Annotated in this window: 57 protein-coding genes and 6 pseudogenes (1 of these 63 cut by a window edge); 27 read left to right on the forward strand and 36 right to left on the reverse strand. The window is 60.1% G+C overall.

Annotated features, from left to right (window positions below):
* Nucleotides 1–192: 192 nt before the first annotated feature.
* The 9 genes from glyA to DLM46_RS34175 all read left to right on the forward strand — a co-directional run bounded on the left by glyA (nt 193) and on the right by DLM46_RS34175 (nt 10,813).
* A complete protein-coding gene (gene glyA / locus DLM46_RS34135; protein ID WP_115108462.1) occupies nt 193–1,452 on the forward strand; it encodes a serine hydroxymethyltransferase in 1,260 nt (419 codons plus the stop codon).
* Between the two features lie 10 nt (nt 1,453–1,462).
* Nucleotides 1,463–2,839 (forward strand): L-serine ammonia-lyase, encoded by a 1,377-nt coding sequence (locus DLM46_RS34140; protein ID WP_115108464.1) that lies wholly within the window; start codon nt 1,463–1,465, stop codon nt 2,837–2,839.
* Nucleotides 2,840–2,850: 11 nt separating this feature from the next.
* Nucleotides 2,851–4,095: a sarcosine oxidase subunit beta family protein gene (locus DLM46_RS34145; RefSeq protein ID WP_115108565.1), complete on the forward strand. Its 1,245-nt coding sequence runs from the start codon at nt 2,851–2,853 to the stop codon at nt 4,093–4,095.
* 14 nt (nt 4,096–4,109) lie between these two features.
* Nucleotides 4,110–4,391, forward strand: a complete 282-nt coding sequence (locus DLM46_RS34150) for a sarcosine oxidase subunit delta (protein ID WP_115108466.1) — start codon at nt 4,110–4,112, stop codon at nt 4,389–4,391.
* A complete protein-coding gene (locus tag DLM46_RS34155; protein ID WP_115108468.1) occupies nt 4,388–7,384 on the forward strand; it encodes a sarcosine oxidase subunit alpha family protein in 2,997 nt (998 codons plus the stop codon). Before DLM46_RS34150 ends, DLM46_RS34155 begins: the two co-directional genes overlap by 4 nt.
* 97 nt (nt 7,385–7,481) lie before the next feature.
* Nucleotides 7,482–7,961: a sarcosine oxidase subunit gamma gene (locus DLM46_RS34160; protein ID WP_244306475.1), complete on the forward strand. Its 480-nt coding sequence runs from the start codon at nt 7,482–7,484 to the stop codon at nt 7,959–7,961.
* Between the two features lie 43 nt (nt 7,962–8,004).
* Complete coding sequence (locus tag DLM46_RS34165; protein ID WP_115108473.1) at nt 8,005–8,445, forward strand: dihydroneopterin aldolase; 441 nt, start codon at nt 8,005–8,007, stop codon at nt 8,443–8,445.
* 23 nt (nt 8,446–8,468) lie between these two features.
* Nucleotides 8,469–9,356: a formyltetrahydrofolate deformylase gene (purU, locus tag DLM46_RS34170; RefSeq protein WP_115108475.1), complete on the forward strand. Its 888-nt coding sequence runs from the start codon at nt 8,469–8,471 to the stop codon at nt 9,354–9,356.
* Between the two features lie 140 nt (nt 9,357–9,496).
* The gene (locus tag DLM46_RS34175) at nt 9,497–10,813 is read left to right on the forward strand and encodes an MFS transporter (RefSeq protein WP_244306484.1); all 1,317 of its coding nucleotides are present in this window, start codon (nt 9,497–9,499) and stop codon (nt 10,811–10,813) included.
* A gap of 225 nt (nt 10,814–11,038) precedes the next feature.
* Here DLM46_RS34175 and DLM46_RS34180 read toward each other — a convergent pair.
* Nucleotides 11,039–11,725, reverse strand: a pseudogene (locus tag DLM46_RS34180) (ISKra4-like element ISBusp5 family transposase); the annotation flags it as partial.
* A 415-nt stretch (nt 11,726–12,140) separates the two neighbouring features.
* On the opposite strand from DLM46_RS34180, the gene DLM46_RS34185 reads away from it, so the two are divergent.
* Nucleotides 12,141–12,464, forward strand: coding sequence for a DUF4148 domain-containing protein (locus tag DLM46_RS34185; RefSeq protein ID WP_115108479.1), 324 nt, complete (start codon nt 12,141–12,143; stop codon nt 12,462–12,464).
* Between the two features lie 555 nt (nt 12,465–13,019).
* On the opposite strand, the gene DLM46_RS34195 is transcribed toward DLM46_RS34185, so the two are convergent.
* The 5 genes from DLM46_RS34195 to DLM46_RS34210 form a co-directional block, all read right to left on the reverse strand.
* Complete coding sequence (locus tag DLM46_RS34195; RefSeq protein ID WP_115108484.1) at nt 13,020–13,664, reverse strand: trimeric intracellular cation channel family protein; 645 nt, start codon at nt 13,662–13,664, stop codon at nt 13,020–13,022.
* Entirely contained in the window at nt 13,661–14,929 is a 1,269-nt protein-coding gene (locus DLM46_RS34200) for a M20 family metallopeptidase (RefSeq protein WP_115108487.1), read from the reverse strand. The genes DLM46_RS34195 and DLM46_RS34200 overlap by 4 nt, the downstream gene beginning before the upstream one ends.
* A gap of 219 nt (nt 14,930–15,148) precedes the next feature.
* Nucleotides 15,149–15,823 (reverse strand): MFS transporter, encoded by a 675-nt coding sequence (locus DLM46_RS40700; RefSeq protein ID WP_244306476.1) that lies wholly within the window; start codon nt 15,821–15,823, stop codon nt 15,149–15,151.
* Nucleotides 15,820–16,266 carry an MFS transporter gene (locus tag DLM46_RS40705; RefSeq protein WP_244306477.1) on the reverse strand — a complete coding sequence of 149 codons (447 nt, stop codon included), beginning with the start codon at nt 16,264–16,266 and terminating at the stop codon, nt 15,820–15,822. Before DLM46_RS40705 ends, DLM46_RS40700 begins: the two co-directional genes overlap by 4 nt.
* 232 nt (nt 16,267–16,498) lie before the next feature.
* Entirely contained in the window at nt 16,499–17,020 is a 522-nt protein-coding gene (locus tag DLM46_RS34210) for a MarR family winged helix-turn-helix transcriptional regulator (protein WP_244306478.1), read from the reverse strand.
* 171 nt (nt 17,021–17,191) lie between these two features.
* Between DLM46_RS34210 and DLM46_RS34215 the strand changes: the two genes are divergently transcribed.
* Nucleotides 17,192–17,824, forward strand: a complete 633-nt coding sequence (locus DLM46_RS34215) for a hypothetical protein (protein ID WP_115108490.1) — start codon at nt 17,192–17,194, stop codon at nt 17,822–17,824.
* Between the two features lie 121 nt (nt 17,825–17,945).
* Here DLM46_RS34215 and DLM46_RS39950 read toward each other — a convergent pair whose 3' ends face one another.
* The 10 genes and pseudogenes from DLM46_RS39950 to DLM46_RS34260 form a co-directional block, all read right to left on the reverse strand.
* A complete protein-coding gene (locus DLM46_RS39950; protein ID WP_244306479.1) occupies nt 17,946–18,182 on the reverse strand; it encodes a hypothetical protein in 237 nt (78 codons plus the stop codon).
* Nucleotides 18,183–18,214: 32 nt separating this feature from the next.
* Complete coding sequence (locus DLM46_RS34225; RefSeq protein WP_115108492.1) at nt 18,215–18,922, reverse strand: succinate dehydrogenase iron-sulfur subunit; 708 nt, start codon at nt 18,920–18,922, stop codon at nt 18,215–18,217.
* A 445-nt stretch (nt 18,923–19,367) separates the two neighbouring features.
* On the reverse strand, nt 19,368–19,754 hold the full coding sequence (locus DLM46_RS34230; RefSeq protein WP_115108494.1) for a DUF488 domain-containing protein: 387 nt from the start codon (nt 19,752–19,754) through the stop codon (nt 19,368–19,370).
* 17 nt (nt 19,755–19,771) lie between these two features.
* Nucleotides 19,772–20,422, reverse strand: a complete 651-nt coding sequence (locus tag DLM46_RS34235; RefSeq protein WP_115108496.1) for a uracil-DNA glycosylase family protein — start codon at nt 20,420–20,422, stop codon at nt 19,772–19,774.
* Nucleotides 20,419–20,904 (reverse strand): cupin domain-containing protein, encoded by a 486-nt coding sequence (locus tag DLM46_RS34240; RefSeq protein WP_341868619.1) that lies wholly within the window; start codon nt 20,902–20,904, stop codon nt 20,419–20,421. Before DLM46_RS34240 ends, DLM46_RS34235 begins: the two co-directional genes overlap by 4 nt.
* A 64-nt stretch (nt 20,905–20,968) precedes the next feature.
* Nucleotides 20,969–21,661: pseudogene (gene sdhB, locus DLM46_RS34245) on the reverse strand (succinate dehydrogenase iron-sulfur subunit).
* 81 nt (nt 21,662–21,742) lie between these two features.
* Nucleotides 21,743–21,940, reverse strand: a complete 198-nt coding sequence (locus tag DLM46_RS40710; protein WP_244306480.1) for a hypothetical protein — start codon at nt 21,938–21,940, stop codon at nt 21,743–21,745.
* Between the two features lie 54 nt (nt 21,941–21,994).
* Nucleotides 21,995–22,318, reverse strand: coding sequence for a hypothetical protein (locus DLM46_RS40715; protein WP_244306481.1), 324 nt, complete (start codon nt 22,316–22,318; stop codon nt 21,995–21,997).
* A complete protein-coding gene (locus DLM46_RS34255; protein WP_115108501.1) occupies nt 22,302–22,667 on the reverse strand; it encodes a carboxymuconolactone decarboxylase family protein in 366 nt (121 codons plus the stop codon). Before DLM46_RS34255 ends, DLM46_RS40715 begins: the two co-directional genes overlap by 17 nt.
* A gap of 120 nt (nt 22,668–22,787) precedes the next feature.
* Nucleotides 22,788–22,988: a heavy-metal-associated domain-containing protein gene (locus DLM46_RS34260; protein WP_028229409.1), complete on the reverse strand. Its 201-nt coding sequence runs from the start codon at nt 22,986–22,988 to the stop codon at nt 22,788–22,790.
* A 424-nt stretch (nt 22,989–23,412) separates the two neighbouring features.
* On the opposite strand from DLM46_RS34260, the gene DLM46_RS34265 reads away from it, so the two are divergent.
* The 10 genes and pseudogenes from DLM46_RS34265 to DLM46_RS34310 all read left to right on the forward strand — a co-directional run bounded on the left by DLM46_RS34265 (nt 23,413) and on the right by DLM46_RS34310 (nt 36,222).
* Nucleotides 23,413–24,606: an NnrS family protein gene (locus DLM46_RS34265; RefSeq protein WP_165848122.1), complete on the forward strand. Its 1,194-nt coding sequence runs from the start codon at nt 23,413–23,415 to the stop codon at nt 24,604–24,606.
* 330 nt (nt 24,607–24,936) lie between these two features.
* Nucleotides 24,937–28,761, forward strand: a complete 3,825-nt coding sequence (locus DLM46_RS34270) for a nitrate reductase subunit alpha (protein ID WP_115108505.1) — start codon at nt 24,937–24,939, stop codon at nt 28,759–28,761.
* Entirely contained in the window at nt 28,758–30,299 is a 1,542-nt protein-coding gene (narH, locus tag DLM46_RS34275; RefSeq protein WP_115108507.1) for a nitrate reductase subunit beta, read from the forward strand. Before DLM46_RS34270 ends, narH begins: the two co-directional genes overlap by 4 nt.
* A pseudogene (gene narJ / locus DLM46_RS34280) lies at nt 30,300–30,989 on the forward strand (nitrate reductase molybdenum cofactor assembly chaperone). It begins immediately after the preceding gene.
* A gap of 69 nt (nt 30,990–31,058) precedes the next feature.
* Entirely contained in the window at nt 31,059–31,745 is a 687-nt protein-coding gene (gene narI, locus DLM46_RS34285; RefSeq protein ID WP_115108510.1) for a respiratory nitrate reductase subunit gamma, read from the forward strand.
* A 15-nt stretch (nt 31,746–31,760) separates the two neighbouring features.
* Nucleotides 31,761–32,558, forward strand: coding sequence for a peptidylprolyl isomerase (locus tag DLM46_RS34290; RefSeq protein ID WP_115108512.1), 798 nt, complete (start codon nt 31,761–31,763; stop codon nt 32,556–32,558).
* Nucleotides 32,559–32,757: 199 nt separating this feature from the next.
* On the forward strand, nt 32,758–33,924 hold the full coding sequence (locus tag DLM46_RS34295; RefSeq protein ID WP_244306485.1) for an MFS transporter: 1,167 nt from the start codon (nt 32,758–32,760) through the stop codon (nt 33,922–33,924).
* 51 nt (nt 33,925–33,975) lie between these two features.
* A complete protein-coding gene (locus DLM46_RS34300; RefSeq protein ID WP_115108514.1) occupies nt 33,976–34,386 on the forward strand; it encodes a ribonucleotide reductase subunit alpha in 411 nt (136 codons plus the stop codon).
* 196 nt (nt 34,387–34,582) lie between these two features.
* Nucleotides 34,583–35,737, forward strand: coding sequence for a cytochrome P450 (locus DLM46_RS34305; protein WP_115108574.1), 1,155 nt, complete (start codon nt 34,583–34,585; stop codon nt 35,735–35,737).
* 68 nt (nt 35,738–35,805) lie between these two features.
* Complete coding sequence (locus DLM46_RS34310) at nt 35,806–36,222, forward strand: PAS domain S-box protein (RefSeq protein WP_115108516.1); 417 nt, start codon at nt 35,806–35,808, stop codon at nt 36,220–36,222.
* A 370-nt stretch (nt 36,223–36,592) separates the two neighbouring features.
* Here the strand turns inward: DLM46_RS34310 and DLM46_RS39955 are convergent, their stop codons facing one another.
* Genes DLM46_RS39955 through DLM46_RS34345 form a run of 7 tightly spaced genes read right to left on the reverse strand, consistent with a single transcriptional unit; the run spans nt 36,593 to nt 40,693 of the window.
* Nucleotides 36,593–36,775, reverse strand: a complete 183-nt coding sequence (locus tag DLM46_RS39955) for a hypothetical protein (RefSeq protein WP_115108518.1) — start codon at nt 36,773–36,775, stop codon at nt 36,593–36,595.
* An 8-nt stretch (nt 36,776–36,783) separates the two neighbouring features.
* Nucleotides 36,784–37,176, reverse strand: coding sequence for a hypothetical protein (locus tag DLM46_RS39200; RefSeq protein WP_133300426.1), 393 nt, complete (start codon nt 37,174–37,176; stop codon nt 36,784–36,786).
* Nucleotides 37,176–38,051: a helix-turn-helix domain-containing protein gene (locus tag DLM46_RS34325; RefSeq protein WP_115108520.1), complete on the reverse strand. Its 876-nt coding sequence runs from the start codon at nt 38,049–38,051 to the stop codon at nt 37,176–37,178. The genes DLM46_RS39200 and DLM46_RS34325 overlap by 1 nt, the downstream gene beginning before the upstream one ends.
* A 56-nt stretch (nt 38,052–38,107) precedes the next feature.
* A complete protein-coding gene (locus tag DLM46_RS34330; protein ID WP_115108523.1) occupies nt 38,108–38,377 on the reverse strand; it encodes a DUF2249 domain-containing protein in 270 nt (89 codons plus the stop codon).
* 36 nt (nt 38,378–38,413) lie between these two features.
* Nucleotides 38,414–38,956 carry a hemerythrin domain-containing protein gene (locus tag DLM46_RS34335; protein WP_115108525.1) on the reverse strand — a complete coding sequence of 181 codons (543 nt, stop codon included), beginning with the start codon at nt 38,954–38,956 and terminating at the stop codon, nt 38,414–38,416.
* Between the two features lie 22 nt (nt 38,957–38,978).
* Nucleotides 38,979–40,178, reverse strand: coding sequence for an NnrS family protein (locus DLM46_RS34340; RefSeq protein WP_115108528.1), 1,200 nt, complete (start codon nt 40,176–40,178; stop codon nt 38,979–38,981).
* The gene (locus DLM46_RS34345) at nt 40,175–40,693 is read right to left on the reverse strand and encodes an Rrf2 family transcriptional regulator (protein ID WP_115108576.1); all 519 of its coding nucleotides are present in this window, start codon (nt 40,691–40,693) and stop codon (nt 40,175–40,177) included. Before DLM46_RS34345 ends, DLM46_RS34340 begins: the two co-directional genes overlap by 4 nt.
* Nucleotides 40,694–41,303: 610 nt before the next feature.
* Between DLM46_RS34345 and DLM46_RS34350 the strand changes: the two genes are divergently transcribed.
* Entirely contained in the window at nt 41,304–41,567 is a 264-nt protein-coding gene (locus tag DLM46_RS34350) for a DUF2249 domain-containing protein (protein ID WP_115108530.1), read from the forward strand.
* A gap of 11 nt (nt 41,568–41,578) precedes the next feature.
* The gene (locus DLM46_RS34355) at nt 41,579–42,688 is read left to right on the forward strand and encodes a hypothetical protein (RefSeq protein WP_208866395.1); all 1,110 of its coding nucleotides are present in this window, start codon (nt 41,579–41,581) and stop codon (nt 42,686–42,688) included.
* A gap of 80 nt (nt 42,689–42,768) precedes the next feature.
* Here DLM46_RS34355 and DLM46_RS34360 read toward each other — a convergent pair whose 3' ends face one another.
* On the reverse strand, nt 42,769–43,500 hold the full coding sequence (locus DLM46_RS34360) for a hemerythrin domain-containing protein (RefSeq protein WP_244306482.1): 732 nt from the start codon (nt 43,498–43,500) through the stop codon (nt 42,769–42,771).
* A gap of 220 nt (nt 43,501–43,720) precedes the next feature.
* Between DLM46_RS34360 and DLM46_RS34365 the strand changes: the two are divergent.
* Nucleotides 43,721–44,345: pseudogene (locus tag DLM46_RS34365) on the forward strand (hypothetical protein); the annotation flags it as partial.
* Between the two features lie 161 nt (nt 44,346–44,506).
* On the opposite strand, the gene cysM reads toward DLM46_RS34365, so the two are convergent.
* Nucleotides 44,507–45,409: a cysteine synthase CysM gene (cysM, locus tag DLM46_RS34375; RefSeq protein ID WP_115108535.1), complete on the reverse strand. Its 903-nt coding sequence runs from the start codon at nt 45,407–45,409 to the stop codon at nt 44,507–44,509.
* A 71-nt stretch (nt 45,410–45,480) separates the two neighbouring features.
* Nucleotides 45,481–45,972 (reverse strand): universal stress protein, encoded by a 492-nt coding sequence (locus DLM46_RS34380; RefSeq protein ID WP_115108537.1) that lies wholly within the window; start codon nt 45,970–45,972, stop codon nt 45,481–45,483.
* A 207-nt stretch (nt 45,973–46,179) separates the two neighbouring features.
* On the opposite strand from DLM46_RS34380, the gene DLM46_RS34385 reads away from it, so the two are divergent.
* Entirely contained in the window at nt 46,180–47,220 is a 1,041-nt protein-coding gene (locus tag DLM46_RS34385; RefSeq protein WP_115108539.1) for an NAD(P)H-dependent flavin oxidoreductase, read from the forward strand.
* 74 nt (nt 47,221–47,294) lie between these two features.
* Here DLM46_RS34385 and DLM46_RS34390 read toward each other — a convergent pair whose 3' ends face one another.
* The 7 genes and pseudogenes from DLM46_RS34390 to DLM46_RS34420 form a co-directional block, all read right to left on the reverse strand.
* Nucleotides 47,295–47,540: a hypothetical protein gene (locus DLM46_RS34390; RefSeq protein ID WP_115108542.1), complete on the reverse strand. Its 246-nt coding sequence runs from the start codon at nt 47,538–47,540 to the stop codon at nt 47,295–47,297.
* Nucleotides 47,541–47,670: 130 nt separating this feature from the next.
* Complete coding sequence (locus DLM46_RS34395; RefSeq protein ID WP_115108544.1) at nt 47,671–48,387, reverse strand: RNA polymerase sigma factor; 717 nt, start codon at nt 48,385–48,387, stop codon at nt 47,671–47,673.
* A 39-nt stretch (nt 48,388–48,426) separates the two neighbouring features.
* Nucleotides 48,427–48,795: a cupredoxin domain-containing protein gene (locus tag DLM46_RS34400; protein ID WP_341868620.1), complete on the reverse strand. Its 369-nt coding sequence runs from the start codon at nt 48,793–48,795 to the stop codon at nt 48,427–48,429.
* A 13-nt stretch (nt 48,796–48,808) separates the two neighbouring features.
* A complete protein-coding gene (locus tag DLM46_RS34405) occupies nt 48,809–49,354 on the reverse strand; it encodes a DUF4142 domain-containing protein (protein ID WP_115108548.1) in 546 nt (181 codons plus the stop codon).
* A gap of 339 nt (nt 49,355–49,693) precedes the next feature.
* Nucleotides 49,694–51,484: pseudogene (locus tag DLM46_RS34410) on the reverse strand (chloride channel protein).
* A 6-nt stretch (nt 51,485–51,490) separates the two neighbouring features.
* Nucleotides 51,491–51,904, reverse strand: a complete 414-nt coding sequence (locus DLM46_RS34415; protein WP_115108550.1) for a MarR family winged helix-turn-helix transcriptional regulator — start codon at nt 51,902–51,904, stop codon at nt 51,491–51,493.
* An 89-nt stretch (nt 51,905–51,993) separates the two neighbouring features.
* A pseudogene (locus DLM46_RS34420) lies at nt 51,994–53,158 on the reverse strand (HPP family protein).
* Between the two features lie 542 nt (nt 53,159–53,700).
* On the opposite strand from DLM46_RS34420, the gene DLM46_RS34425 reads away from it, so the two are divergent.
* A complete protein-coding gene (locus DLM46_RS34425; RefSeq protein ID WP_115108552.1) occupies nt 53,701–54,018 on the forward strand; it encodes a DUF1840 domain-containing protein in 318 nt (105 codons plus the stop codon).
* A gap of 577 nt (nt 54,019–54,595) precedes the next feature.
* On the opposite strand, the gene DLM46_RS39715 is transcribed toward DLM46_RS34425, so the two are convergent.
* From DLM46_RS39715 to DLM46_RS34440, 3 genes are all read right to left on the reverse strand, one after another.
* On the reverse strand, nt 54,596–54,772 hold the full coding sequence (locus tag DLM46_RS39715; protein ID WP_165848121.1) for a hypothetical protein: 177 nt from the start codon (nt 54,770–54,772) through the stop codon (nt 54,596–54,598).
* A gap of 56 nt (nt 54,773–54,828) precedes the next feature.
* Nucleotides 54,829–55,263, reverse strand: a complete 435-nt coding sequence (locus DLM46_RS34435; protein WP_115108556.1) for a universal stress protein — start codon at nt 55,261–55,263, stop codon at nt 54,829–54,831.
* 70 nt (nt 55,264–55,333) lie between these two features.
* Nucleotides 55,334–55,519, reverse strand: coding sequence for a hypothetical protein (locus tag DLM46_RS34440; RefSeq protein ID WP_115108558.1), 186 nt, complete (start codon nt 55,517–55,519; stop codon nt 55,334–55,336).
* Between the two features lie 738 nt (nt 55,520–56,257).
* On the opposite strand from DLM46_RS34440, the gene DLM46_RS34445 reads away from it, so the two are divergent.
* On the forward strand, nt 56,258–56,296 hold the 5' end (the start) of the coding sequence (locus DLM46_RS34445; RefSeq protein ID WP_244306483.1) for a DUF1488 family protein. The gene runs 207 nt beyond the window's last position; the window shows 39 of its 246 coding nt (coding positions 1–39); it begins with the start codon at nt 56,258–56,260; its stop codon lies off the right edge, out of view.

Below are 56,296 nucleotides of genomic sequence, written 5' to 3' on the forward strand. Positions count from 1 at the left end.
CCGCAAGGCCTGCCCGGTGCGGGTGGTTATCGCGAGCACGACATCCTCGTGGTCGGCGAGAAAGACGCCACCAACATCACCGGATTCAGGTACGGGCCGGAGCACAACATCATCAAGGCCTGACACGGTCTGATTCGAATCACCCTGCGGCTACGGCCGCAGGCTCCCCAGGATGTTGCAGGAGACGTTTCAATGTTTTCAAAGGAACAGACCATTGCCGGGTTCGATCCTGAACTGTCCGACGCGATGCGCCTTGAGCGCCAGCGTCAGGAAGATCACATCGAGCTTATCGCATCGGAAAACTACACCAGCCCGCGCGTCCTTGAGGCACAGGGCTCCGTGCTTACTAACAAATACGCCGAAGGTTATCCTGGAAGGCGCTACTACGGTGGCTGCGAACATGTCGACGTGGTGGAGTCGCTGGCGATTGCGCGTGCGAAAGAGCTCTTCGGTGGCGAGTTTGCGAACGTCCAGCCGCATAGCGGTTCTCAGGCGAACGCCGCAGTCTACCTGGCTTTGCTGACGCCTGGCGACACGATTCTCGGTATGAGCCTCGCGCACGGTGGACACCTGACCCACGGTGCAAAGGTCTCGTTCTCCGGCAAGCTCTATAACGCGGTTCAGTATGGCGTTGATACGCGAACCGGCCTGATCGATTACGACGAAGTCGAGCGCCTGGCCGTCGAACACCAGCCAAAAATGATTGTGGCGGGTTTCTCGGCCTATTCGCGCGTGCTCGATTTCGCCCGTTTTCGTGCGATCGCAGACTGCGTGGGCGCTTATCTGTTCGTCGACATGGCACACGTTGCCGGACTCGTCGCGGCAGGCCTCTATCCGAACCCTGTGCCCTTTGCTGACATCGTCACGACCACCACCCACAAAACGCTGCGCGGTCCGCGCGGCGGTCTGATTCTGGCCAGAGCGAACGCCGAGATCGAAAAGAAGCTGAATGCGATGGTCTTTCCAGGCACCCAGGGCGGCCCGCTGATGCACATCATTGCGGCGAAGGCAGTCGCGTTCAGGGAAGCGCTCGGCTCTGACTTTGTCGAGTACCAGAAACAGACGCTGGCGAATGCGCGCGCCATGGTTTCGGTGTTCGTCGAGCGCGGCTACGACGTGGTGTCCGGCGGCACGGACGATCATCTGTTTCTTGTCGACCTGGTTGCAAAGGGGATCACCGGCAAGGACGCGGACGCGGCATTGGGTCGATCGCACATCACGGTGAACAAGAATGCAGTGCCAAACGATCCGCAGTCACCGTTCGTGACGAGCGGGATCCGCATCGGCACACCTGCCATCACGACACGCGGATTCAGGGAGCCTGATGCCGTGCTGACCGCCGCGCTCATCTGCGACGTGCTGGACAACCTCGGCGATACCCAGGTCGAGGAGCGCGTCCGCAAACAGGTGGCGAAATTGTGTGCGCGCCTGCCGGTATACGTTGGACTTTAACGGAAAAGCCATGAACGTCAGCACCTTCGATCTCTTCAAGATCGGCATTGGGCCCTCAAGCTCTCACACCGTCGGGCCGATGATAGCGGCTTGCCGGTTCGCGACCCGCATGCGCGACGCCGGAAAGCTGGGCGACGTGAGCGCGATACGGGCGGACCTGTACGGCTCACTCGGCGCCACCGGCAAGGGACACGGCACCGACAAGGCTGTGCTACTTGGGCTCGAGGGGAATCTCCCCGATGCGATCGATCCCGACTACGTGGAGACCCGGTTGGCTCATATTCGCTCGACGAAGTCGATCGAAGTCGCTGGAGTCCAGCAAATTGCCTTCGACGAGAAGACGCAGATGGTGTTCCTGCGCCGAGAGGTGCTGCCATTCCACTCCAATGGGATGCGCTTCACCGCGTTCGACGCAAATGGCAAGGTCGTCGACGAGCAGGCCTATTACTCAGTTGGGGGCGGCTTTGTTGTTGACGATGCAGGGGAACGGCTCAACGGTCATGAAGGTGCCACGCAGGTTCCTTATCCGTTCAGGACGGGCGTCGACCTGTTGCGTATGTGCGGCGAAAGCGGCCTGTCGATCGCGGGGTTGATGCTCGCCAACGAAGCAACCTGGCGCACTCCCGAAGCGGTGCGTCAAGGGTTGCTCAAGATTCGGGACGTGATGTCGGCCGCGATCTCGCGCGGCTGCTCGATAGAAGGACGGTTGCCGGGGCCGATGAAGGTTAGACGCCGAGCGGCCGAACTGTTTCAACAGCTGAAAGCCCAGTCGGAAGAAAGTCTGCGCGATCCGCTGTCGATGATCGACTGGATCAACCTGTACGCAATGGCGGTGAACGAGGAGAACGCCGCTGGCGGGCGCATCGTCACCGCGCCGACCAACGGCGCCGCGGGGATCATCCCGGCGGTACTGCAGTACTACATGAAGTTCGTTTCAGGTTCGAGTGACGACGGCGTCGTGACCTTCCTGCTGACGGCCGCCGCCATCGGCCTGCTCTACAAGGAAAACGCATCGATCTCCGGCGCGGAAGTCGGTTGCCAGGGGGAAGTCGGTGTGGCGTGTTCAATGGCCGCCGCGGCGCTTGCAGCCGTGATGGGCGGCTCGCCAGAACATGTCGAAAACGCCGCCGAAATTGGCATGGAACACAACCTGGGCATGACCTGCGATCCCGTTGGCGGCCTTGTTCAGATTCCGTGCATCGAGCGTAACGCGATGGGCGCAGTCAAGGCTGTGAACGCCGCGCGCATGGCACTGCGCGGCAACGGCAAGCACTACGTGTCGCTGGATAAGGTCATCAAGACGATGCGTGAGACAGGCGCCGATATGAAGACCAAGTACAAGGAAACCTCGCGCGGGGGCCTCGCGGTCAACGTGATCGAGTGCTGAGGAGACAGATGATGAACCGGTATTCGATATTCAGTTTGTTGCGCAACGGGTTGTCGTATCACGAGAACTGGGAACGCGCGTGGAAGAGCCCCGAGCCGAAGAAGGAGTACGACGTGGTGATCATCGGAGGCGGGGGTCACGGTCTCGCGACGGCGTACTACCTCGCGAAGGAACTCGGTGTGCGAAACATTGCGGTCCTTGAAAAGGGCTGGATTGGTGGCGGCAATACCGCGCGCAACACGACGATCGTGCGCTCGAACTATCTGTGGGACGAGTCGGCCGCCCTGTACGAAAAGGCTCTGCAACTGTGGGAAGGCCTTTCGCAGGACATCAACTATAACGTGATGTTCAGCCAGCGAGGTGTGATGAACCTTGCGCACACGTTGCAGGACGTACGCGACACCGAACGGCGCGTGAATGCGAACCGGCTGAACGGCGTCGATGCTGAATTCCTCACGCCCGAGCAGATCAAGGAGATCGTGCCCGTGATCAACCTGCACAGTCGCTATCCGGTGCTGGGCGCCTCATTCCAGCGCCGCGCCGGTGTAGCCCGGCACGATGCGGTCGCATGGGGCTATGCGCGCGGTGCCGACCAGCACGGTGTCGACATTGTGCAGAACTGTGGCGTGACCGGCATTCGCCGTGCCAATGGCGCAGTGGTCGGCGTCGATACCGTCAAAGGCTTCATCAAGGCGAAGAAGGTCGCGGTGGTCGCAGCAGGTAACAGCAGCGTGCTCGCGGAGATGGCGGGGATCCGCCTGCCGCTTGAAAGCCATCCGCTGCAGGCGCTCGTCTCGGAGCCGATCAAGCCGATCGTCAATACGGTGATCATGTCCAACGCGGTGCACGCGTACATCAGTCAGTCCGACAAGGGCGATCTGGTGATCGGGGCCGGTGTCGATCAATACACCGGATATGGACAGCGCGGCAGCTTCCACACCATCGAAGGCACGCTGCAGGCCATCGTCGAAATGTTTCCGGTGTTCTCGCGCGTGCGGATGAACCGGCAGTGGGGCGGGATCGTCGATGTGTCGCCGGATGCATGCCCGATCGTCAGCAAGACGGACGTAAAAGGGTTGTATATCAACTGCGGCTGGGGCACGGGTGGCTTCAAGGCCACGCCGGGTTCCGGGTGGGCCTTCGCGCACACCATCGCCAACGATGCGCCGCATCCGCTGAACGCTCCTTTCTCGCTGGACCGGTTCTACACCGGCCACCTGATCGACGAACACGGCGCGGCAGCCGTCGCGCACTAACCAGGGAGAGGTCAATGTTGCTCATTCAATGCCCCTGGTGCGGGCCGCGCGCCGAATCCGAATTCTCGTACGGCGGCGAAGCCGAGATCGTGCGACCGCTCGACACCGAGAAGCTTACCGACAGGGAATGGGGCGAGTACCTGTTCATGCGCAAGAACACGCGGGGTATGCACCGTGAACAGTGGAACCATGCGCAGGGATGCCGGCGCTGGTTCAACGCCGAGCGCGATACCGTGACGTACGCGTTCAGGTCGGTCAGCAAGATCGGTGGTTCGAAAGAAGGAGAATCAGCATGACCCAGCAGAACCGTTTGCCATCGGGCGGCCGCATCAATCGCGCGTTCCCGCTGACGTTTACGTTTAACGGCCGCACGTACCAGGGCTTCCAGGGCGACACGCTGGCGTCTGCGCTGCTTGCCAACGACGTGCATTTCGTCGCCCGCAGCTTCAAGTATCATCGGCCGCGTGGCATCGTGACCGCGGGCGTCGAGGAGCCGAATGCGCTGGTACAACTCGAGCGCGGCGCGTATACCATTCCGAACGCGCGTGCAACGGAGGTCGAGCTATACCAGGGGCTCGACGCGACAAGCGTCAACGCCGAGCCGAGTCTCGAGCACGATCGCATGGCGATCAACCAGAAGTTTGCCCGCTTCATGCCGGCTGGCTTCTACTACAAGACGTTTATGTGGCCGCGCAGCTTCTGGCCGAAGTACGAGGAACGCATTCGCCACGCCGCGGGTCTGGGCAAGTCGCCGGAGGTGAACGATCCGAGCCGCTACGACAAGCGCTTTGCGCATTGTGACGTGCTGATCGTCGGTGCGGGTCCAGCGGGACTGGCTGCGGCGCGAACGGCGGGCGCGAGTGGCGCGCGGGTCATTTTGGTTGACGATCAACCGGAACTGGGCGGAAGCCTGCTATCGGGCACCGAGAAGATCGACGGCAAGCCAGCCCCGGACTGGGTTCGCGCGATCGAGGCCGAGCTTTCGGCTATGCCGGACGTGATCGTCCTGAGCCGTAGTACTGCGTTTGGCTATCAGGATCATAACCTCGTCACAGTCGCACAACGTCTGACCGACCATTTGCCCGTTTCAACGCGCAGCGGCACGCGCGAGCGGTTGTGGAAGGTCCGCGCGAAGCAGGTGATCCTCGCGACCGGTGCCCATGAACGGCCGCTGGTATTCGGCAACAACGACCTGCCCGGCATCATGCTGGCGTCGGCGATCTCGACGTACATTAACCGTTACGGCGTTTTGCCAGGTCGGCGTGCAGTGATTCTCACGAATAATGACGACGGATATCGCGCCGCACTCGACCTCAAGATACACGGGGCAGACGTGACGGTTGTCGATCCTCGCGGCGCTAGCGCAGGCGCACTGCCGGAACAGGCAGCGCGCATCGGGATCGCCATCGTCAACAACGCCGTCGTGATCGACGCAGGCGGCAAGGAACGCGTGCGCAACGTCACCGTTGCCCGCTATGCACAGGGACGCGTGGGTCAACGCATTGCGACTCTCGGCTGTGACCTGGTGGGCATGTCGGGCGGCTGGAATCCCGTGTTGCACCTTTTTGCCCAATCGGGCGGCAAGGCACTCTGGAACGACGACAAGGCGTGCTTCATTCCGGGCGCGGGGGTCCAGGAAGAATGCAGCATCGGTGCCGCGCGAGGTGTGCTCCAGCTGCCGGAGGCGCTCGATGATGGCGTCAAGGCTGGTCGACGGGCTGCCCAGTTCGCGGGCTTGCCGGATCCTGCCGTGCAGCAGTGGCAGGCCAGGGTCTCGAATGAACAACCGCTGCTGCCGCTGTGGCTGGTTGCGAACATCGATGACGCATCGCGCGGCCCCAAGCGGTTTGTCGACTTCCAGAACGATGTGTCGGCTGCCGACATCCTGCTCGCGGCACGCGAGGGCTATCACTCCGTCGAGCACGTCAAACGCTACACGGCGATGGGTTTCGGCACCGATCAGGGCAAGCTTGGCAACATCAACGGGATGGCGATCCTGGCCCAGGCACTGGGCAAGACGATCCCCGAGACGGGTACCACAACGTTCCGGCCGAACTACACGCCGGTGACGTTCGGCACCATTGCCGGGCGCGAACTCGGGGATTTCCTCGATCCGGTTCGCAAGACCTGCATCCATCCATGGCACGAAGCGCATGGTGCCCAATTCGAAGACGTCGGCAACTGGAAGCGGCCGTGGTATTACACGAAAAACGGCGAGGACCTGCACGCGGCGGTAGCGCGCGAATGCCTGGCGGTACGCAACAGCGTCGGCATTCTGGATGCGTCGACGCTCGGCAAGATCGACATTCAGGGCCCGGATGCAGCGACGCTGCTCAACTGGCTGTACACGAACCCATGGAGCAAGCTGGAAGTCGGTAAGTGCCGCTATGGACTAATGCTCGACGAGAACGGCATGGTCTTCGATGATGGTGTGACGGTGCGCCTCGGCGAACAGCACTACATGATGACCACGACCACGGGTGGCGCCGCGCGTGTGCTGAACTGGATGGAGCGCTGGCTGCAGACGGAATGGCCGCATCTGAACGTGCACCTGAGCTCCGTGACAGATCACTGGGCGACTTTCGCGGTGGTCGGGCCCAACAGCCGTAAGGTGTTGCAGAAGGTCTGCAAGGACATCGACTTCGCAAACGCGGCATTCCCGTTCATGACGTATCGCAACGGGACGGTATCCGGCGTGGCTTCACGCGTGATGCGCATCAGCTTCTCGGGCGAGCTGGCGTACGAAGTCAACGTGCCCGCGAACTTCGGGCGTGGTGTGTGGGAAGCGCTGATGAGCGCGGGACGGGAGTTCGACATCACGCCTTATGGCACCGAAACCATGCACATTCTGCGTGCAGAGAAGGGCTACATCATCGTCGGCCAGGACACGGACGGATCGGTCACGCCGTTTGATCTCGGCATGGGCGGGATGGTCGCGAAGAAGGACTGCCTCGGCAAGCGCTCGCTGTCGCGCTCGGATACACAGAGGGCGGGACGCAAGCAGCTCGTTGGGCTTACCCCGGTGGACCCCCGCGTCACGCTGACCGAAGGCGCGCAGATCGTAACCACACCTGCGACACAGGGCATCACGCCAATGCTCGGCCATGTAACGTCGAGCTATATAAGTCCGATTATGAAGCGGTCGATTGCGCTGGCGGTCGTCAAAGGCGGTCTCGACAGGATGGGGCAACGCGTCTTTGTGTCGATGTCCGGCACACGCTGTGTCGAGGCCGAGGTGTGCAGTCCTGTTTTTTACGATCCTGAAGGGGTACGTCAGCATGTTGAATGATCTGGTTCAGGAGTCACCGCTGGTCGGCATCGAAGCTCGGATTGCCGCTGGATCGGGTGGCTTAACTAAGCGCTTTCGGTTCACCGAGCGGCCGTTCGTGACACTTCTCACATTGCGCGGCAACGGTACCGCGTTTGATGTAGCCGTGCAGCGCGTGCTGGGCGTCCCTTTGCCGAAGCAATCCGGTGGTCGCGTGACGGCAGGTGAACGGGCAGTGTGGTGGATGGGGCCGGACGAGTGGCTGATCCAGTCTACCCAGGATATGGCGGCTGAACTCGAATGCGCCTTGCGCGAAGCGCTTGACGGACAACACTACGCGGTCGTCGACGTCAGTAGCGGTTACACCGTAATCGACATCTCGGGTACCCACGTGCGAGAGGTGCTGGCAAGCGGCTGCCCGCTCGATTTGCATCGACGCATGTTCGCAGACGGGCAATGCGCCAGTTCGCACTTCTTCAAGGCAGGCATCACGCTGTGCCGTGACGGGGGTGACCGGTTCCAGATCATCGTGCGGCGCAGCTTTGCCGAATACTGCTGCCTGATGCTGCTCGATGCGGCACAGCCGTATCTTGCATAGCACGCTCGCCGGCTGGTCCACGTCATAGAAAAGAGATCGTTCGATGAAACATTCCGAAGCAGGACCAACGGTCGAATGGGATATCGTGATCGACCAGTTGCGGGGACAGACGCGAATCGGGATCCACAATCATGAACGCGTAGCCCAGCCGGTGGTGATTGATGCGGTACTGCATTGTCGAAGTCAGGCGCTACCGGAGGAGATCGATGAGTGCCTCGACTACGACGCGTTCTGCCAGATGCTGTGCGCTTACCTCGATGCGCAGACACATACGGACCTGGTCGAACAACTCGCCGCCGATCTGCTGGCGTTGGCGTTTGACCGCTTTGCGATGCTCGAAGACGCCGTGCTGACGCTCTACAAGCCACACGCGGTGCGGTCGGCGGCGCAGGTGGGCGTGCGCCTGCGCTGGAGTCGTCACGACTTTCTGCGCCGGCGTGCTCGCGTGGCTGCCGCACACCTCGCCGAAGCGACGCACGCCTGACACATGCCACATACGGAGTCCCCATGACTGAAACCACTACGAAGCAGACGGATCGGGCGCCGCAGTTCGCGCTGACCGTCACCTGTCCCAGCGCACCGGGGCAGGTCGCTGCGCTGGTGCGATTTCTCGACGATCGCGGATGCTATATCGACGAATTCGATGTATTCGACGATGAATTCACTGCCCGTTTCTTCGTGCGATGCATTTTTCATGCGGCATCGACACAGCGGCTGGACGTTGCGTCGTTGCTTGAGGAATTTGCGAGTGTCGCCAACCGGTTCGACATGGCGTGGACGATCCACGACATGTCAGTGAAACTCAAGGTACTGATCATGGTGTCGAAGCTCGACCATTGCCTCACCGACCTGCTTTTCCGCTGGCGCATGGACGAACTGAAGATGGATATCGTCGGGGTGGCTTCGAATCATCCGGATCTCGAACCGGTTGCGGCTGCGAACGGCATCGCGTTCCACCATCTACCGCTGACGGCCGACACTAGGCCGCAACAGGAGGCGCAGATACTGACCCTGATAGAGCGGACCGGTGCTGAACTTGTCGTCCTCGCACGTTACATGCAGGTGTTATCCACCGCGCTGAGCGCATCCCTCGCGGGGCGCGCAATCAACATTCATCACTCGTTCCTGCCCGGATTCAAGGGCGCGAAGCCTTATCACCAGGCGCATGCACGCGGGGTGAAGCTGATCGGTGCGACAGCGCATTTCGTCACGGACGATCTCGACGAAGGGCCGATCATCGAACAGGTCGTGGAACGCGTCACCCACGCGTACGGCCCCGACCGGCTGCTCGCGACCGGACGTGATATGGAGTGCCTCGCGCTGGCGCGCGCCGTCAAGCTTTTTATCGAGCATCGAATCTTTACCAACGGTAACCGAACCGTTGTACTTCAGTAGTAACACACCGGTGAAGCGAACTCAAGAGTCGCAGCCGAAAAGGCAGCAATCTTATGATTCATGTTTGGAGACAACAAATGAGCAACAGAAAAGCGGATTCAGGCCGGCAGGCGACAGCTGGCGTCATCTCACCGGTCGGCATGCCATCCCCGTACGCTTCGAGCAATCGTCAGGCCGCCCCGGTGCCAGACGGGCGTCTGCTTAAGCGCGCTGCGATGGCCAGTTTCATCGGCAATTTCGTCGAGTGGTTCGATTACGCGTCCTATGGCTATCTCGCGACCATCATTGCGGTTGTCTTTTTCCCCAAGACTAGCGCTGCGACGGGACTGCTCGCCGCTTACGCCGTATTTGCGATCTCGTTCATCGTTCGGCCCATCGGAGGTATCGTCTGGGGGCACTTCGGCGACAAGATCGGGCGCCGGACAGCGTTGTCGCTGTCGATTCTGATCATGTCGGCTTCGACCTTCGTGATTGCTTTCCTGCCAACCTATGCACAGGTTGGCGTCATGGCACCGTTTTTTTTGCTGCTGGTTCGACTGATCCAGGGGTTCTCGGCCTCCGGTGAGTATGCAGGGGCATCGGCATTCCTCGCCGAATATGCGCCGGAGGGCAAGCGGGGTTTCTATACCAGCATTGTCCCGGCCAGCACGGCAGCGGGTCTACTGTTTGGTTCGATCTTCGTCGCGGTGCTGCATGCCGTGCTCACCACCGAGCAGATCCAGTCGTTCGGGTGGCGGCTGCCATTCCTGCTCGCTGCGCCGTTCGGGTTGATTGGCCGCTATATCCGGGTGCGCCTCGAAGATACGCCGAAGTTCAAGGCGCTTGAGATGTCCCATCATGTCGCACGCGCGCCGGTCACGGAATTGCTGACGGTACATCGCGGCAAGATGTTGATCGCGTTTGGGGTCACGTGCCTGAACGCGGTGGCGTTCTATCTGGTGCTGAGCTATATGCCGACATACCTGTCGACCGAGATGGGCATGGGCGAAACGCAATCCTTTATTGCGGCCACCATTTCTCTTGCCGCCTATATCGGCTTCATCTTCATCATGGGGGCGCTGTCGGACCGCGTCGGTCGCAAGACGATGCTGATCGGTGCTTCGGTCCTGTTCGCCCTGTTGACAGTACCGCTTTTCAAGGGGCTCACCGGTGCTAGCTTCATGACGATCGTGCTGATTCAGATCGCGTTTGGCGCGCTGCTGACGATGAACGACGGCACGCTGCCCTGCTTCCTGTCAGAGATTTTTCCGACGCGCGTGCGCTACAGCGGCTTCGCGTTCAGCTTCAATGCGGCGAATGCGCTGTTTGGCGGCACGGCGCCGTTCGTTGCGACCTGGTTGATCCATGCGACCGGCAGCAAGCTGGCCCCGGCGTGGTATATGGTCGGCGCGGCAGGCGTCGCTCTGATAGCCATGCTCGCCAGTCGGGAGACATCGCGCGGGCCACTCGCCGAGTGAATGCCATCGGACTGAAGTCAGGCTCCGCTTGTCTCGATCGGTCCTGTTCGAGGGGATCGAAGCGAGCGGGTCTGTTCGTGTCGCAGGAGTAGGGCGATAAAATTCGGGGGGAAACCGTTTATGAGAGGTCTGTTGAAGACGCCTAACCCGACGCCGTCCAGGGTGTTTTGACGCTCGCACTATCCGCACGAGGTGATATTGACTTGCATGTGTTGATGGAAGCCGTTAAAAACCCCGGGATGTTTTCTGCCAGGGCCACGTAACACGTCGCTGTCCAATCCACGGAAACTGCCGGCGTGCGAGTTCGTGGAATTCTTGGTTCAACAGCGCGACGCGCAATTGCACGACACTGTGTGCCCCCACGCGACTCCAGCGCATATGCTGGCTCTTGCACATTCGACGGCCAACTATTCGGTTGATCGACGATTCGACGAAGCCGGTGGAGATTCGCCGTCCTACACGTTGCCATGTGCGATAGTCGATCAGCGACTCAAAGTTGCTCGTGAGATAAGCGACCACATTTGTGAGGCTGTAGCTCGCTTTCTTGACTTAGTTGCCCACCGCCGGATCTCGGTTCTCACGCAGATCAAGCAGGCGAGTGAGCTTTGCTGCGAGCTGCTGCCAAGCCACTGCGTCTCCGACCCAAACGTAATGGCGGAAGCGGACAAACAGATCCCACAGTTCAAACGCTGATCCACTGTCCGTGAGTCGCCCATATGCCAGAGGCGCGATAGCCTGCTCAACGCGTCGCAACATCCGCCCGACGTGTGCCCAATCGAGAATCCACTCGTTATCGTATGGGAGATCATTAGCGACGCCGGCCAGGTCTCGAGCTCCATCAGTCAGGACAGGGGGACGATACCCTTTCGTGCGTCCCTCTCCCAGCCTTTTTAACGGCTTCCTCCAACAGCGTGTCTACAAAGGAGTGACGATAAACATCGATACTGAAGCCATCGTCAAGCAGAGGGAGATCACGCAGTTGAACCTAGGAAACGCGCTTGTCGTCGCCGAAGCCGCGTGCTGAGACAAAGCGTGGACGCGAACCGCAGGCGCATGGTGCGGATTTGCTGGCCACCTTCCATCCTGCGCTCGCCCCACGGCGCCGTGAAAGCGCCAGATTTAGCACGAAAAGGACGAATACCCCGACCGGCAGGCGAAGGCGTGATTTCGCCACACGAGCGAATCGGTCACGTGTTTATATCATTTAAAGTAGCAATATTTCGCGAACAAGGCGATTACTCAACGGCTATGAGATATCTAGAATTTAATCACTGACTACGAACAAGTTGCTCGCAGCAGACCAAATAAAATTCTGGAGGTAGTAACCATGAAGTCCCTTATTCAAGCTGTTGTTGTGGCCGCAGCCCTTGCCGCGCCCGTTGCCGTTTTCGCTCAATCAAACCAGCCCGTGACCCGCGCGCAGGTGCGCGCTGAACTGGTCCAGCTCGAAAATGCTGGCTATAAGCCGGGCCTCGCCAGTCCCTATTACCCGGCTGACATTCAGGCGGCCCAAGCAAAGGTGACTGCGCAAAACGGTTCGGCAAGCGCCGTCGGTGGCGTGGTGAGCGGCTCGTCGGCTTCAGGTGCCCATGCCTACAAGACCGAAGCAGAAGCGAAGGGCCCGCAATCGGTTTACTTTGGCGGTCAATAACTGTCACGCAGGCGAGCCGCTGGCGTCCCTATCCGGTCGCTGAGCATCGCCCTCTGAGCGCGCAACATGTTTGCGCGCCTCCACTTAAAGATCTGGCTCGCTATCGCGATCAAACCCGCGAGCGAGCCAATTTGGTATAGAACCTCCATCATCGGGCTCTCGATGATTTCGCTCAGGCCTTCTCGGTCTGGGCGCTTTTTCTCCCGTTCATCGATGTGGTTCAGCGCGCGGCATGCGCACGCTCGCGTCTGACGGAGCGGTGCGACCGGCAACCGTTTCAATGGTAACGTTGCCGCCTGATCGGGAGGCATCGCACGCTACAGGTCAAAAAAGCCACGCAGCAAGTCAGTGGCTGCAAGACACACGCACACGAAGGGCTGCTGTGCGAACCGCGACAGATCAGCACGGTAATCCGTGCTTCCCTAGCCCCTGTGGTACCAGCGTGGGACAGTGAAAAAGCTGCGCCAGCATGACTGGCGTCAAACCAGAGACGTTCACGCATCACAATGCCGGCGAACGGAACGGTTCGGCACAACTCCCACCCAGCAACCTTCGTCATTGTCCGGACGGGGTCTTTTCGGCATTGCGGTTAGCGAACGTGGGGAGATGCCAGTGAAAGCGGAGAGACATGAGGCGCAAGCCCACGCACACGAACGTTGCAGCCCAGGGCGTCCACGGCTGTGACAGGCCGAGTTGCTCGCATACGACCTGCATTGCCGCGCCCAATAGTGCAGCCGACGCGTAAATCTCCCTTTGCAGAACGACCGGTACCCGTGTGAGCAGCACATCGCGCAAGGTGCCACCGCCTACTGCAGTGACAACACCGAGCAATATCGCGACTTCGCTGTTGTGGCCGTAAGCAAGCGCCTTTTGAGCGCCAGAAACCGCAAACAGCCCGAGGCCGATGGCATCGAAGAACAGCACCGGGTGCCGCAGCCGCCTGACCTTCGGGTAGGCGGCGATCGTAATCAAGGCGGCGACGATGGAAGCTGCCAGATATCGCCAGTTTGACAAGCCCGCCGGCGGTACCGCGCCGATGCACACATCGCGCACGATACCGCCGCCGCACGCCACAACGAACGCAATCGCAATAACCCCAAACAGGTCAAGATTGCGCTGCTTCGCTGCCACGGCGCCGCTGATGGCGAATACGAATGTACCGACCAGATCGAGCAGCAGAAACAACTCGTGTCCGCTCACGTAGATGCTGTCCCTTCGCAAAGCCACGCAGACGCAGCGCACAGCATAGCCAGCAGGCCCGTTTTCAACGTCGGATCCAGGGTCGGTGCGTATTTTGGAGAATGGTTGCTGGGCAGCAGGTTAATCTGCTTTTCTGCCTTTGCTTTCGCATACACCTGCGGATCGGTGCCACCAACAATCCAGAAAACGTAAGGGACGTTCCAGCGTCGGCCAAATACGCTGAAATCCTCGCTGGCGGCGGCCGGACGGGTTTCGGTGGCGCGTTCGCCGAACTGTGCTTCGAACGCCTGCGCGACACGTGCGGTCGCTTTCGCGTCGTTCTCGGTCAACGGATAACTGCTGAGCGTCGTGAATTCCGGTTCGCGCGGCGCATTGGAGGCAACGCATTCGGCGCAGCAGATACGCCGGATCGCGGACAGCATGTACTCTCGCACGTCCTCATCATAGGTGCGCACATTCAGCTTGAGCGTGGCGTCATCGGGAATGATGTTTTCTTTCGTGCCGGCCTGCAGCGCGCCAATCGTGAGTACGGCGCTGTCGCTCGGCGCGATTTCACGCGAAACGATCGTCTGAAGGCGCATCGTCGTGGATGCGGCCATGATCACCGGGTCGATTGATGTTTGCGGTTGTGAGCCGTGCGATCCGCGGCCGAACAGTTGTACCTTGAGACTGTCGCCTGCCGAGAGGATCGTGCCGCTACGGTATCCTACCGTGCCTGCCTCTCCGACCATCACATGCTGCCCAAGAATGATGTCCGGCTTTGGAAACCGGTCTGCCATGCCGTCGTCCATCATGCTTTGTGCGCCTCGACCCACTTCCTCGCCGGGTTGAAACACCGCGAGCACGGTTCCTTTCCACGATTCCCGGTTCTCGGCCAGCAGGCGTGCCGCACCCATCAGCCACGTTACATGCAGATCGTGCCCGCAGGAATGCGCAACACCCACCTCGACGCCATCTTCATCCCTCGCGGTGAGGGTGCTCGCATAGGGAAGCCCGGTCGCCTCCAGCACAGGAAGGGCATCCATATCCGCGCGCAGCATGACCGTTGGGCCTTCACCGTTCCGTAGCACGCCCACCACGCCTGTCACGCCGACCGACCGGGTTACCTCGAATCCCTGCGCAGCCAGATAGTCGGCCGCAATGCGCGCGGTGCGCACCTCCTGCATTGACAATTCGGGGTTTTGATGAAAATCCTTGTAAATCGCTTCCAGTTCGGGAAGCAGTTGGTCAGCGCGAACGGTCAACGCAGTCATGAACGGATTCATATGACACCTTCAATGATTTAAAAGCCTACATTTCCACAGGCTTTCTGTGGCGGTGACGCAATGCGTCGCGTCAAAACCGGAATGCGCCGGGTGCCTGTTGCCGGTAGATACGTGCAACTGTGATGATTCAGTCTACCCCTGCCGTTTCCGGGCGACAATCTGGACGGGCGGTCTCACCCGTCGTTCAGTTTGTAGCAATGGAATCGCTTCGAGGACTACCTATCGAGTTGAGGCTGCTCGAGCACCGGACGCTTTCGGCTTCCCTTTAGCTATCGTCCACATGATGGTGATCATTGCCACCACGACCATCAGCACGTTGAACAGGAGTGCGATGGCGGCCGCATAGCGGATGGCGAGATTGTCGGTTCGCCCAAGGGCGATGTCAGCCATTGGCGAGAGGCCCTCCCTGTGGCCCAGTGCGGTAAATATCGCCGCCGAGATGGCCACGCCAAAGGCCGCCCCCAGGGACGAAGCCATCTTGTAGATGCCGGAGGCCGATCCTGCCTTATCGTTGGTGACGTTGGACAGAGCCGCATCGGTAGACGGCGTGGCATAGAAACCGAGGCCGATGCCGAACAGGGTAAAGCCGACGAAAGCCACGACGATATATTGCTTCGCGAGCAGGAAGGTGAAGGTGGTCAGCAGGATGCCTAACCCCGTGATCGCGCAGCCCAGCAACATCGGCTTGCGCGGCCCCCAAAGCTGTAGCAGCTTTTCCCCGACACGGATGGTGGCCAGGATGGCAACCAGATAGCCGGTGGTCATCAGTCCGGCCTGCAGCGATGAGAGCCCTGCGCCTTGCTGGACCACGGACAATGCCACCAGCAGCGTGCCCGCCGCGCCGTTAAGCAGGAAATTGGACAGTGTCGCGCCCGAGTAAGTCCTGTTGCTCAACAGGACCAGAAACTCAATGCGCGCTGGCGGGCCGCGCCGTCGTAGTACGCCTTCATTAAAGCCAGTGTGGCGGGCATAATGCACGCGGCCGACAGGCCCTGGACGATGCGCCCCGTAATCAACCACACGGCAGTGCCGGTGGGCGACGCAGCGATCAATAGCGAGCCAATAGCGTTTAACGCCAGGCCGGCAACGGTCAGCCGCACGCGTCCTAGCGAGTCTGCGAGTCCGCCTGCGACGACGATGAAAATCCCTGAGAACAGCGCAGTGATGCTGACTGCGATATTGCTGATGTTGGTTGTGACGCCGAGATCCGATTTCATGGTCGGTGCGACGTTAAGGGTAGTCTGAGCGAACAGCCAGAACGTGACGACCGCGAGAACAATACCGAAAATTAGCTTGTCGGTACCTTGATGCGGCGTGGCGGTGCTTGTTTCTTGCATGCTAATCCCCATTATCTGCCGGGCCGTGGGTGGCACGGCAATTAACAAAACTGAAGACCCGGATCGATTGATCCGGGCTGCCGTTTCGCCGAACACAACAGTGCAGTCTCACCGCAGCCTCCCACCCAGATTGAAAGACCGTCGGCCACGTATAAATCGGGAGTCTTGACCGGTCGCGGGCACCGCTTCCGATCCACTAAAACGGGACTTTCAGGAACGACGCATCGATCGTTCAGCCAGAATATTTCGCGCTTTCGGTAGCTGCAGAGCGTCGAAATGCTTCGACGAGCTTATCCGCAATACGGTTGAGTTCTTCGCGCTCCCGTGAAGAGAGAGCCGACAGCATTTCCTCTTCCAATTTCAAGCCTAACTCGTTGCTATCTTTCCTCACACGCTTGCCTGCCACCGTGGGCCAAAGCTCAAACTGACGGGCGTCTCCCGGATGGATGGTCCTCCGTATGAGCTTGCGCTCAATCAGTTCCGCCAGAAGTTTCGAGAGCAAGGTCTTCTCAATCAGAGTCTGGCCCTTAACAGCGGTTGCCGTGATACCAGGTTCATCGCAAATCAAACGCAGCACCCGAAGCAAACGCACGTCAAGGCCGCATACAGACTTGTACGCGATGTTGGCCTGATTGATCATCTCCGACTTGATCAGGTCTAGCTTGAATGTGAGAAATTGGTCAAACATCGGATTTTCCAAAATTCGAATATTCTTGCTGGCTGGCGACATACCCGATCGGAATGCCGTGTTCATAGAAGATCTCATGACTTACCGCAACCATTCTGTCTCCAGGAGAAACTAGGCACCGATACTCGATGAATACGGGTGTCGGCAGTGATATCCGAAGTATAGCACTCGTCTCAAAATTCAATAGTTGTCGTCGGCAACTATAATTATGAAAGGCCGCGATCCGTCTATCCGACAGTGCAACAGAATCCTCTGCTGCGGAAGAGCGAGAATGCACCCGCCTTCTGCGATCGCCGCTGCAACGTGATCGCGCCATTCGTTTCTGCCCCGGGCAACCGCAACGAATCGCCGCTGCTGCGTGAGGCGCTGCCCAGACTGAACCGCATGGCCTGCGCCATCGGCATGGACCTGCAAGACTCAACGGTCAGCCTGGACGGCGTCTACGACTGCCGGGCCAACCGCAAGGCGATTTTCAAACGGGACATGATTCCCAACATTCCCGAAAACCTGCGCGGACGTAAAACACCAAAGCGGGGCCGCAAGCGGCGCTTCGATCCGGCCATCTTCGGGGAGCGCTTCCGGACCATCGAGCGCTTCTTTGCCTACCGCCGGACTCTGCGCTGTCATTCTCGCTTACGTCATTCTGTAAGGCCCCGCAGCATACCAGCCTCCGCTATTGCAACAGAACCGATATTCCCGATCATCGCTCGACACGAGATCGACGATTGCGCAGCGGCTTATGTAAATTGGACTTGCGTGAATCTATCGGCGGTCGATGTGAGAGCAGAAAGCCTCAAAGGCAGCACGTTGTGTGAGTGCGAGAAGTCGGCGCCGGGTGATGATCTCGGTATTCGGCAACGGAGATATTGAATCGTTGATCATTCACCTCTCAGGGAAGATGAGTCCACCGACAGCGCTTGGCTCGGCATGCTGAAACGTGTTCGCCGTGGTTCGCACTTCGACGGCATTAAGGTCCCTGCCAATGCGCTCATCAGGGTGTGGAAGCTGATCGCAACCATTGCTCGAACTCAAGATACGCGACAATAAAGCGAGATCGATAGGGTTCGGAATGCGCGAAATGTCGATTTGAAAGCACTGCGCTTCGATAGATCTTCACCGTGGTGTGAACCCATTCGACAGTTGCCGGCAATCCGTCACGCGCGATCAGAAACTCGATACGTGAACGTTCTTCGATTGGTTCATCTCGTGATGCACGTTGAATTGCCACCCCAGCCTTCCTGTGTGATCACAATGCATCAGTCAGATAATTCTGCGTGCAAGCATGGTGCGGATCTCCCCAATTGCTTTTGCCGGATTCAGTCCTTTGGGGCAAACGTCCGTGCAGTTCAGGATCGTGCGACATCGGAACAGACGATACGGGTCATCGAGATTATCCAGCCGTGCGGCAGTTCCTTCGTCGCGGGAATCAACCAGAAAGCGATAAGCCTGTAGCAAGCCCGCTGGGCCGACGTATTTATCCGGGTTCCACCAATACGAAGGACACGCGCTCGAGCAACATGCGCACAGGATGCATTCATAGAGGCCGTCGAGTTGATCACGTTCCTCCGGTGACTGGAGCCGCTCTCGCTCGGGGGGCGGGGTATCGTTGATCAGGTACGGCGTGATCGAATGGTACTGCTTGAAAAATGCAGTCATATCGACGATCAGATCGCGTACGACTGGTAAACCGGGTAACGGTCGCAACACCGTGTGGCTGGGTAGATCGTTGAGATTGGTCGTGCAGGCGAGACCGTTCTTGCCATTGATGTTCATAGCGTCAGAGCCGCATACCCCCTCGCGACAGGAACGCCGGAAGCTGAGCGTCTCGTCCTGCGCTTTGAGGCGAATTAGTACATCCAGTAGCATCCGGTCATTCACCGTCCTTTCTATCTTAAAGACCTGCGAATGAGGCGTGACATCCTTGTCTGGATCGTATCGGTAGATCTCGAATGTTTTTGCTCCACTCATACGTCTCTCCAATCGGGTGGCAGGCTGCTCAACACCGGACAGTTGTCCGACGTTGCTTTTGCGTCGATCAGCTACTCGCCATAGCATGCTTGGACGGCTATCAGCCGTGGAGCGAACACCTCGCAAAAATCATCGCATGCATCGTAATTCAGTTGCTGCAATCGTCAGCCCACACAGCGTGTCGGCTACCGCTGGAAAAAGGCGCTGTATCGAAGCGCTCCGTACTGTGATCGAAATCGTCCGCCTCGCTGCGGGCTCCGGTTTGACCGCTACCCAGATAAAGGTAGCTGCCATGCGCTATCTATCACTGTATATCACACTGTGATATTGTCAGCGAATTTATCTGGTAGTGATGCCATCAATTGCTGGTATGACCGGTAGAAATGACACTGCTCGCAGTCCGGGTAGCCATGCAAGGGCAATCGGATCAAAGCAGTCACAGGTTTCATTCTTCAGACAGGCACGAAAGGACATCTCGCAAGACAACGGCCTGGTTATGGTTCTCGTCCTTTGCGCCGTAGATGAGTGAGATCGAACGGCCACCTGAATCGCTCAAAAGGCGTCGCATCCGATCCTGCTGCTCCCCAGAAGCAAGCTCACTTCGGTAGCGCTGCTCGAATGCTTCCCATCGCTTCGGATCGTGGCCGAACCATTTGCGCAATGCTGTACTGGGTGCGAGGTCGAACGCCCATTGATCGAGGGCAAGCACTGCCTTGCTGCGACCTCGAGGCCAAACCCGGTCTACGAGGACACGATAGCCATCCTCCGGTGTCGGATCCTCGTATGCTCGTCTGATGAATATCTGCAATTTCCTGCGACTCGCCCGCGACATATCGTGCTCCCTCCGGGTTATCTTGCCGGCTCCGCTTCGTGCGCCAGGATCGCTTCAACTCTTGCGCGCAACACCGGAAGCAAGTCCCTTTCGAACCACGGATGCCGTTGAAGCCAGGGCTGGTTGCGTGGTGACGGATGAGGCAATGGCATCACGGCCGGCCCATATTCTGCCCACGCGCCAACTGTTTCGGTCAGGGACCGCTTGCGGCGGCCAGCGAGAAAATGGCGTTGCGCATACTGGCCGATCAACAGCGTCAGCTGGACGTTCTCCAGCTTCTCCAGAAGGCTGTCCAGCCAGATCTGCGCACATTCGCGGCGCGGCGGCTTATCGCCACCGTTGCCCCGCCCAGGATAACAAAACCCCATCGGGATGATTGCAAACCGCGACTCGTCGTAAAACGAGGGAACATCAATTCCAAGCCATTTCCGCAGTCGATCGCCGCTTGCGTCATTCCACGGAATGCCGGAAGCGTGCACGCGGGCGCCGGGTGCCTGCCCAACAATCAGAATCCGCGCGTCGGCTCTCGCGCGCAGGACTGGGCGAGGGCCAAGTGGCAGATGCTCTGCGCACACGCGACAAGCACGCACCTCACTCAAAAGTACATCGAGAGAGGGGTATGGGCGCTTATTCACTGTGCCGGCAGCTGACTTCCAGATCGTTGTCATGGCAATTCCGCCTCGCCTGCAGCGATTCCCGGCACGTCTCGCGGATCCAGAAGAACGACGGTTACAAGCAGCGACGAATTCCTCATGGCGGCAAGCTCATGCCGGGCTCCGCCCGCCAGATAAATGAGGTCACCGACATGAAGGCGTCGATGTGCATCGCCGATACCAATGTCTACTTCACCTTCGAGACACTGCACCGTGATCGGTCCGTCTACCGCGTGCGCAGGCATCCGCTTACCGGCCGGCAGAACGATCCTCATCACCTCGAGGTGCTTTTCCTTGAACAACGCCGTGGTCGGCGTCTGTTCAAGCAGCGCGGCCAGCGGCAGCACACTCGCGACTCCTCCAGACGAAAGATGCGATATAGCCATGCAGCTTCTCCTTATACGGACGCAGATTCCGTCTACATCAATGCAGGTCTCCAGCCAGCCCGTTTTCAGTTTCGTTGCTGCTTCCCGGGCATCGCCGCTGGATTGTTCCATGGAACAGCGCCCCTCGATAACGGCAAATATTTTAGCTTCTTCGCGTGCCAGCGTTCCTCCGCGGTCATCCCACGCGGCGCGCAAGCATTGATCTGATCTGCCCGATTGCATAAGCCGGATGGAGGTTTTTCGGGCAGAAATCCGTACAGTTCAGAATAGTGCGGCGACGAAACACGCGGTACGGGTCTTCCAGATTATCGAGCCGGGCGCTGGTGGCCATGTCGCGGGTGTCGACGATGACCCGGTACGTCTGCAGCAGCCCGGCGGGACCGACATACTTGTCAGGATTCCACCAGAATTACGGACACGCCGACGAACAGCATTCGCACAGGCCATCCAACTGAGCGCGCTCCTCCGGGCTCTGCGGGCGCTCGCGCCCCGGCGACGGCGGGGTATCGTTGATCAGATACAGCATCACGGAAGGATAACGCTGGAAGAGCGACATCATGTCGACGATCAGGTCCCGGATCACGGGCAAGCCCGGTAGCAGCCGAAGAATGATTCGCGACGGCAACTCTTTCATGCTGGTCTGGCACGCGGGCCGCTTGGCGCCATTGATGTTGATGGCTCTGGATCCTCGGGTGCCTTCGCGGCACGAGCGCCGCAGGGAAATCGACTCATCGACCGATTTCAGCCTGACCAGCACGTCCGGCACCATGCGATCGTTCTGATCGATGTCGACCTCGAAGCGCTGCATATAGGGCAAGACATCCTTGTCCGGATCGTAGCGACAAATTTTGATGACACGTTCGGCGATCACGGAAAGCTCCAGTTCATGGTTCTGCCCGCTGGCCGACGGTGCAGCACACGGTCAGCTAACATGGTTCGGCTACGCCGTTCAGAGATCGTCTCCGCCGCAGCCACAGCCCGCCTCGTTTGCAATCACGCGATGCAATTGCGCGAACCGCTCATCCACCGGCGTCTGGAGCAGAGGGTCTGGCTGACCGTAGACGTCGAGTAACGCAATCGCGCGAAAATCGTCCCCGTTGAGGTGCCGCACAGCCGTCGGAAACAGAATCGCCTCCTCGACGTCCATATTGCGCTGCAGCAGTTGCGCGTACTCGCGAATATGGGTCGCGACGAACTCCTGTTACATGTTTTCCTCACGCACCGCTGCCTCGAGATCTTGCAGGAGTTCGCGGCCCTGCCTGAACAGTGCCGCATGCTGAGCCTCGACTTCATGGCCGATGCTCGCCGGCAACGCCTGCTTCGCCAACAGGCGTTCGACGATGCGGTCCTCGAGCATGTGATGGCTGACGTCTGGAAAGCGCGTCAGGTAGCAAAGCGCGTCTACGAGAAGCGCGATGTCCGGTGCGCACGGGGCGGCACGCAATGACATCTCCCCGCCAAGGAGCCGCACCAGTCTTTTCAGCGTGACGTGCTCTGCCAGTAGCCGGTCAATGAGCGTGAGCATCGGGTGTCTCCCCGGGATCCTGTTGCGCTGCGATCGTGTCGAGCGCCAGCGCCGAATGGGCATACGCGGCACCCGCTCGCATTTCGGCCGCGACCCAGATTGCCTCCATGATCTCCTGTCCAGTCGCGCCACTTTTCATGGCCGCTGCGGTGTGGCCGCGTATGCAGTAGGGGCATTGCGTGACGTGCGCGACCGCCACGGCGATCAGTTGTTTTGTTCTGGCCGGCAGTGCGCCGTCGGCGAACACGCTTTCGCTGAACGCCTTGAAGGCGGCCAGCGGTTGGGGCGCGAGGTCCTTGCGTCTTCTCGCGATGGCCGCGCCCGATGCAGGATAGAGAGATTTGTCCATGATTCAGCTCCCAAAAACCGTTCGAGGAAACGTCCGCGTCGCATGCGGGCAGGCGCAGCCGATGACGAACCGTCACCGGATCGCGGAACCCGACCACAAGTGACTGGCCTCGACGCACCATTAGCGTTCGACTAACTTAACGTCGTATCCGGCGTCAGCGAACGCAACCAGAAACTCTTCGGCAAACAGCCATGAGTCAACTTTTACGGTCCTCGCATCGACATCAACGTCGACCTTTGCATCCGGTTCGACCGTGCGCATGGCCCGGGTCAGGACTGCCGCATCGTTGTCACCCTTCATCTGCCCGACTCTGAACATCATGTCCTGCTCCGTCAATCGGTGAAATCAGACGCTGCGTGACCACCGTTATGCCCGGTAGCGGTCAGCAACATGGTTCCCAGCCTTCCGACCGAGAACACCCGTACCCAACGAATGCGAGTGCCACGGAAACGTCTCCGGCGCTCGCGGACTTCCAATGATCTGTTGCTAGATGTTGTATATCATAACGTGATCCATTGGGGAATACACCTGGATTTCGGATGGATTTCGTTGCAAACCGGATTGCGCGGGCGCGCTAACTGAGTCATTGATCTGCGTCAATTCGACCATGCCATTTATGACTTTTCATACTACGATGGATCGGGAGGCTGACACAGCGTGCACGATTTAACTTCGGTGCTGTCTGCCACTCGCGAAGGCAGGTTGCTATTCCTCAGAGGCGCATATTCTGGAGACTATGTTGAGGATTACAGAACCGGTCACGGAACCGCGACCAACAGCCGATTTGGGTCTTCCCGTTCTGCGCCTGGGCTTCCGGCCGTTTTATCTGGGGGGCGCGCTTTTTGGCGCCGTTGCCATCGCGCTCTGGCTCATCACATTGCGAGGCCACCCGGTGGCAGGCTTTTCGCCTGCCATGAATGGTGTGCTATGGCACGCTCACGAAATGATCTTTGGCTTCGTCGGCGCGATCGTGGTGGGATTTCTGCTCACCGCCGTGCGCGCCTGGACGACGCTCGAAACGCCACGAGGTGCACCGCTCGCAGGACTATGGCTTCTGTGGGTGGCGGGACGCGTACTGGTCTGGTCCGGCCCGGAACGCATCGGAGCTATTGTCGATTGCGCCTTCCTTCCGGTTGTCGCGATTGTGCTCTTGCGTGTGCTGATCACGGCGCGCAATCGCCACAACATTTTCCTGCCGGTCGCACTCGGGATGTTTGGTTTGCTGAATGTCTGTTTTCACTGGTGGGCATGGCAGGGGCGTCCCGACCTTGCAATACGGGCGTCGTATGCAGCGATCGGACTGGTCGTAATGTTCGTCACCGTAATTGCGGGCCGGGTGGTGCCGATGTTTACCACGAACGCCATTCCCGGATTTCGGATGACACGCTGGAAGATGGTCGAGAGACTCGCCGTGCCGACCGTCATACTGACATTTATCGCGGATGCAACCGATGCCGCGCCGTGGTTCATCGTGGCATGCGCCTGCGCCGCAGCCACCGTCCATGGGATCAGAATCGCTGGATGGCATTCGTGGCGAGTGGCGCCCCGGCCGATTCTCTGGATTCTGCATGTCGCCTATGCGTGGATGCCGATCGGTTTTGCGTTGCTTGCCCTGGCGGCCGCCGGCGCCGTCCCGCATTCGCTCGCGATTCACGCACTGACGGTCGGAGCGATCGGGTGCGCCATTATCGCGATGATTACCCGCACCGCGCTTGGACACACCGGACGCCCGCTCGTGGCGGGACGAGCCGAGATAGCGAGTTACTGGCTGATGATCGCCGCAGCTGTCGCACGAGTCTTCGGCCCCTGGTTTGCCAGTGGCGCCACAGCAGTCTGGATCGACATAGCGGGCATATGCTGGTTTGCCGCATTCATCGCTTACCTGGTCAAATACGTGCCCTACCTGACAGCGGCCCGCATCGATGGCAAAGCGGGCTGATACGTTATCGCCGTGTTGAGGCTGGTCAGGTGCGCGGCCTCCGGGTGCGGCAGGCGGCCAGTTCTGTGGCAGGAGTTCGGCGCTAGTGCTGAGCTTGCTCCACCGTACCGGCCAGGTGGATCCTGAGGAATATCGTTATGCAACGTGCACGAAGACAGAGGCCGGCCTGGATCGGGAAAGAGGGGTCCCCGTTCCAGAAGCCACAGGAATCCCGATGCAGACTTTTGTAAAGTTCAGTCTATCTGTGAGTGTCATGAAAACAATCAGAGTGCCCACAATTTTTGACAACGCGCGTAGTCTTTCGGCATCGAGTGCCATGGAGTCGATCTGATGAGCCACTTTATTGATCGCCTGAAGTACTTCTCGACATCGAGGCCAAAGTTCTCTGAAGGTCATGGGATGACAACCCATGAGGACCGTGGATGGGAGGACGCCTACCGGCAAAGATGGCAGCATGACAAGATCGCGCGCTCGACCCACGGCGTCAACTGCACAGGTTCGTGTTCGTGGAAGATCTACGTCAAGAGCGGCATCGTCACCTGGGAAACCCAGCAGACCGATTACCCCCGCACCCGTCCCGATATGCCGAATCACGAGCCGCGTGGCTGTGCGCGCGGCGCATCCTATTCGTGGTATCTCTACAGCGCAAATCGCCTTAAATATCCGCTGATTCGCAGCGCGCTGCTCAGGCAGTGGCGCGACATGCGCGCGACGCTCGCGCCGGTGCACGCGTGGAGCGCGATTGTGAATGATCAGGAAGCCCGCGCCTCGTATACGCGTCGCCGTGGACTGGGTGGTTTTGTCCGGTCAAGCTGGGATGAAGTCAACGAGATCATTGCGGCCGCAAACATTCATACCATCAAACAACATGGTCCGGACCGGATCATCGGGTTCTCACCAATACCCGCCATGTCGATGGTGTCCTATGCGGCGGGCAGCCGCTACCTGTCATTGATCGGCGGCGTCAGTCTGAGCTTCTACGATTGGTACTGCGACCTGCCACCCGCGTCGCCGCAGACGTGGGGCGAACAGACTGACGTTCCGGAGTCGGCCGACTGGTACAACTCCAGCTTCATTATGTTGTGGGGGTCCAACGTGCCGCAAACGCGCACCCCCGATGCTCACTTCATGACCGAGGTACGTTATCGCGGCGCCAAGGTCGTATCGATCTTTCCCGATTACGCCGAGGGGGCGAAGTTCGGCGACATCTGGTTGCATCCCAAGCAGGGCACCGACGCGGCGCTCGGTCTCGCGATGGGTCACGTCGTGCTCAAAGAGTTTCACGTCGCCGGCAAGAGCGAATATTTCTCGGACTACTGCCGACGTTATACCGACATGCCGCTGCTCGTACGCATCGTCAAACAGGGCGAGCACTATGTGCCCGAACGACTCCTGAGGGCAGACGAGCTCGATGATGCATCCGGCCAGGAGAACAATGCCGCCTGGAAAACAGTTGCATTCGATGAGTTGAGCGGCAAGCCGGTCACGCCCGTCGGATCGATCGGCTTTCGCTGGGGACAGAAGGAAGGCGGCGACGCCGGCAAATGGAACCTGAAAGAAGAGGATGTCCACGGCAATCCGATCCGACCGGCCATGTCATTCGTGGAGAAGCACGACGAGGCGGTCGAAGTCTCCTTCCCCTATTTCGGCAACGTCGAACATACTCACTTCACGCATACCGGTCATGCCAGCGTCTTGCCGCGCCGCATCGGCGTACGCAAGATCGCCACCCGCGCCGGTGAAATTCTGGTTGCCACGGTCTACGACCTGTTCATTGCCAACTATGGCGTGGACCAGGGGCTCGGCGGCCCGAACGTCGCGGCCAGTTTCGACGATGACGTACCGTACACGCCCGCGTGGCAGGAGAAGATTACCGGCGTCAAACGACACGAAGTCATCGCCGTTGCGCGCGAATTCGCCGATAACGCCCAAAAGACGGAAGGCAAGTCGATGGTGATCGTCGGTGCTGGCCTGAACCACTGGTTCAATATGGACATGACCTATCGGTCGATCATCAATCTGCTCGTCATGTGCGGTTGCGTTGGTAAATCGGGCGGCGGCTGGTCTCACTATGTCGGCCAGGAAAAGCTCCGGCCGCAAACTGGCTGGCTGCCGCTTGCATTTGCAACCGATTGGCACAGGCCGGCGCGGGTCATGAACGGAACGTCGTTCTTCTATGCGCACACTGATCAATGGCGCTATGAAACGATGAAAGTTACAGAACTGCTATCGCCGCTCGCCAATGGCAGCGGGTTCGCCGATAGCCCGATCGACTACAACGTGCGTGCCGAGCGGATGGGCTGGTTGCCGTCCGCGCCGCAATTCAAGGCCAATCCGCTCGAGCTCGGCCGGGTATCAGCCGGCGCCGACGCTGGCGCCTACGTCGCGAAGGGCCTGAAGGACGGCTCGCTCGAGCTTTCGTGCACCGATCCCGACGCGGCGGAAAATTTTCCGAGAAACCTGTTTGTCTGGCGCTCGAACCTGCTCGGATCGTCCGGCAAGGGACATGAGTACTTCCTCAAGCATCTGCTCGGTGCCGAGCATGGCGTGCAGGGAAAAGATCTGGGTGCAAGCGCTGGCATCCTGCCCAAAGAGGTGAAGTGGCACGAGAAAGCGCCCGAGGGCAAGCTCGATCTCGTCGTCACGCTCGACTTCAGAATGTCCACCACCTGCCTGTATTCGGACATCGTGCTGCCAACTGCCACCTGGTACGAGAAGGACGATATGAACACGTCCGACATGCACCCGTTCATCCACCCGCTGTCGGCGGCCGTCGACCCAGCGTGGCAATCCAGAAGCGATTGGGAGATCTATAAAGGCATCGCGCGAAAGTTCTCTGAACTGGCCGAAGGCCATCTGGGTGTGGAACGCGACGTCGTGATGTCGCCGCTTCAACATGACAGCGCCGGCGAGATCGCGCAAGCCGACGGCATTGCCGACTGGGGTCACGACGAGTGCGATCCGGTTCCGGGAAAAACGATGGGGAACATTGCGGTGGTTGAACGAGACTATCCGAATACCTACCGCAAGTTCACCTCGCTCGGACCGCTGCTCGATTCGCTCGGGAATGGCGGTAAAGGCATTACGTGGCAAACCGGCGAGGAAATCGAACAACTCCGAGCACTGAATTATCCGGTCACCGACGCGGGTGTTTCGCACGGGCGACCGCAGATTCTTTCGGCGATCAATGCGGCCGAAGTGATTCTGTCGCTCGCACCGGAAACCAACGGTGCCGTCGCGGCTAAAGCATGGCAAGCGTTGTCGGCGCTCACGGGTACCGATCACACGCATCTCTCGCGCGCTCGCGAGGATGAAAAGATCCGGTTCCGGGATATTCAGGCGCAGCCGCGCAAGATCATCTCGTCGCCAACATGGAGCGGGATCGAATCCGAACATGTGTCCTATAGCGCGAGCTATACGAATGTGCATGAGCTGATTCCGTGGCGCACCCTGTCCGGACGCCAACAGCTGTATCAGGACCACGCCTGGATGCGCGACTTTGGCGAGTCACTCTGTGTCTATAAGCCGCCGGTCGACACGCGCAGCACCACCGGCGTGGCCGGCAGCCGCTCAAACGGAAACGCGGAGATCGCACTGAACTTCCTGACCCCTCATCAGAAGTGGGGCATTCACAGCACCTACACGGACAACCTGTTGATGCTGACGCTGTCGCGCGGCGGCCCGATCGTCTGGATCTCCGAGATCGATGCCAGAAAGATTGGCGTGGTCGATAACGACTGGATTGAGGCGTTCAATGTGAACGGTGCACTGACCGCTCGCGCCGTGGTCAGCCAGCGCATTCCGGTGGGTGCCGTGATGATGTATCACGCGCAGGAAAAGATCATCAATACACCGGGCTCCGAAGTCTCCGGGGTCCGTGGCATTCACAATTCGGTCACGCGTGTCATGCCGAAGCCGACCCACATGATCGGTGGCTATGCGCAGCTCTCGTACGGTTTCAACTATTACGGCACCGTCGGCTCCAATCGCGACGAATTCGTGATCGTCCGCAAAATGAACACGATCGACTGGAAGGATGAGTCGACGCCGGCGTCAGTGCTGTCGGCGGCCGAGGCCGCGCGTCATCAACACACACTCGCTCACGGCGCGCCGACGCTCGCGATGGCCAACGACGAGTCGGGAGAGAAGCGATGAAAATCCGCGCGCAGATCGGTATGGTGATGAATCTGGACAAATGCATCGGTTGCCATACCTGCTCCGTCACCTGCAAGAACGTCTGGACCTCGCGCGAGGGAATGGAGTACGCGTGGTTCAACAATGTCGAAACGAAGCCAGGCGTCGGTTATCCGAAGGACTGGGAAAACCAGGATCGCTGGAACGGCGGCTGGAAACGCAAGACGAATGGCAAGATCGAGCTTCGTGCCGGTAGCAAGTGGCGTGTGCTCGCCAATATCTTCGGCAACCCGAACCTGCCGGAGATCGACGACTACTACGAGCCGTTCACCTTTGACTATGCGCATCTGCACGATGCACCCGACGTCAAGGTCGGGCCGGTCGCCCGACCGCGTTCGCTGATCACTGGCGAGCGTCTGGAGAAGATCCAGTGGGGCCCGAACTGGGAAGAAATTCTCGGCGGAGAGTTCGAAAAGCGTAAGCAGGACTATAACTTCGATCAGGTGCAGACCGACATCTATGGGGAGTTCGAGAACACCTTCATGATGTACCTGCCGCGACTCTGCGAGCACTGCCTGAATCCCGCGTGCGTGGCCTCCTGCCCCTCCGGCGCGATCTATAAGCGCGAGGAAGACGGCATCGTTCTGATCGACCAGGACAAGTGCCGCGGCTGGCGGATGTGCGTGTCCGGGTGTCCTTACAAGAAGATCTATTACAACTGGCAAAGCGGCAAGTCGGAGAAGTGCATTTTCTGCTATCCGCGCATCGAGGCGGGCCAGCCGACGGTGTGCTCGGAAACCTGCGTCGGCCGGATACGCTATCTCGGCGTGCTGCTGTACGACGCCGACCGGATCGAGGAAGCCGCATCGGTCAAGGATCCACAGGATCTGTACGAAGCGCAACTGTCGATCTTCCTGGATCCGAACGACCCGGCCGTGCGTGAACAGGCGGCTCGCGACGGCGTGCCGGAAAACTGGCTCGAAGCGGCGCGCCATTCACCGGTGTACAAGATGGCGATGGAGTGGAAAATCGCTTTTCCGCTTCACCCCGAATACCGCACCTTGCCAATGGTCTGGTACGTCCCGCCGCTGTCGCCGATCAACTCGGCCACCAACGACGGCCGGCTTGGCATGAAGGGCTTGCTGCCCGACGTCGATTCGCTGCGCATCCCGCTGCGCTATCTGGCCAATCTGCTCACAGCGGGCCGCGAAGAACCGGTTCGGCTTGCTCTCAAGCGAATGCTGGCGATGCGCGCCTTCATGCGCGAGCGTCATGTCGAACGTCGCGAGAGCCTGGAATTGCTCGGCGAAGTCAATCTGAGCAGCGCGCAGGTCGACGAGATGTACCGATATCTGGCGATTGCCAATTACGAAGATCGATTCGTGATCCCGACCGCTCACCGCGAATACGCGGAAGATGCCTTCGACCTGCGCGCGTCGTGCGGTTTCTCGTTCGGCAACGGATGTTCCGACGGCAGCACGGAAACCAGCCTGTTCGGTGGACGCAAAGGCATCAACAAGACACGCAAGACAATTCCCATTCGCGCGGCGGGTGAATAAATGGAAGACAACCGTCTGATTCTTAGCATGTTGGGCGCGCTGCTGGACTATCCTGACCAAACACTGATCGTAGCGCTCGACGAGATCCGCGCCGAGCTGGTCGGGCATGCCGGCTTGCCGTTGGACACACGCACGGCCTTGTCCGATCTGGTCGACCGACTGTCGGCGCGGCCGCTGCTGGATCTGCAGGAAGACTACGTCGACATCTTCGATCGCGGTCGGGCAACTTCGCTCTATCTGTTTGAACACGTCCACGGCGAGTCGCGCGAGCGTGGGCAGGCGATGGTGGACCTGCTCGCCATGTACGAAACGAAGGGCCTGTTTCTCAGCCCCGGCGAATTGCCCGACTACCTGCCTGTTTTCCTCGAGTTCCTGTCTCACGAAACACCCGCGTAAGCGCACGCACTGCTCGGCGAAATTGCCGATATCACCCGACAGATCGCGACCAGACTGGCCGAGCGCGGAACACCGTATTTCGCAGCCGTTGCTGCATTGTTGCCACTCGCCGACGAGGCGCCGCTAGCGAACGCAAATGCGGCCGTGTGCGACGCCTCCACGACCCGCGAGGTCGACGGCGAAGCGCTCGACCGCGAGTGGCAGGAGGAGCCGGTGAGTTTCCTGGGTGCGCAAGCGCCTTTATCCAGGGAACCCCAGCCAATCCAGTTTTACGACAAAAGGCCATCACGTTAACCAGAAAGGGCAGACTTCCATGCTCATATTCCAGGCATTAGCGAACGGGATCCTCGCTGGAGAAACCTCATGAGTCAGCACTTCGTCAACGCATTGCTGTTTGGCATCTATCCCTATGTGTGTCTCGCGATGTGGTTGCTCGGCAGCCTGATCCGTTTCGATCGTGAGCAGTACACCTGGAAGAGCGATTCGTCGCAACTGCTCAGACGTCGTCAACTTCGCCTTGGAAGCAATCTGTTCCACGTCGGCGTATTGATTGTGATCGGCGGCCACTTCGCCGGGTTCCTTGCCCCTCACTGGATGGTCTCGCCATTCCTGAACGCCTCCCAGCATCAATTGCTCGCGGTGATGGCGGGCGGTATCGCCGGCATCATCGCGATCGTCGGACTGTCGATCCTGATGTACCGACGCCTGTCCGACCCACGCATTCGAATCAATAGTGCCCATGCGGACATTCTGGTTCTGGTGATACTGTGGTTACAACTGGCACTCGGATTGGCCACCATACCACTGTCATTGGCGCATATGGACGGCGCGATGTTCGAGATCCTGAGTGACTATGTGAAGGGCATCGTCACGTTTCAGACCGGTACCGCGGACCTCATCATTCAGGCGCCGCTCGTCTACAAAATCCATATCGCACTCGGCTTCACGATATTTCTCATTTCCCCATTCACCCGCCTCGTCCATATCTGGAGCGGCATGGCGACGGTGGGTTTCCTGGTTCGTCCTCACCAGATCGTCCGTAAGCGCTAACCCGAGGAATCTTTCATGTCGGCAAACCACGATATTTCACCAGCGCCCGCCACCATCGACGTACTGAGCGTCAACGGTGCCGTGATCGAAGCTGCCGCCATTGCAACGGAATCCGCGTCGCATGCGGACGAGCCCGATCCCGACCACGCCGCGCGACGGGCACTGGTCGTGCGTGAACTGCTGGCCCAGCGCGCCGTTGCAACAGGCCTGTTGGCGAACGGCGCCGATCTCGACGATGAGACCATTGACCGTCTGCTGGAATTGGAATGCACGACGCCAGTCCCGTCCGCGGAAGAATGCCAGCGCTACTACGCAGCGAACATGCAGAAATTCCGCAGTTCGGACCTGGTCTTCGCGCGCCACATCCTCTTTGCGTTGACCGAAAAGGCAGCCATGACGCGGGTCCGTGCCCGCGCTGAAGAGACACACCGCGAACTTGCGCAGCATCTCGACCGGTTCGATGCGCTTGCCCGAACGTTATCCAATTGTCCGTCCGGGCAGGTCGGCGGGAATCTGGGGCAGTTGACCCGCGGCGAGAGCGTACCGGAATTCGAGGCGGCAATTTTTGGCAGCCAGCACATTGGCCTGTTGCCGGGGCTCGTCAACACGCGTTATGGCTTTCATATTGTCTGGGTAGAGCGTCGCATCGCGGGTGAATCCCTTCCATTTGAAGCGGTGCGAGCCACCATCGAACGCTATCTCCGCGAGCATGTCCGGCACAAGTCGATCCAGCAATATTTGAACCTGCTGGCATCCAGCGCCGAACTGCGCGGCATCGCGCTTGATCTGCGCCCGGGCCTGTTGCTGCAATAGCGCTTTGCCACCGTTTTTGCAATGACTCAGCACTGCATTCGACGCGTGCTCATCGCCCCTCTGCGTCGATCCGATAACACCCGCATGTAGCCGTCGTCATTGTTGTCTTGCTCTGGGAGCTGCCGTGAGTCCAAAAAAAAATCCCATACTGGTTCTAAGCGTCACAACTTTGGCCTTTCTGGTCTGCTTCGTCGTCTGGATGATGTTCGGCGTGCTCGGCATCGGGCTACGAACCGAGCTTGGACTGAACAGTACGGAGTTCGGCATGCTGACGGCCACGCCGGTGCTGACTGGCGCACTACTGCGCGTTCCGCTGGGCATCTGGACCGACCGTTTTGGTGGTCGCATTGTGATGACACTATTGCTGGTTCTCTGTGCCATCCCGGTATTCCTGATCGCATACGCGACCGTGTTCTGGCAGTTCCTCGCGATTGGCCTGTGTCTCGGTGCGGTCGGCGCATCGTTCGCGGTGGGGACGCCGTATGTCGCGCGATTCTTCCCGCCCGAAAAGCGGGGCTTTGCGATGGGATTCTTTGGAGCCGGTACGGTCGGCGCCGCCGTGAATCTGTTCATCACGCCTTCGTTGCAGGCGGCATGGGGCTGGCGCGCCGTCCCGAAGATCTATGCGCTCGCGCTTCTCGTCACTGCGCTGATCTTCTGGCTCGGCTCCGCGACCGACCCGGGCGCGGGTAGATCGGCGGGGCCATGGTACAGGCAGTTCCAGGTTCTGAAGAATCCGAAGGTATGGAAGTATTGCCAGTACTATTCGATCTGCTTCGGTGGCTTCACCGCATTATCACTCTGGATTCCACAATATCTGAAGGGTGAATTCGGCTTTTCGGTCATCACCGCCGCGGCGTTGGCCGCCGGCTTTTCGCTGCCGGGATCGGTATTGCGCGCGCTGGGCGGCATCCTGTCCGACCGCTTCGGTGCGCACAAGGTGACGTGGTGGGGACTGTGGGTCGCGTGGGTATGTCTATTCCTGTTGTCGTATCCGGACACCTCTTTCATGGTGAGCACGATCAGCGGCCCGCGCAGCTTTCATATCCATCTGGGCGTCCCGGTCTTCATTGCACTTCTGTTCATTCTCGGCGTGGTCTTCGCATTCGGTATGGCGTCGACGTTCAAGTACGTCGCCGACGACTTTCCGGAGCAAATGGGCGTGGTCACGGGCATCGTTGGACTCGCTGGCGGATTGGGAGGCTTCCTCCTACCGATCCTGTTCGGTGTGATTCTTGACTGGCTTGGCGTTCGCTCGAGCTGCTTCATGTTCCTGTATGGCATCGTCTGGGTGTCGCTGATTCTGCTGTATCAATCCAGCGTGCGACAGGTCCGCATCGACGGAACATCCGCAGTGACTGAATGAATGACCGCCGTACGGCTTCCTGTCGACACAACATCACATGGATGATTAAAGATGAGTATTTCGAGTTTTGATGAGCTGATTCGCGTCGCGCGGCAACAACCCGAACCTCAGCGTCTGTTATTCGTATTCACCACGGTTGAGTTGCCTGATGACTGCACGCCAGACCAGCGGACCCGCTTCGAAGCCGGTAGGGGTGGTGCGTTGACACCACTGATGTGCGTAGACAAAACGCCCGAAGAACTCAGCACGTTTAGCGATCTGCTCGCGGAATCACGACAGGTACTTCAGGAATGGGCAATCGTCTTTGTCGCGGCACTCTCGGGTAAAAACGGGTGTGTACCGCGAAGTGAGGATGCGGAAGCACCGTTGAACAGGATGGTGGAATCGATCAAGACTGGTTCCGTCGGGATGTTTATTCCGTTCGATACCCACGGTCGGCCTGTGCTGTTTGGTCCCTCCTGAACAGATCTCTCATTGACTGTGATGGTCTTGTCCATGACGCATTCCCAATGGAGTGGGTCAGAGCGCGACGAAACGATTGATTCAGCTGCGCGGTTATGGAATCGCGGGACATCCGCGAGCTGACGGGGTTCAAGCCGAGCCCCGGGAAGTCACAAAGCTGCCCGCGGTTGATGCCGGGAGCAGGGAAGGAACGAGCATGAACGAAAAGCCAACCAACGATTGGGATCCGAGGTCCGAGGATGTCACGGACGATCGGAGTGCGGCATATGATGACATGCGGCACCGCTGTCCCATTGCGCATAGTGACTACCTGAACTTGTCCCTGTTCCGCCATGACGATGTCATGCACGTGCTCAACGACCCTGAAACTTTCAGTAATGCAGTCTCGAGCTATCTCTCCGTGCCCAATGGCATGGATCCTCCCGAGCACACCCGGTACAGAAGCATTATCGAGCCTTATTTCGGCCCGCAGCGGATGACGGTCTTTGAGCCGGTCTGCCGGGAGCTTGCCGCGAGTCTGGTGAATGGACTTTCGAGAGGCGACGAAGTCGAATTTAACGCCCGGTTCACACAAGACTTTGCGATGAACATCCAGTGCGCATTTCTGGGTTGGCCAGAGGAATTACGCGGGCCGCTTCTTCAATGGATCTGCAAAAACCGTGAAGCCACACTGACGGGTGACAGAATCGCTCTCGACCAGGTGGCCGTCGAATTTGATACCTACATTAAGGGCTTGCTGGTGCAACGGCGGGAATCGGGTGCGGACGCACCGAACGACGTCACGACTAGCCTGATACACGAGCGGATCGGGGACCGATTGCTGCAGGACGACGAAATTGTCAGCATCCTGCGTAACTGGACCGTCGGCGAACTCGGCACGATTGCGGCGTGCGTGGGGATTCTCGCTCATTACCTCGCCGAGCATCCTGATGTGCAGCAACGGTTACGGGAGCAGCCGTCGCTATTGCCAAAGGCCATCGACGAAATACTCCGGATCCGCGCGCCGCTCATCGCGAACCGCCGCATCAGTACCAGGCCGGTGGAAATCGGCGGTCGCAAGCTACCCGCCGGCCAGCGTATCACGCTCATCTGGGCATCCGCGAACCGGGACGAGACGGTTTTTGGAGACCCTGATGAATTCCGGCTTGACCGCGATCCGGCCAGCAACCTGCTATACGGTTCCGGCATTCACGAGTGTCCGGGTGCGCCGCTCGCGCGGCTCGAACTGCGTATTGGCATGGAAGAACTGCTCGCACGAACTACCTGGATTGAGCTCGTCCCGGGGAGCCCCCCCAAGAACGCAGTGTATCCAGCGGCTGGCTTTTCTGCTTTGCCATTGCGCATCGAGTGAATACCCTATGGCTCAACCAAGGCCCCGCTCAAAGTTCCACCGCCCTTGAAGCGCCCAGGAGTGACATCATGGAAGAAACGTCCGCGCTCGCTGAATGGATAATCGAACAGACGGCTGACGCCGTCATCTATGCCGACCGTTGCGGCACCATCGCGCGCTGGAACCATGCTGCAGCAGCGCTGTTCGGCTACAGTGCCGCTGAGGCGCTAGGCCAGAACCTCGATCTGATCATCCCGGAACATCTGCGAGCCGCACACTGGCGCGGCTTCGAAGCGGCGATGACAAGTGGTCATACAAGACTGCACGGCCGCGCGACGTTGACCCGTGCGATCAGCAAGACAGGCAAGAAGCTTTACGTCGAAATGACGTTCGCGATGGTGAAGAATCACGAGGGTGAGGTGCTTGGCTCGGTTGCAATAGCCCGGGACGTCACCGCGCGTGTCGAGCAGGAAAAATCTGTTGCTCGCCACGGTGGCGAGAGATAGTGCTGGATGCCGTCATCGGCGTCAGTCGCTTCGAATGAGGTAGGTGTCTCAAGCCGCAACTGATGGCGTGTGAGGATCGTCACGAAATTGCGACAATTGCCGATGGAGCGGCCACAGTCACATGCCACGTTACCGCGCATGTCCTTCTGACAGGTTCAGATGCGTTCGACTGGTCCTCAATCGTGCATCCAACCCCAAATCGGTCAGCCGACCCGCTGTTTCAAACGCCGGTACACGAGCGCTTTGTGCTGCTGCACCGCGTGATCGCTACCGATGCCGATTGCGGATGCCCGAAGGGCGACGCGTAGAGTCCCTGGCCGCGAAGGCGGAACAGTTGCCAGCTTGTGTGATCCCGCCTGCAGCAACAGATCTATGACGGTGTTCCCGCCGGCTCGATACATGTCGTCACGCTCGTCGTGACCGGCCAGGGTTCCGGATGGACAGCGGGGGGATCGCTTGCCGGGAAGCTCTCCGCCCCAGCCTCGTCGATCAGGGCTTCGAGGTGATCTGCGCGCTGACGGGCCGCGCGCTCAACTTCATGAGGGATTTGCATGATGGGCCTCAATAATGGTCTCTACTGCGGTTAAGGTTTGACAAGGCATCTTTCGATGCCCGGCGCGTCGTTTTACAAAGGCGCACAACGAGAACTTCTCCCAACGGCGTCATCCGAGGTCTGCCCCGGCATCTGCGACACCCGTCAATCTTTACCAGATTGCCGCTCAACAATGGCAGCAGGTCGGGCCGCTCGATGCTGACCTGCTCAGGCGCGTGAGCAACGAGCATGAGCGTGGCAATCTCGTGCGGTGTCAACATCGGGAAATTCGTGGCGCAAGTGGGAGACGCACCGCATTCCTGCACAATCCGGCTTGAAGGGCGTCCTTGCCCAACACGCGGGGTGTCGACATGTTTGACCTGCCGGGATGTGACGCCTTCGACTTCGTAGTGAGTTTCCATCAATGTCCTCCTGGCCAATGTTCCGTCAAGCGAGTCTCAGGCGCGTACCCGAATGCCTGCCGGTGTGGTTGGCCTCGAAAGGAAGCAGCGCCAACGTCTGTCGCCAGCTTCCGCAACCCGTCAATATCGAGAATCCGGAGATCCTTGCCGCACGCGTGGATCAGCCGGCGCCGCTGCAATTTCGTCAATGTCCGGCTGACTGTCTCGAGCTTCAGCCCGAGGTAGCAGCCGATTTCCTCGCGCGTCATCTTCAGCGTAAACGCATGAGCGGAGTAGCCGCGCGCTTCCCAGCGCCGCGACAGGTCGGCGAGAAAGGAGGCCACCCGCTCCTCGGCCGTCATGGTGCCGAGCAGCATCATGAGGGTGGACTCGCGCACGATCTCGGCACCCAGCATCTGGTGCACATGGTGCTGGATCGTCTTCACTTCCCGGCACAGCATCTCTAGCAGGTCGAACGGCATCACGCACACGGCACTGTCTTCCAGCGCGATCGCCTCGCAACTGTGCCTTCCGCTGGCAATGCCATCGATGCCGAGCGTGTCACCAGGGATGCCAAAGCCTGTGATCTGCTCGTGCCCTTCGCGGTGCATGACCACGGTCTTGAACGAACCGGCGCGAACCGCATAGATGCTTCCGAAGGTGTCGCCCGGCCGGTACAGGGCATGCCCGCGATGTACGGCGCGCACGCATTGCACGACATCGTGGAGCCGCTCGTGGGCCAGCGGGTCAATTAGGCTGCGGGTGCACAGTGCGGCCATTGCGCACGTCTTGCAGCCGATGTTTGCCGTCCACCTCCCTTCATCGTCCGGCCGCGCGAGCGGTTCACCATAAGGGACAGGTGTGGAGCTTCTCTGGGGTACGGTTGTGGTCAACATGCTTTCCTCGGGCCATGAATATCCAGGTGACCGGTTGCGCAGGCGCAGCGGGTATTTCAGTCCGCAACCTTCACTGCGAAGTCAATTACGATGTTGCCTGGTTCGCGCGCGACGTATCCGATGCCGACGCGCGCCCCGAAGTGATGCTCGATCTGGGCCAGGAGCGGCAGTGGGTCGTGGTCGTTGACAAAGCGCATCACCTCGCCTGGCTCCAGCGCATCGAGCGCGCCGAAAATGGCCGCGTGGCGGAAACGTCTGGCAACGCCGCGCGCGTCGAAGACGTACGGCTGGGCAAGAACAGGACGAACGTCTGCCGGATTTCGCATGATTGCTTCTCCTCAAAAGGTGGCCGCTCGAGGCCGTCACTGCGGTGTAATGGTGCGACGGGCCACCATGGCCGCGCTCAGCCGGGCCAGTTGCTGCCGATCGAGGCACGCTTCGGCAAATGGAAAAATCTGGCTCTCCTCCAGGGCAATGTGACCGCGGTAAGCTCCGACAAAGTCAGCGACCCAGACGTGTTCGAGCAGCCTTGTTTTCCCTTCGGCGATATCGGCGAGCGCGGTGCGCAAATATGCCCACGACGCCTCCAGGGATCGATGCTCGTCAAGCAGGGATGCGATCCGTTCACCCACCGGTGAGCATTGACGCTGACTGATCTCAATCAGCATCGGAAAGAGATCCCGTTCCTCGTCAGCGTGGTGATGCGGCGCGGCGATGTCGAAATAGCGCATGATGTTTCTGGCTGCCTGCTGCGCCTGCGTATCCGCGCCGTGCGAAGGCAGGTGTGCCGCGAGCTTTTCGAGCGTCGCGCATTGCGCCGCAATGCGCTCATGACACGCCTTCAGCATTTCAACGGGTTCGTCGAAAGAAGGCGTGGGTTTGATCAGGAGGCTGTCAGACTTCATTTCGTGCTCACATCGTTTCGCTTCAGCCCGCCTTGCCGTCGATTCGCGGACGTGTCAGCCAGGGCCAGTATTGACGTGCGTACAGTGCAAATGCCACACACCAGCACAGGCCGGCGGCATCGATCCACCCGGCACCCCGGTCACCCGCGAGCAACGGGCCGAAAACGCGCAGGACAGCGGCGGCGATCACGAGGCAGTAACAGGCAATCTCAGTTGACCCGGCGACAAGTGTGCGGCCGGTATGTCCGAGCGCGGTCCGCGTGATCATGGCGATGATCGCGCCTCCGAGCACACCGACGGTGAGGGCGTGGAGCGCGATGGAATGCGGCACCAGTCCGACGGCGCTCAGCATCAGCATGCCGAAGCCGAGTGGAACCCAAGCGTAGGCGGCGTGAAGAATGGAGAGAATGGGCCGGCAGCCGACCTTCCACGAACGCCATCCCGCAAGCCGGATGCCATGGACCACCGCCGTCGCGCCTGCCGCGCTGCCGACAAGCCACGCGCTCGCGCCCAGCGCGTCGAGCGCAAAAGCCAGCAGCGGCAACGGCACGGCCAGCGCTTCAATTGCGCGCCAGCGCCTGCAGACGTAGCCGGGTACAGCATTAGCCGTGAACATCGGCGTGACGCGACCCGCGATGATGGTGACGAGCGTCACCAGCAGTCCAACGGCGGCGTCAGCAGAGCGCAATGCCAGATCGGCCCGTCCCTGCAATACCCAGGCGTGAAACAGGATGTTCATCAGGCCGAGCATGCCCAGCACGACGGGTACAAAGATATTGTGGCGGTTGCGTGCCGGGATGAGCACGCGTAGCAGGATGATCATCAGGACGGGCAGAAACGCCGAATCCACGATCGCGGCCAGCGGCTCCGGGCCGAACCATACCGCGATGCGCCCCGCGAGCCACAGAAGCCATAACAGGGCCAACGGCGCGCCGGATGGTGTTTCGAGCGAGGTCCAGGCCCGCACCGCCGTCAGCAGAAAGCCAGCGACGACGGCTGCGGCAAACCCGAAGATCATCTCGTGCGTATGCCACAGGATGCCGTTGAATGACGTCATCCGGCCTGCCGGCACAAAACCATGCAGCGCGCCAAGCCAGACCAGCATGGCGAGCATCCCGAACAGCGCGCCACCGAGATAAAACGGCCGGAAGCCGAGCCTCAGGACGGGCAGATCCGATGCCGGAGTCACAAAAGAAGAGCGGTGCGGCAGATGCATTTTCATGACCGGACTCCTGCCCGGCGGCCCGTAGCGCCATGCGCGCGCGACACGGCCACCGGCACCAGTTCGCGACGGTCGGCCACGCCCAGGACCGATGCCGCCACGGTGGGCGCTGCAATGGCCTCCCGCAACGTCATCGTGTCAAGTTCATGGAGGAAGGCATCGACCGCCCGGTACAGCCTGCGCCTGAGGTTGCAGGCCGGAAAGATCGCGCAGTCGTGCGCGACGCTCATGTCGTGGCAACGCACGACGGAAAAATCCTTCTCGGCGACACGCACGATTTCCCCCACCGAGATGTGCTCGGGCGCGCGCGCCAGACGGGCGCCACCGGACCGGCCGCGCGTCGTCTCGATGAGACCGACCTGACTGAGTTCGTGGATGATTTTTGTCAGGTGGTTGCGCGAGATCCGATAGGCCCCCGCGATTTCGTCGATCGTCGCAACGTCACCATCCGGGTACTTCAGAGCGAGGTACATCATCACCCGAAGCGTGTAATCGGTGTAGACGGTGAGGTGCATGATGACTCCTTCCTTGAAGCGGCCCGCTAGCGCGAGGCCAGTCAACTTCGATTCGCGCTTAACATGCATTAACAATACATCATTAAAACCGGATTCACAATGACGCCGGGCCGTTGATGTCATTGACCATCGAGCGATCCGCCCTGACCTCTGGATGACCTCGCGCGCCCGCACCATCGCTGTCCCTCGGTGGCCGGCCATTTGAAGCCTTGTCATCGTGCGACCAATTGACCCAGATCAGATTCGGGTGTGGGCCCTGTGCTAAAACGTGCATAGGAAATGCATTTTATCCACCCGGCAAGCGCGGCGCCGGGCATCCACCTCTTCTTGGTGGCCTCGAAAGGAGCGCGTCATGCGACTGACGACCCGGCGTGCATCTCAATGCCTCAACTCACGCCTCCACCTGTGGTGGCGTCCTGCGCTGTTCCGGCTTTTCTTGAGCGTTCGCTTGATGGCGCCCCCGGTCGCGGGCCATTCGCGCGTAGCAATGCCATCCTGCGTGGTCGCCCGCCATGATGAGCGAGGCCGCTCGCGAGCTGCTCCACTGGCCCGAACATTGACGCTCTTCGTTCATTTTATTGTGGCTGTAGTTTCCTTCTGGAGTACGAACATGTCTACCATTGCCATCCCTGCCTCCGTGATTGTCGTCGACGTCGGTACTGTTGATCCGCGTGAGCGCCATTCCATGGTTTTCGACACGTTTGCGGGACTGGCCCCCGGCCAGGCGCTCGAGCTCGTGTCGGACCACAATCCCGAACCGTTACTCGAAGAGTTCGTCGCCGAACTGCCGGACGGGTTCTGGTGGCGGGGTGAAAAGGGTCCCCACGACCTCTGGCGCGTGTTGATTGTCAAACCAGAGACGGCGCTCGATTGACGGCAATGACCATGCGTACCACAGCCCTGTTGCGATTTGCACCGGCCGCCACAGGTATCGCCGCTGTCCCGCTGCTCGGCTGCGCCGTGCTGACCGGTTTGGCACGCCTTGGCGTGATGGTGCCGACGTTCGCACTGACACGCGCAGACTGGCACGGCGTGCTGATGATTCCGGTGTTTTTCGGCATCGTGATCAGCCTGGAGCGGGCGGTGGCGATGCAACGGGTGGCGCCTTATCTCGCACCGACGGGCACGGTGGTTGCCGGAGCCGCGCTGCTGGTCGGTGCGCCAGCGCCGGTCGTGCAGGCGTTGCTTGTGATCGCTGCTGGTATCCTGCTGGCTGTCAGCATCAAGCTGGCCTGGCATCAACCCACGTTGTTTCTGGTCGTCCTGGCCGGCGCTGCAGTCTGCTGGGCGGTCGGCAATGGCGTGTGGCTGATCGTCGGTGACATATCGGCCGCGGTACCGTGGTGGCTGTCGTTCCTGATGCTCACTATTGCAGGCGAACGCCTCGAACTGACGCGTCTGCTACCCGAATCAAGATGGGGACCCCGACAGTTCGTGATCATCGTCGTGGTCATCCTTGTCAGTGCAACCGGTGCACTGTGGTGGCCCGACGGCTCCCTGCGTGTGTTCGCCGGCGGACTGCTGGCGCTGGCCGTGTGGCTCGCACGCCATGACGTCGCCCGCCATACGGTGCGACAGACAGGATTGGTGCGTTTCATCGCCGTGTGTCTTTTGTCGGGCTATGGCTGGCTGGCCATTGGCGCGCTGCTGGGTCTCAGCGGTGCCTTCGCGCCCGGGCATGCATGGCGGGATGCTGCGCTGCACGCGATCACGCTGGGCTTTGTGCTTTCGATGCTCCTTGGCCACGCGCCACTCATCCTGCCGGCGGTGCTGCGTGTGCGCCTGGCGTACCACCCGAGCTTCTATGTACCCCTTGCAGTGCTGCATGCAGCGCTTCTGGTGCGAGTGGCTGGTGGCTTGAGCGGAGCATTCTGGCTGCGCCAGGCAGGCGGACTCGCAAGCGCGGCGGCGCTAGTGCTCTTCGCGCTCACCTTACTGACCGGCGCATACCGAACCTGGCGACGAACTGCTTCCGGCGGCATGTCGAGTCAGTAGGGTTATGCCGTCGCTGCCGCCCGCCGCCAGAGGTGCCTTCGCCACGCACGGATGTAGGGGATTTCGATCAGAGCTGCTGTTCACTTCTGGTCCTGCCTGGACGCCTGCGCTACACGATCGATCTGCCTACGTAGCATCTCGAAGCGCTCCAGTATGTCGTCGCCAAATAGCGGATCGGAGCCGCCCGGCACCGCCGCAGCTACCGCAGCCCAGTCCTCTCCCGTCAACACCTGCGCCGCACGAGGCATTACAACGCGCTCCTCGGTGGCAAGATGGTGACGATAATACACAAGGTACGTCGCGGTGGCCGCCTCAAGATGCGACCGGGGGGCCAAAACATCTTCTGAAATTTCCTTAAGGCAATTCAGAAGCTCCTCGCCTGCTGTCGCGATAACGCAGTGCTCCTGGAGAAGCCGGTTCACAAGCAATTGAACACCGGGATCCCGTTCAGCAAGCCGCGCGTACGCAACATCCTCCGGAGGATGGTGAACGCGATCGGCAAAATTCCGCATGTAGTAGAGGATATCGGACATAAGCGCGTAGTCCGGGCGCTCTCCCTGGTGGAATTCGGCGACCTGTTCTTCCAGGAGATCGAGGAGTCGCGCGAAATTGACGTGCTCGGCATGCCATAAGGTGGGTGAATCTGCCATTATCCGCTCCGGTGAATTTGAATCATGGACAACAAAGCGTTTGCTCGTCATTTTTGGTACGCCATGGCATCGAGCGGCCAACGCGGAATGCGCAATCCGGTAATTCGGCGCATCAACGTCGAATTGATCCGCCTGGCCGCGCGGTACAAGCGAGACTCGCATGACATCGCCGAGCCGTCATCCCTCAGATAAGCGGTTCTGACCGAATCAGTATTGACCTGGATCAATCGTAAGGTAGCGGTAGATTCTGCACACTCCCTTTAGCCGGGCGAGATAAGCTATCTGAGAGGTGTATTCCGCGATTCTGACCCGATGTCAGGGGGCATAACCATGAGCCGCCCGTCCCCTTCCTGCCACCCATGCCAGTCCAGTCTGGCGGTGGATCAAGTGGGGTGTGCTCGTCGCGATTCTGGCGGCCATCGCCATCGTGGTGCGCATCGTCCAGATCGAAATCGACACCTCGAGACTGCAGGTGCACTACCTCTCCGAGCTTACGCGCGACATCGGCTTCGCGGTTGAATCCGGGCCGAGCCACAGCATCCGTTTTCCCACGACAAATGGCCCCTACGACGTGCGGCTCGGCTACGCGCAGCTGGCGGCGTTCATCGACCGGCTCGAAAAGCGCGGCTTCACCATCGGCGCGCATGATCTCGCTCGCCGACGAGAGCCCCTTTCTTCCGTACGAGGAAAAGGACCAGGGCGGCATCGTGCTGCGCGACACGAACGGCGTGCTGCTGATCCACACGTGGTATCCGCAGCGCGTCTACGAGAACTTCGACGCCACGCCGCCCGAGAAGCTGCGCCAGATCGCGCCGGCCTCGGTGCGCGCCTACCTCGACGGCCCGCAGACGATGCCCGCGCGCCAGCAGATCCTCGTGCACTACCTGAATTTCGTGCCGCTCTCGGCGAAGGCGGGCGTGGGCGAGGTCAACGGCATCGGCGACTGCCTCGCGGCTTGGTACGGGCGCGACTTCCGCCACGTCATCCTTATCGCGACACTACCTACTGGAGTCCATGATAAATGACAGGCGGATGGTCGAGATCTTCCGGTATGACCCGCGCAAAGATGCCAGACCTTACATGCAGTCGTTCGAGCTCGAGCTCGATCCGCGCGACCGGATGCCGCCGGACGTTCTTGCCAGAATGAAATCAGCCCTCGCGATGTGTTTCACGCTGGAAACGCGCCGGTCGACAGGTAACGATCGCCCCGATCACAAACCACGAACACGATCGTTGCATTCTTGACCTCCCGAGCGATGCGCATGGCCACGGCGCAAGCGCCACCCGCCGAAATCCCGCAAAAAATCCCCTCGATCGCGGCAAGACGACGTGCGGCCGCCTCAGCTGTCGCCTGACTTACCGACTCGGTCCGATCGATCCGCGTGGGTTCGAAGAATGCCGGCAGATATCCGTCAGACCATTTGCGTATGCCCGTAATTCGCGAGCCGTCTTCAGGTTGCACCCCAACGATCTGAATGGCGGAATTCTGTTCCTTCAGAAACCGGCTTACGCCCATGATGGTTCCGGTTGTTCCCATGGCCGACACGAAATGCGTGATGCGCCCCTGCGTTTCACGCCAGATCTCAGGGCCTGTGCCTTCGTAATGTGCAAGTGGGTTGTCGGGATTCGAGAACTGATCGAGGACGACGCCTCGGCCTTCCCGTTCCATCTGGGCAGCGATGTCCCGTGCGCACTCCATGCCGCCCCTGGCCGGCGTCAGGATTATTTCGGCGCCATACGCTGCCATACTGCGACTCCGTTCCTCGGAGACATCCTCCGGCATGAGCAGCACCATCCGGTATCCGCGCAGCGCGGCCACCATGGCGAGGGCGATGCCGGTGTTGCCACTGGTCGCTTCGATCAGCACGTCGCCGGGCCGTATGCGTCCGCGACGTTCGGCCCCCCTGACCATCGACAGTGCCGCCCGATCCTTGACCGAACCCGCGGGGTTGTTACCCTCGAGTTTGCCGAGGATGACGTTGTTGCGTGCCCGGATCGTTTCATCTGGAAGGCGAACGAGTTCGATGAGCGAGGTGTCGCCAATGGCGGCTTCAATAGTTTTGTAGGTCATGTTTCAAGGTATTGGCGTGGTGTGAAAACCACGGCTGCCGGATCGTTTGGCGAAGCGCTTTTCCCGATGTTTTATGCGCGCGCGGTGACTGTCTCTAGCTGCTCGTGAGCATCCGCGTCCTCCGCGTCCTCCGGGTCCATCGCGACCAGTACTGCGCAGGAAACCCTGTCCAGCAGCAATCTGTCGTTCTTGCCGCTCCACCATCGCCGCACGGGGCCGGTTCGGCGATGTCCCACGACAACCAGATCGGCTTTCAACTCGCGGGCAAAAAACGGTATATGGTCCAGAGGGTCGCCAATCGCGAAATGGGGTGTAGCGATGACGCCACGCGCAGCGAGTTTCTCGATTCCATCGCGGAGTATCTCCCTCGCGGATTGCTCCAGCGCGGCAAGTGGCACGGCAGAGGCGACGTCGGCGCCCTGCGACCATGGCGGGATATTCAGAACGGCAAGCAGGTGCGTTTCCGCCTTGATCTGTTCCGCTAGCGAGGCGCCATGGCGCAACGCCCGCCGCCCTTCACGGGTTGCGTCATAACACAGCAGGATGCGCCCGAATGCAGACATGTCTTCATTCGCTCCGATTCAAGAAACCCCGCTATCCAGCAGCCGGGCGGTGGATGCAAAACTTTCGCATGGCCACCGCTTACGAGCGCGGAAAACAACGAGAAAAACTACGTCACGTCTGAATTATTATATATCATCTTGTGATGTATATGCGCTTTACGCCGGCAACCTGAATGGCAGCTCCATCCCAATCAAGGAGGTAATCCAATGGCTATCGGTACGGCGTCGTTTGCTACGCCACTGACCCGGCTGCTGGGCTGCCGGTATCCCGTCATCTCGGCGGGAATGGGCGGTCCGGCGCGTGCCGAGCTTGCAGCGGCCGTTTCCCGTGCCGGCGGATTTGGCCTGCTGGGTATGGTGCGCGAACCGCCTGAGTTGATCTCCCGCGAGATTGCTGCGGTGCGGGCCGCCACGGATCAGCCGTTCGGCGTCAATCTGATCCCGTCGGCCACGGACCCAACCCTCCTCGCGGCAGAACTCGATGTGTGTCTGGCCGCCCGTGTTCCAGCGATATGTTTCTTCTGGGACGTCGTACCCGACGTGGTCGCGCGAGCGAAAGATGCCGGCGTGCTGGTGCTCTATCAGGTCGGGTCACTCGAAGGTGCGCTCGCCGCGGAACAGGCGGGAGCCGATGTCGTGATTGCGCAGGGTATCGAAGCAGGTGGCCATGTACGGGGGCGTACAGGGATCCTCACGTTACTCCCCGAGATCGTCCGGCGTGTGCGCATTCCAGTTGTCGCGTCGGGCGGGTTCGCGACAGGCGCAGGCCTCGTAGCGGCGCTCGCGCTCGGTGCGGCAGGAATTCACTGCGGTACGCTTTTTCTCGCAACGCATGAGTCTTTCGCACATGACTATCACAAGCAACGCATTCTCGCCGCCCAGGCTGGGGATACGGTCTATAACGATCTGTTCGCGATCAACTGGCCACCTGACTCTCCCGTGCGCGTCCTGGAAAACAGCGTGACCAGGAAAGCCGGGAGCCACCTGTTCGGACATCATCCGGACAGGTTGCCACGCGAAGTGATCGCCTACGACGACGGGCGGCCGATCTACCGGTTCAGCACCGATTCGCCATTACGCAGCACGGTGGGAGATCTTGAGCAGATGGCGCTCTTTGCTGGCGAATCGGCAGCGCTCGTCGATCGGGTCTCCAGTGCCGCCGAGGTCATCGAGCGGCTGTTGAATGAGGCCATTGATGCCTCATCGCGAATCGCGCCGTTGTGCGTGCACACCGGATGTCTTTCGTGAACTGTCCGCCAGATGATCAACGTGCCTGATCCTGACGCGTTCACGTCGAACGTGGCCGGTCGCACGGCAGATGTCTATTTGCCCGAGCCGGTTTCTTCGACGCAACTCAGCACAAGTCGACTGCCCAGCCCCGCTTCAGCGCTGAGCGTGGCGCTGTGGAATTCGGTATCGGTGCATAGCCATTCGATACGAAAGTCCTTAAAACCCTTGCGGCAGCCTTGGGATGGCGCGCCCGTGAGCGCCTTGGGCAGGATATACGGGCAGGTCTGCAGTCCGTCGCACTGACGCGCGACGTTGTGGGTCACGTCGGCTCGCGGCATTTCGCAGTTCGTGCCATAGGTACCTGAGATGATCCTGATCGCCCGCGCTTCCGCGCCCGGGCTGGCCGCTACGGCAAGAATGCCCGCTAGTGCCCAGACACAGCGAAAGGCGCCGACAAGAATGGGCGATTTATATCGCCGGTGCGCTGTTGCCCTGGTCATTTTCGCTGACTAGCCGTGACAGGACGTTGGCGACCACCCGGTCGCAGTGGGCGCCGCCGAATTCGAATACGTCGCGCTCGGCGAGATCGATCTCGTGCGCTAATGATTCGCGCAGCAGACTCCTTGCGCGGAAATGCCGGCTGCGCACGGTCGCTTCCGGGATGTCGAGACATTGCGCAGTCTCCTCGACACTCATTTCCTCGACCGCACGCAGCACGAATACAACGCGAAAGACTTCCGGCAGTTCATCCAGCTTGCGCTCGAGCACGGCTCGCAGCTCGGCACGCGCTAACGCCTTGTCTGGGGAGTCGGAATCTTGCGGGGTCATGGCATCGATATCGACATGAGTGTTCGCGTCCACCATCGGAATCACGTTCTGACGGCGTGCTTCCCGGCGCAGGCGCCCATAGCATTCGTTGAGTACCAGGCGGGACAGCCAGGTGAGCAGCGTGGCATCGCCACGAAACCGCCCGATCGATCTATAGGCTGACAGATACGCTGCCTGCAGTGCGTCTTCTGCTTCCGTTCCATCACGCAACGTGGCGCGCGCCAGACGATACAAGCGCCGATTGTGCCGGCGCATCAGCCATTCGAACGCCAATCGATCTCCCGTGACGATGCGGCGGACTACTTCGCGTTCGTCGTCCGCGGCAAGCGTTGAATGTGTTTCAGCGATGTTCGTCATGACTGCCTCGCCAGGTCGTCCTCACGCATTGCTCGTTCCTCATTGCACGATCAGTGTGCCACGCATCGTGGTGTGGAGCGTGCACAGATACGGGTAGCTACCGGCCTGGCGTGCCACGTAACTCCACGATGCATCTGGCTGAATTTCGTGTGAATCGAACGCAGTCGGCGTTGCAGTCGCCGCTGCAGTTGCCGTATGGGGAAACAGATCCCTGTTGACCCACACCACACGATCGCCGCGGTGCACCGTGAGCACCGGCGGATTGAAGCGCATCTGCTCGATGACGATCACGTACGTTTTGGCCGCGGCATCGGACATGCCGGCCAGCGACATCGCCATGATCGCAACGAAAGCGCAGGCAAGGACAAGGCCGCTGGCATGTAGCGTGCCCCGGCGCCGTCCGGCCACACAAAGTGTCCGGTCACCCACCGCTCTTGCCCAACTCTGCCTGCAGATGCTTCGCGTGCTCGAGATGCGCAACAAAGGCCGGACGCACCTTGACGAGAAGCGCCTTCAGCTCGGCGTTCTGCGCATCTGGAATCAACGTCTTGTCCAGCGCGTCGAGAACGCTCTCGTGGTACGTCACCTCGTGGTCGATATACGCCCGATCGAACTGTGAGCCCTTTAGCGTTTTCAGGTTGGCGAGATTCGCGTCACCGCCTTGCTTGAGGCTCTGGCTCGTCGAATTGTCTTCCGGCGTCACGCCGAGTTTATGCACAAGGTCGGTGGCGGCCTTGTTCACGCCGCTGTGATCGGTGACCATAAGTTGCGCGAACGCTTTGACATCCTTCGACTTCGTTGTCGACTCCGCGAGCTTGCCCGCGTCGATATCCACCTGATTGGCGGTCACGACGATGGCCGCGATCTGGGGATCGGTGGGACCGGCGCTCTGTGCCCAGCCCGGGAGGCTGGTCAACGTGAGTGCACTGGCGAGTGCGCCGAACAGTGCTGCGCCGATTATCTTCATGTCGCGTCTCCTGAGTCATGATGGCAAGTCCGGGTCGGTCCGCACGTGATCCGCGGCCGATTCGATCCTGGATATGGTGTTGGATGTCACGTGTTCGAACCGCGTTCCCGTTTCGGCCCCCGGGCACCGCCTGCGATGCGCGTTTCTCTGACATGGTTGCGGAACAACCATGAGGAGCGTGACATCACGTCGCAACGCGGGGACGACATTGTCCAGGGAATGGATGCTGAATCAGTGGGGGAGGCGGGAAAGGGAGAGAGAGGTGCACCCCCGCAGGGGCACGGATGAAGCGTGCGTATCTGTTTCTGGCAGCCGACCGGCCGCTGACCCGCCGTAACCTTAAGGAACCGGAGGAAAGTGCCGCTTGGCGGGCTGAAGCCGCAAGCGCCGGAAGCGTTCTTTCTTGTGCTCTTCGTCGAAGTGGGCAAGAGACGGCTTGACCAGATCGCTGCGCGACACGATGCCGACCAGTTGCAACGTGTTGGAATTCGCGACCACGGGCAGCCGTTCGAGACCGTGCACCGCCAACCGCGTCGCGACGAGCCGGCAGGTTTCACCGGGCAATGCAAACGTGGGTGCGCGGTGCTGCAACATGTCGTAGAGACGCGAGTCGAGCGTCCCGTTCGGCGCGTCATCGCGCATCTTTTCCAGTACCGCGCGATCGACAACCCCCGCCAGCACGCCTTGCCGCACGACCGGATAGGCGCGATGCGTTTGCGTCGTGCCGAAGTACGTGGCGAGCACTTCGCGCACGGACATATCGCCATCAATCGTCTCGACTGCACGCGACATGACCTCGTCGACATGGTGGCGCTCGAGCGGATCGACACCGTATTCGCGATAAATGTGATATCCGCGCCGGGCAATTTTCTCGGTCATGATGGAGCGCTTCATGACGACCGTTGCAAACCCATGCGCGATCAAGGTAGCGGCGAGCAGCGGCAGCAATGCGTTGCTGTCGTGCGTGAGGCCAAATGCGAACACGATGGCGGTCAGCGGTGCGCCCAAGGTGGCGCCCAGCGTGGCCGCCATGCAGACGAGGGGCCACAGTGCGGGTTCGCCGCCCGGCAGCACGTGGCCAAGCACGACGCCGAGCCCCGCGCCCAGCATGAGCAGCGGAGCAAGGACGCCACCCGAGGTGCCTGAACCCAGCGCCACGACCCAGATGACCGCCTTCACGATGAGGATCGCCAGCGCGATCTGGATGGCAATGTGCTGGTGCAGCAGGTCGCCGATCACGTCATAGCCGACGCCCAGCGCACGAGGTTCGAGAAAGCCGCCGATGCCGACGACGAGGCCGCCGAGCGCGGGCCACCACATCCAGTGGATGGGAAGCTTGCCGAACAGATCTTCGGTCTTGTATAAGGTGGCAGACAGGCCCGACGCGAGCGCGCCGGACATCAGGCCTGCAATGACGCAGGACACCAGCGACAGCGCGCCGGGAGGCGCAGTCTCAAGCGGAAACAGTGGCCCCGTGCCGAACAATGCCGCGCGCGCAAAACCCGCGACTGCACACGCAAGGGCAACTGGCAGAAAACTGCGTGGGCGCCATTCGAACAGCAGCAGTTCGACCGCCAGCAGCACGGCCGCCACCGGCGTGCCAAAGACCGCCGTCATGCCCGCCGCCGCGCCGGCGACCAGCAGCGTCTTGCGTTCCGCGGACGTGACCTTCACGCACTACGCGATCAGCGACCCCAGTGCGCCGCCTGTCATGATGATCGGACCTTCTGCGCCGAACGGCCCGCCACTGCCGATCACAATGCCGGACGACAGGGGCTTGAGAATCGCCACTTTCGGCAACATGCGGCTCTTGCCGAACAGGATGGCCTCGATCGCTTCGGGAATGCCGTGCCCACGAATCTTCTCCGAGCCGTAGCGAGCCATGAGGCCGACGATGAGGCCGCCGATGACCGGAATGATCACCACCCAGATACCCAGCGTGTTGAGCGCCGGCGAGCGGTCCGCAAACGAAAATTCCCGGAAGAAAAACAGGTTGGTGAACAGGTGAATCAGGTTCAACAGCACGAACGCCGCGAGCGTGCTGAGCGCGCCGATCCCGGCGGCGAGCGCGGAAATGCCGGGAAGCCGCGCGTTGATGGAAAAATCGCGCTTATGGGTATCGAGACTCATGGTGACTCAAAAATCAATCTGAGGGACGCTAAAGGCGCCTTCGAGCGACTTCAGTTCGGCACGGTGCATCTCGGCGAGACGGGCGAGCACCTGCTCACCGGCCTTCAACAAATGAACCTCGACCTGGCGACGGTCCGTCTCACTGACCTTTCTGCGGACCAGATCGAGCGCCTCACAGCGGGACACGAGCGCGACCACGCCGTGATGCTGCGCCTGCAGCCGTTCCGCAAGCTCGCCGACGGTTGCCCAGGCGCGTTCCGGATAACCCTTGATGTGCAGGAGCAGCAGATACTGCAATGGTGTAATGCCTTCACCGTGAGCGGCCTGCTCAGAAAAACGCTCAAAGCGCCGCATCTGGTAGCGAAACTCCGACAGTTGTTCGAAGTCCGTCTTGGTCAAGCCGCGAGTGAGTGTTTTCATCGGCGTTCCTTGGAGAAATAGGTGAGGCGAAAAGTATATCTAAATATGATATTTAGCGTGTGTTCAACACCGACGAAGGGTGACAACGGCTAGGCCGCGCGCCGCTGCTGCGCGTAAGCCTGGCGATAGAGTCCCGCGATGAGGTCAGCCTGTGTGATCATTCCGGCAAGCCGCTGATTCGAGTCCAGAACCGGGATGTGATGGTGCCCGTAGTTCGCGAACACCGGCACCAGTTCGACGATCGGCGTCGTCGCGTCGACCGTGCGAACGTCGACGTTCATCAGTGCACCGACAAGCGGCGCCGGAGTGATGCTGCGCCGGAACCAGCGTTGCACGGGGGACGACAAACCGGTCCCTCTGCTGAACGCCCGTTTGTCGACAAGGTCGGCGCGGGTCACGATACCGATTACGTGCTGTCTCTCGTCAGTGACCGGGAGCGCTTTGATATGGCGCTGTTTAAGCAGACTCCATGCGGCCGAAGCTCTCGTGTTTGCCGACACGGCGACCAGCGAACGCGACATGATGTCCGCGCAAGTCAGTTCATTGAACGTGCGGGCGTAGGCCTGCAACTGAACGTCGCGCAGCAGGGATTCCAGATCGTCCGTGTCGATATCGAGCAATTCCCCGCGCCGGTTCAGCACCGCCTCGAGGTCCGCGCGCGTGAAACCTTCATTCGACGCCGCAGCCGATGCGGCCGCGCCATTGCCCGAACTCTGCGCAACGTGCGGGTATCGATGCCCGGTAGCAGCGTGATAGAGGATAGCCGCGCACAGCAGCATCACCGACTGGATCGCAATCGGTTCAGCTACAAAGCGGTAGCCCAGCGCGTGCACGGCCGGACCGCCAAGGACCGCGGTCAGGGCGACCGCGCCGGACGGAGGGTGAACACACCGCAGCGCGAACATCGCACAGATCGCCAGTGAAACGGCCAATGCGGCGGCGCCCACTGGATCGGCGATCCAACTCGCACAGGCAACGCCGACCGTCGCGGAGACGATATTGCCGCCGATGATGGACCACGGTTGCGCAAGCGGACTCGCAGGAACCGCGAACAGCAGCACGGCCGACGCGCCCATTGGCGCAACGAGGAGCGGAATGTTTGCTGCCGGTCCGAGAAGGACGTGCATTGTCACCGCCGGTGAAGGCAATCCCAAGCAATGCGCCGAGACACGATCTCAAGCGTTCCGGCCACCGGACGGCAATGGGGTGAGGGGCAAAGCTGGAAAACCAGCGAACAAGAGCGTAGCGGGACAAGATTCGAATAGGAAAGTAAGGAGGGGTATCACATGGGACGGGGCCACACCTTACGGTGAAATCCTCGCGAAACGAAAGAACGCATCGTCATGATTATATTTTATTGTGATATAAAAATGCGTTTCGGGTCGCCGCGATCCGATAGAGCAGGGCGGGTCACGGGATCAGACTGGTTCTGCGTCTGGCGCGGAATGGTCCGATTGACGGCATTTTCAGCTTGAATAGATCACAATATGATATAAAATGAAAACAGGCCTTCTCGTGACTGGTTCTTGAACAGGAGCAGTCCGGATGAAACTACAAGGATGATTTGCCCGGATCGCACGCGCCCATGGGGATGCCGTGCTTCTCCGATGCGCAAAGCCGGTCATCGCGGAGGCCCCGGCCGTCGTCACATGCGGCCGTCGTCACAGGAGACGATCACCGGTTGCCCGGGTCTTGCTGCGTAACAGTGCGAAAGACGCGTTGCACTCGTCCTCCGGAGTGAGTCCGAATGGCTTCCCGGTGCGATGACGCAATTCAGATCGAAGCAAGGAGCCACCATGCTGATCACATTTCAATCGCCCGCCACACCCGATGTCGTGATGCTCAGGGATCTCGCCCAGTATCTGGTGGGTCTTGTGGGCAAGCGGCTCGATACGCGTGGGGTTATTCTCCACGACGAGCTGCCTCGCGCAATCAGCCGTCTCGAAACGGCGATTTCGGACGATGAAAAAGCGGAGATTGCCCTCGAATCACTACAGTATTCCCGCGAACGCCGTCAGGAATCCGGCAGTGGACTTTCGCAACGGGCCTGGCCATTTCTCGACATGATGCGTGAGGCCAGCAAACAGAATGCCGACATTATCTGGGGGCTGTAGACGCCGCATTGCAGCGAGAGTGTATGCCGGTTGCGTGCCGCACCGCTCGCTGAAGGACGCCAGGATGAAACAATGGATTGCACCGCGCCTGTTGGCGGCGGTTCTCGCCGCGTGCGGCATCTGTGCGCCGGCGTGGGCGGGCGCGCATCCCTGCGCCCAACCACAAGATGTTGGCTCAAGATCGTGCGTCAGCCGGAACGGCGGCGAGCCAGTCAGGACGTGGGGAGCTGCGTCAGCCAATGAAGCGACTGCGCCGTATTTCCCCGGTATTCCGATGAGGGTTGTCAGCGCGTACGGCCGTACGACGCTCGATATGCTATCGAGCGGACCCTTCATGCTGGTGAAGTGGCCGAATGGCTGCTGCCCGGACAGCAGACGATGGCACACGGAAGACACGCGTCATAAGCATACTGGCGACGACCAGCATGTGATCTTTCTCTGGCCCGCGCTGTAGACGATCCGTCGACGGGACGAACAATCCAGATGAAGCGTCGCCCGGCCGCCTACGATTGTCGCATCGGCGGCCAGGATCTGAGAAGGTGAAGGAGACATCACTGGACCGATACCGCCAGCAGCGTTAAGGTCCGTGACGCGTGCGGTTCCACCAGTGCCTGCCGGTTGCATGCCGGAAAATCCGTTCACGAGGATTGTCTCCCGGAGCCTGCGCAACGACGAAAAAAATCACCAGCACCAGCACAGCGCCCGCAACAACAATCTGTACCAGAAGATCCATTATCATCTTCGCCTCCATCATGGTCGTGCGCCCAATAAGAGATCCTGGCCGCCACGATTCGAATTCGTGCAAGACCGTCAGGCGGCCACCTTGAACAGGACGCCGCAAGATACGCGGTCGAGCAGCAATGCATGGTTTTCGCCCGACCACCAGCGCGCAAAAAATCCATGTGGATGATGCCCGATGACGATCAGGTCGACCTTCAGTGAATCCGCCAGGCGGGAAATCTGGTCAATCGCATTTCCGACCGAATAGTGTCCCGTTGCGATAACACCCCATGCCCGCAGCCAGTCAATTCCCTCGCGCAGTGTCTCTTGTGCCGCCTGCTCATCGGCCTCGAATTTCATCGACGAAAGAACGTCGAACCCGCTTGACCAGTAGGTGTAGTCGAAAATCGAGAGCAAATGGGTTTCAGCTTGCAGCTGCTGCGCGAGGGCCGCACCGAAGCGCAGCGCGAGCCGCCCTTCCGGTGTGGCGTCGTAGCAGAGAAGGATCCGGTTGAACGGGGCCATGGTGGATTCCTTTGCCAACTTTCGCGGTGCTATCCATCCGAGCGATCGAATCGGTTCGCCGCGAAATTGTTCAGGTGAACATCGGCACAGCCTCGATCAGCACGAAGCCCAGTAACGCGCCTACAGCCGCACCCAGCAGCTTCGGATGCCAGCGTTGCAACTGCAGCATGCTGAACAGGTCGCCAACCAGGATCGTGCCGAGCAGCGCAAATGCAATCAGCAGGTAGCTGATTTCAAAGTCGTTGTTAATGACCATCGCACCTCCTTTGCGTTTCGTGATCCGGCGTCCCGGAAATTCCTGCAGCTGCTTTGCAGCGGCAATGCGACCGCTGTCGCGGATTCAGGTTTCCTTGCTGCGGTCGAACCGTCGACCCACATCCGTTTCCGTAGTCGGAGATTCGATTTAATTATATATCACAAAGTGATATATGTAACTAACCGATCAAAGCCTCGGACCCGTTCGGCGGGGCCGAGCCAGCTGTGTCTGTACCGGCTTGGCTCGAACATTGAGCGTCTGCCTTACGGTAATAGGGTGGTGGTGCTCATACAGCAGATTGGGTCGACACGCGACGTGCGACTCTTCTGTTCACATCGCCGTCGGCTGGCCTGCTGGATGTGGGCGTGGCGGGTCGAGTAGCAAAGTGACAGTCGCTGTCGCGTGACCACTTTTTAGGGGCTAAGACTAATGTTCTAACTGAACCGCGTCTGCCAGCCATTGAATTTTGTCTCCCGAAAAACCTCACCGTCGGAAGGAACCCATTCCCAACCTAATGCAACTAACCGTCAACAATCTCCGCATAAACCGCAAACGTCGAAACCACGTCTATAAGGTCCGGGGCTCGTCATGGAATTCGCCCGCAATCGCGGTCCGGTCAATCGCCGTTAGCTAAGAGCCTCATCTGATAAATTTGGAGATGAGCGGTCGGCAGGCTAAAGTTTGCCGACGAATTTACGAGGTGTAGCATGGACGAACGTGCCGGATTTCGCCCCGAGCGTGTCGGCCGACGAAAGCAGAATCAATTTTCGGCTGTCC

Origin of the sequence: Paraburkholderia lacunae, from assembly GCF_003353175.1 — a bacterium.
GTDB lineage: Bacteria > Pseudomonadota > Gammaproteobacteria > Burkholderiales > Burkholderiaceae > Paraburkholderia > Paraburkholderia lacunae.

Excerpts from the sequence above, each read along its gene's own strand:
- glyA (WP_115108462.1), top strand. The coding sequence starts at position 193 with ATGTTTTCAAAGGAACAGACCATTGCCGGGTTCGATCCTGAACTGTCC.
- DLM46_RS34140 (WP_115108464.1), top strand. The coding sequence starts at position 1,463 with ATGAACGTCAGCACCTTCGATCTCTTCAAGATCGGCATTGGGCCCTCA.
- DLM46_RS34145 (WP_115108565.1), top strand. The coding sequence starts at position 2,851 with ATGAACCGGTATTCGATATTCAGTTTGTTGCGCAACGGGTTGTCGTAT.
- DLM46_RS34150 (WP_115108466.1), top strand. The coding sequence starts at position 4,110 with ATGTTGCTCATTCAATGCCCCTGGTGCGGGCCGCGCGCCGAATCCGAA.
- DLM46_RS34155 (WP_115108468.1), top strand. The coding sequence starts at position 4,388 with ATGACCCAGCAGAACCGTTTGCCATCGGGCGGCCGCATCAATCGCGCG.
- DLM46_RS34165 (WP_115108473.1), top strand. The coding sequence starts at position 8,005 with ATGAAACATTCCGAAGCAGGACCAACGGTCGAATGGGATATCGTGATC.
- purU (WP_115108475.1), top strand. The coding sequence starts at position 8,469 with ATGACTGAAACCACTACGAAGCAGACGGATCGGGCGCCGCAGTTCGCG.
- DLM46_RS34175 (WP_244306484.1), top strand. The coding sequence starts at position 9,497 with ATGCCATCCCCGTACGCTTCGAGCAATCGTCAGGCCGCCCCGGTGCCA.
- DLM46_RS34185 (WP_115108479.1), top strand. The coding sequence starts at position 12,141 with ATGAAGTCCCTTATTCAAGCTGTTGTTGTGGCCGCAGCCCTTGCCGCG.
- DLM46_RS34200 (WP_115108487.1), bottom strand. The coding sequence starts at position 14,929 with ATGAATCCGTTCATGACTGCGTTGACCGTTCGCGCTGACCAACTGCTT.
- DLM46_RS40705 (WP_244306477.1), bottom strand. The coding sequence starts at position 16,266 with ATGCAAGAAACAAGCACCGCCACGCCGCATCAAGGTACCGACAAGCTA.
- DLM46_RS34210 (WP_244306478.1), bottom strand. The coding sequence starts at position 17,020 with ATGAACACGGCATTCCGATCGGGTATGTCGCCAGCCAGCAAGAATATT.
- DLM46_RS34225 (WP_115108492.1), bottom strand. The coding sequence starts at position 18,922 with ATGAGTGGAGCAAAAACATTCGAGATCTACCGATACGATCCAGACAAG.
- DLM46_RS34230 (WP_115108494.1), bottom strand. The coding sequence starts at position 19,754 with ATGTCGCGGGCGAGTCGCAGGAAATTGCAGATATTCATCAGACGAGCA.
- DLM46_RS34235 (WP_115108496.1), bottom strand. The coding sequence starts at position 20,422 with ATGACAACGATCTGGAAGTCAGCTGCCGGCACAGTGAATAAGCGCCCA.
- DLM46_RS34240 (WP_341868619.1), bottom strand. The coding sequence starts at position 20,904 with ATGGAACAATCCAGCGGCGATGCCCGGGAAGCAGCAACGAAACTGAAA.
- DLM46_RS40710 (WP_244306480.1), bottom strand. The coding sequence starts at position 21,940 with ATGGACGTCGAGGAGGCGATTCTGTTTCCGACGGCTGTGCGGCACCTC.
- DLM46_RS40715 (WP_244306481.1), bottom strand. The coding sequence starts at position 22,318 with ATGCTCACGCTCATTGACCGGCTACTGGCAGAGCACGTCACGCTGAAA.
- DLM46_RS34255 (WP_115108501.1), bottom strand. The coding sequence starts at position 22,667 with ATGGACAAATCTCTCTATCCTGCATCGGGCGCGGCCATCGCGAGAAGA.
- DLM46_RS34260 (WP_028229409.1), bottom strand. The coding sequence starts at position 22,988 with ATGATGTTCAGAGTCGGGCAGATGAAGGGTGACAACGATGCGGCAGTC.
- DLM46_RS34270 (WP_115108505.1), top strand. The coding sequence starts at position 24,937 with ATGAGCCACTTTATTGATCGCCTGAAGTACTTCTCGACATCGAGGCCA.
- narH (WP_115108507.1), top strand. The coding sequence starts at position 28,758 with ATGAAAATCCGCGCGCAGATCGGTATGGTGATGAATCTGGACAAATGC.
- narI (WP_115108510.1), top strand. The coding sequence starts at position 31,059 with ATGAGTCAGCACTTCGTCAACGCATTGCTGTTTGGCATCTATCCCTAT.
- DLM46_RS34290 (WP_115108512.1), top strand. The coding sequence starts at position 31,761 with ATGTCGGCAAACCACGATATTTCACCAGCGCCCGCCACCATCGACGTA.
- DLM46_RS34295 (WP_244306485.1), top strand. The coding sequence starts at position 32,758 with ATGATGTTCGGCGTGCTCGGCATCGGGCTACGAACCGAGCTTGGACTG.
- DLM46_RS34300 (WP_115108514.1), top strand. The coding sequence starts at position 33,976 with ATGAGTATTTCGAGTTTTGATGAGCTGATTCGCGTCGCGCGGCAACAA.
- DLM46_RS34305 (WP_115108574.1), top strand. The coding sequence starts at position 34,583 with ATGAACGAAAAGCCAACCAACGATTGGGATCCGAGGTCCGAGGATGTC.
- DLM46_RS34310 (WP_115108516.1), top strand. The coding sequence starts at position 35,806 with ATGGAAGAAACGTCCGCGCTCGCTGAATGGATAATCGAACAGACGGCT.
- DLM46_RS39955 (WP_115108518.1), bottom strand. The coding sequence starts at position 36,775 with ATGCAAATCCCTCATGAAGTTGAGCGCGCGGCCCGTCAGCGCGCAGAT.
- DLM46_RS39200 (WP_133300426.1), bottom strand. The coding sequence starts at position 37,176 with ATGGAAACTCACTACGAAGTCGAAGGCGTCACATCCCGGCAGGTCAAA.
- DLM46_RS34325 (WP_115108520.1), bottom strand. The coding sequence starts at position 38,051 with ATGTTGACCACAACCGTACCCCAGAGAAGCTCCACACCTGTCCCTTAT.
- DLM46_RS34330 (WP_115108523.1), bottom strand. The coding sequence starts at position 38,377 with ATGCGAAATCCGGCAGACGTTCGTCCTGTTCTTGCCCAGCCGTACGTC.
- DLM46_RS34335 (WP_115108525.1), bottom strand. The coding sequence starts at position 38,956 with ATGAAGTCTGACAGCCTCCTGATCAAACCCACGCCTTCTTTCGACGAA.
- DLM46_RS34340 (WP_115108528.1), bottom strand. The coding sequence starts at position 40,178 with ATGAAAATGCATCTGCCGCACCGCTCTTCTTTTGTGACTCCGGCATCG.
- DLM46_RS34345 (WP_115108576.1), bottom strand. The coding sequence starts at position 40,693 with ATGCACCTCACCGTCTACACCGATTACACGCTTCGGGTGATGATGTAC.
- DLM46_RS34350 (WP_115108530.1), top strand. The coding sequence starts at position 41,304 with ATGTCTACCATTGCCATCCCTGCCTCCGTGATTGTCGTCGACGTCGGT.
- DLM46_RS34355 (WP_208866395.1), top strand. The coding sequence starts at position 41,579 with ATGCGTACCACAGCCCTGTTGCGATTTGCACCGGCCGCCACAGGTATC.
- DLM46_RS34360 (WP_244306482.1), bottom strand. The coding sequence starts at position 43,500 with ATGCGAGTCTCGCTTGTACCGCGCGGCCAGGCGGATCAATTCGACGTT.
- cysM (WP_115108535.1), bottom strand. The coding sequence starts at position 45,409 with ATGACCTACAAAACTATTGAAGCCGCCATTGGCGACACCTCGCTCATC.
- DLM46_RS34380 (WP_115108537.1), bottom strand. The coding sequence starts at position 45,972 with ATGTCTGCATTCGGGCGCATCCTGCTGTGTTATGACGCAACCCGTGAA.
- DLM46_RS34385 (WP_115108539.1), top strand. The coding sequence starts at position 46,180 with ATGGCTATCGGTACGGCGTCGTTTGCTACGCCACTGACCCGGCTGCTG.
- DLM46_RS34390 (WP_115108542.1), bottom strand. The coding sequence starts at position 47,540 with ATGCCGCGAGCCGACGTGACCCACAACGTCGCGCGTCAGTGCGACGGA.
- DLM46_RS34395 (WP_115108544.1), bottom strand. The coding sequence starts at position 48,387 with ATGACGAACATCGCTGAAACACATTCAACGCTTGCCGCGGACGACGAA.
- DLM46_RS34405 (WP_115108548.1), bottom strand. The coding sequence starts at position 49,354 with ATGAAGATAATCGGCGCAGCACTGTTCGGCGCACTCGCCAGTGCACTC.
- DLM46_RS34415 (WP_115108550.1), bottom strand. The coding sequence starts at position 51,904 with ATGAAAACACTCACTCGCGGCTTGACCAAGACGGACTTCGAACAACTG.
- DLM46_RS34425 (WP_115108552.1), top strand. The coding sequence starts at position 53,701 with ATGCTGATCACATTTCAATCGCCCGCCACACCCGATGTCGTGATGCTC.
- DLM46_RS39715 (WP_165848121.1), bottom strand. The coding sequence starts at position 54,772 with ATGATGGAGGCGAAGATGATAATGGATCTTCTGGTACAGATTGTTGTT.
- DLM46_RS34435 (WP_115108556.1), bottom strand. The coding sequence starts at position 55,263 with ATGGCCCCGTTCAACCGGATCCTTCTCTGCTACGACGCCACACCGGAA.
- DLM46_RS34440 (WP_115108558.1), bottom strand. The coding sequence starts at position 55,519 with ATGGTCATTAACAACGACTTTGAAATCAGCTACCTGCTGATTGCATTT.